The sequence below is a fragment of the Ruegeria sp. HKCCD7255 genome, from assembly GCF_013031565.1.
GTDB lineage: Bacteria > Pseudomonadota > Alphaproteobacteria > Rhodobacterales > Rhodobacteraceae > Ruegeria.
In genome coordinates this window covers 1-56,172 of record NZ_WQAG01000018.1, presented here as the reverse complement: position 1 = coordinate 56,172, position 56,172 = coordinate 1, and the positions used below count along the sequence as shown (strand labels likewise).

General features: G+C 58.8%; 57 protein-coding genes and 2 pseudogenes (1 of these 59 only partly in view). 37 read left to right on the top strand and 22 right to left on the bottom strand.

The annotated features are described in order from the left end of the window. Both GOX45_RS21195 and GOX45_RS21190 read left to right on the top strand, forming a co-directional pair. A protein-coding gene (locus GOX45_RS21195) for an IclR family transcriptional regulator (RefSeq protein ID WP_171103856.1) crosses the window boundary here: on the top strand, positions 1-500 show its 3' portion. Its footprint begins 274 nt before the window's first position; 500 of the gene's 774 nt are visible here — the last part of the coding sequence; its start codon lies beyond the left edge, outside the window; it ends in the stop codon at positions 498-500. 195 nt (positions 501-695) lie between these two features. Next, positions 696-1,475 carry an MOSC domain-containing protein gene (locus GOX45_RS21190; protein WP_171103854.1) on the top strand — a complete coding sequence of 260 codons (780 nt, stop codon included), beginning with the start codon at positions 696-698 and terminating at the stop codon, positions 1,473-1,475. Between the two features lie 88 nt (positions 1,476-1,563). On the opposite strand, the gene GOX45_RS21185 is transcribed toward GOX45_RS21190, so the two are convergent. Continuing rightward, on the bottom strand, positions 1,564-2,469 hold the full coding sequence (locus tag GOX45_RS21185; RefSeq protein WP_171103852.1) for a LysR family transcriptional regulator: 906 nt from the start codon (positions 2,467-2,469) through the stop codon (positions 1,564-1,566). Between the two features lie 138 nt (positions 2,470-2,607). On the opposite strand from GOX45_RS21185, the gene GOX45_RS21180 reads away from it, so the two are divergent. The 4 genes from GOX45_RS21180 to GOX45_RS21165 all read left to right on the top strand — a co-directional run bounded on the left by GOX45_RS21180 (position 2,608) and on the right by GOX45_RS21165 (position 6,016). Further along, entirely contained in the window at positions 2,608-3,084 is a 477-nt protein-coding gene (locus GOX45_RS21180) for a nuclear transport factor 2 family protein (protein WP_171103850.1), read from the top strand. A 37-nt stretch (positions 3,085-3,121) separates the two neighbouring features. Then, positions 3,122-3,748 carry a glutathione S-transferase family protein gene (locus GOX45_RS21175; RefSeq protein ID WP_171103848.1) on the top strand — a complete coding sequence of 209 codons (627 nt, stop codon included), beginning with the start codon at positions 3,122-3,124 and terminating at the stop codon, positions 3,746-3,748. A 67-nt stretch (positions 3,749-3,815) separates the two neighbouring features. Next, on the top strand, positions 3,816-5,450 hold the full coding sequence (locus GOX45_RS21170) for a pyridoxamine 5'-phosphate oxidase family protein (RefSeq protein WP_171103847.1): 1,635 nt from the start codon (positions 3,816-3,818) through the stop codon (positions 5,448-5,450). A gap of 11 nt (positions 5,451-5,461) precedes the next feature. Further along, a complete protein-coding gene (locus GOX45_RS21165) occupies positions 5,462-6,016 on the top strand; it encodes a hypothetical protein (RefSeq protein ID WP_171103845.1) in 555 nt (184 codons plus the stop codon). Between the two features lie 34 nt (positions 6,017-6,050). Here GOX45_RS21165 and GOX45_RS21160 read toward each other — a convergent pair whose 3' ends face one another. Further along, positions 6,051-7,457 (bottom strand): coniferyl aldehyde dehydrogenase, encoded by a 1,407-nt coding sequence (locus GOX45_RS21160; RefSeq protein WP_171103843.1) that lies wholly within the window; start codon positions 7,455-7,457, stop codon positions 6,051-6,053. A gap of 120 nt (positions 7,458-7,577) precedes the next feature. On the opposite strand from GOX45_RS21160, the gene GOX45_RS21155 reads away from it, so the two are divergent. Next, on the top strand, positions 7,578-7,898 hold the full coding sequence (locus GOX45_RS21155) for a 2Fe-2S iron-sulfur cluster-binding protein (protein ID WP_171103841.1): 321 nt from the start codon (positions 7,578-7,580) through the stop codon (positions 7,896-7,898). Positions 7,899-7,901: 3 nt separating this feature from the next. Here GOX45_RS21155 and GOX45_RS21150 read toward each other — a convergent pair whose 3' ends face one another. Then, entirely contained in the window at positions 7,902-10,640 is a 2,739-nt protein-coding gene (locus GOX45_RS21150) for a LuxR C-terminal-related transcriptional regulator (protein WP_171103840.1), read from the bottom strand. Positions 10,641-10,766: 126 nt separating this feature from the next. Here GOX45_RS21150 and GOX45_RS21145 point away from each other — a divergent pair, with 126 nt between their 5' ends. From GOX45_RS21145 to GOX45_RS22385, 4 genes and pseudogenes are all read left to right on the top strand, one after another. Further along, positions 10,767-11,252, top strand: coding sequence for a hypothetical protein (locus GOX45_RS21145; RefSeq protein WP_171103838.1), 486 nt, complete (start codon positions 10,767-10,769; stop codon positions 11,250-11,252). A gap of 20 nt (positions 11,253-11,272) precedes the next feature. Then, positions 11,273-12,172 (top strand): metal-dependent hydrolase, encoded by a 900-nt coding sequence (locus GOX45_RS21140; RefSeq protein WP_171103836.1) that lies wholly within the window; start codon positions 11,273-11,275, stop codon positions 12,170-12,172. Positions 12,173-12,215: 43 nt separating this feature from the next. Then, a pseudogene (locus GOX45_RS21135) lies at positions 12,216-13,380 on the top strand (AMP-binding protein). A gap of 189 nt (positions 13,381-13,569) precedes the next feature. Next, entirely contained in the window at positions 13,570-13,833 is a 264-nt protein-coding gene (locus GOX45_RS22385) for a hypothetical protein (RefSeq protein WP_371809005.1), read from the top strand. Positions 13,834-13,878: 45 nt separating this feature from the next. Here GOX45_RS22385 and ctlX read toward each other — a convergent pair whose 3' ends face one another. Then, positions 13,879-14,796 carry a citrulline utilization hydrolase CtlX gene (gene ctlX / locus GOX45_RS21130; RefSeq protein WP_171103834.1) on the bottom strand — a complete coding sequence of 306 codons (918 nt, stop codon included), beginning with the start codon at positions 14,794-14,796 and terminating at the stop codon, positions 13,879-13,881. Positions 14,797-14,815: 19 nt separating this feature from the next. Then, complete coding sequence (locus GOX45_RS21125; RefSeq protein ID WP_171103833.1) at positions 14,816-15,865, bottom strand: ornithine cyclodeaminase; 1,050 nt, start codon at positions 15,863-15,865, stop codon at positions 14,816-14,818. A gap of 128 nt (positions 15,866-15,993) precedes the next feature. On the opposite strand from GOX45_RS21125, the gene GOX45_RS21120 reads away from it, so the two are divergent. The 15 genes and pseudogenes from GOX45_RS21120 (at position 15,994) to GOX45_RS21045 (ending at position 30,235) form a co-directional block, all read left to right on the top strand. Next, positions 15,994-16,440, top strand: coding sequence for an Lrp/AsnC family transcriptional regulator (locus GOX45_RS21120; RefSeq protein ID WP_171103831.1), 447 nt, complete (start codon positions 15,994-15,996; stop codon positions 16,438-16,440). Between the two features lie 302 nt (positions 16,441-16,742). Further along, positions 16,743-17,513 carry a GntR family transcriptional regulator gene (locus tag GOX45_RS21115; protein ID WP_171103829.1) on the top strand — a complete coding sequence of 257 codons (771 nt, stop codon included), beginning with the start codon at positions 16,743-16,745 and terminating at the stop codon, positions 17,511-17,513. After that, positions 17,510-19,000, top strand: a pseudogene (locus tag GOX45_RS22180) (ABC transporter substrate-binding protein). The gene GOX45_RS21115 and the pseudogene GOX45_RS22180 overlap by 4 nt, the downstream one beginning before the upstream one ends. A 2-nt stretch (positions 19,001-19,002) precedes the next feature. Next, positions 19,003-19,926 (top strand): ABC transporter permease, encoded by a 924-nt coding sequence (locus tag GOX45_RS21100; protein WP_217350611.1) that lies wholly within the window; start codon positions 19,003-19,005, stop codon positions 19,924-19,926. Then, positions 19,923-20,747 carry an ABC transporter permease gene (locus GOX45_RS21095; RefSeq protein ID WP_171103824.1) on the top strand — a complete coding sequence of 275 codons (825 nt, stop codon included), beginning with the start codon at positions 19,923-19,925 and terminating at the stop codon, positions 20,745-20,747. Before GOX45_RS21100 ends, GOX45_RS21095 begins: the two co-directional genes overlap by 4 nt. Before the next feature lie 2 nt (positions 20,748-20,749). Then, positions 20,750-21,508 (top strand): SDR family NAD(P)-dependent oxidoreductase, encoded by a 759-nt coding sequence (locus tag GOX45_RS21090; protein WP_171103822.1) that lies wholly within the window; start codon positions 20,750-20,752, stop codon positions 21,506-21,508. Continuing rightward, complete coding sequence (locus tag GOX45_RS21085; RefSeq protein ID WP_171103820.1) at positions 21,505-22,371, top strand: polysaccharide deacetylase family protein; 867 nt, start codon at positions 21,505-21,507, stop codon at positions 22,369-22,371. Before GOX45_RS21090 ends, GOX45_RS21085 begins: the two co-directional genes overlap by 4 nt. After that, entirely contained in the window at positions 22,364-23,941 is a 1,578-nt protein-coding gene (locus GOX45_RS21080; RefSeq protein ID WP_171103818.1) for a gamma-glutamyltransferase, read from the top strand. Before GOX45_RS21085 ends, GOX45_RS21080 begins: the two co-directional genes overlap by 8 nt. Then, complete coding sequence (locus GOX45_RS21075) at positions 23,938-24,891, top strand: ABC transporter ATP-binding protein (protein ID WP_171103816.1); 954 nt, start codon at positions 23,938-23,940, stop codon at positions 24,889-24,891. Before GOX45_RS21080 ends, GOX45_RS21075 begins: the two co-directional genes overlap by 4 nt. Further along, positions 24,888-25,871, top strand: a complete 984-nt coding sequence (locus tag GOX45_RS21070) for an ABC transporter ATP-binding protein (RefSeq protein ID WP_171103814.1) — start codon at positions 24,888-24,890, stop codon at positions 25,869-25,871. The genes GOX45_RS21075 and GOX45_RS21070 overlap by 4 nt, the downstream gene beginning before the upstream one ends. A gap of 75 nt (positions 25,872-25,946) precedes the next feature. Beyond that, positions 25,947-26,852, top strand: a complete 906-nt coding sequence (locus GOX45_RS21065) for a LysR substrate-binding domain-containing protein (protein WP_171103807.1) — start codon at positions 25,947-25,949, stop codon at positions 26,850-26,852. 91 nt (positions 26,853-26,943) lie between these two features. Beyond that, positions 26,944-28,122, top strand: a complete 1,179-nt coding sequence (locus tag GOX45_RS21060; RefSeq protein ID WP_171103805.1) for a CaiB/BaiF CoA-transferase family protein — start codon at positions 26,944-26,946, stop codon at positions 28,120-28,122. Continuing rightward, positions 28,119-28,829, top strand: coding sequence for a glutathione S-transferase family protein (locus GOX45_RS21055; protein WP_171103804.1), 711 nt, complete (start codon positions 28,119-28,121; stop codon positions 28,827-28,829). Before GOX45_RS21060 ends, GOX45_RS21055 begins: the two co-directional genes overlap by 4 nt. A 40-nt stretch (positions 28,830-28,869) precedes the next feature. After that, positions 28,870-29,283 carry a GFA family protein gene (locus GOX45_RS21050; RefSeq protein ID WP_171103801.1) on the top strand — a complete coding sequence of 138 codons (414 nt, stop codon included), beginning with the start codon at positions 28,870-28,872 and terminating at the stop codon, positions 29,281-29,283. A gap of 43 nt (positions 29,284-29,326) precedes the next feature. Beyond that, positions 29,327-30,235: a carbon-nitrogen hydrolase family protein gene (locus GOX45_RS21045; protein ID WP_171103799.1), complete on the top strand. Its 909-nt coding sequence runs from the start codon at positions 29,327-29,329 to the stop codon at positions 30,233-30,235. Positions 30,236-30,244: 9 nt separating this feature from the next. Here GOX45_RS21045 and GOX45_RS21040 read toward each other — a convergent pair whose 3' ends face one another. The 5 genes from GOX45_RS21040 to GOX45_RS21020 form a co-directional block, all read right to left on the bottom strand. Next, a complete protein-coding gene (locus GOX45_RS21040) occupies positions 30,245-30,883 on the bottom strand; it encodes a DUF1826 domain-containing protein (RefSeq protein ID WP_171103797.1) in 639 nt (212 codons plus the stop codon). Further along, positions 30,880-32,094, bottom strand: coding sequence for a GTP-binding protein (locus tag GOX45_RS21035; protein ID WP_171103795.1), 1,215 nt, complete (start codon positions 32,092-32,094; stop codon positions 30,880-30,882). Before GOX45_RS21035 ends, GOX45_RS21040 begins: the two co-directional genes overlap by 4 nt. Positions 32,095-32,281: 187 nt before the next feature. Next, a complete protein-coding gene (locus GOX45_RS21030; protein ID WP_171103793.1) occupies positions 32,282-33,079 on the bottom strand; it encodes an iron chelate uptake ABC transporter family permease subunit in 798 nt (265 codons plus the stop codon). Next, positions 33,079-33,810 carry a metal ABC transporter ATP-binding protein gene (locus tag GOX45_RS21025; protein WP_171103791.1) on the bottom strand — a complete coding sequence of 244 codons (732 nt, stop codon included), beginning with the start codon at positions 33,808-33,810 and terminating at the stop codon, positions 33,079-33,081. The genes GOX45_RS21030 and GOX45_RS21025 overlap by 1 nt, the downstream gene beginning before the upstream one ends. Before the next feature lie 2 nt (positions 33,811-33,812). Then, complete coding sequence (locus tag GOX45_RS21020) at positions 33,813-34,325, bottom strand: transcriptional repressor (RefSeq protein ID WP_171103789.1); 513 nt, start codon at positions 34,323-34,325, stop codon at positions 33,813-33,815. Positions 34,326-34,381: 56 nt separating this feature from the next. Between GOX45_RS21020 and GOX45_RS21015 the strand changes: the two genes are divergently transcribed. Then, entirely contained in the window at positions 34,382-35,533 is a 1,152-nt protein-coding gene (locus GOX45_RS21015; RefSeq protein ID WP_171103788.1) for a zinc ABC transporter substrate-binding protein, read from the top strand. Positions 35,534-35,584: 51 nt separating this feature from the next. Here GOX45_RS21015 and GOX45_RS21010 read toward each other — a convergent pair whose 3' ends face one another. The 8 genes from GOX45_RS21010 to GOX45_RS20975 all read right to left on the bottom strand — a co-directional run bounded on the left by GOX45_RS21010 (position 35,585) and on the right by GOX45_RS20975 (position 42,293). Continuing rightward, positions 35,585-36,895: a lyase family protein gene (locus tag GOX45_RS21010; RefSeq protein ID WP_171103782.1), complete on the bottom strand. Its 1,311-nt coding sequence runs from the start codon at positions 36,893-36,895 to the stop codon at positions 35,585-35,587. Positions 36,896-36,899: 4 nt separating this feature from the next. Next, positions 36,900-37,751, bottom strand: a complete 852-nt coding sequence (locus GOX45_RS21005; protein ID WP_171103780.1) for a 3-keto-5-aminohexanoate cleavage protein — start codon at positions 37,749-37,751, stop codon at positions 36,900-36,902. Positions 37,752-37,823: 72 nt separating this feature from the next. Beyond that, a complete protein-coding gene (gene pcaG / locus GOX45_RS21000) occupies positions 37,824-38,444 on the bottom strand; it encodes a protocatechuate 3,4-dioxygenase subunit alpha (RefSeq protein ID WP_171103778.1) in 621 nt (206 codons plus the stop codon). Position 38,445: 1 nt separating this feature from the next. After that, positions 38,446-39,174: a protocatechuate 3,4-dioxygenase subunit beta gene (gene pcaH / locus GOX45_RS20995; protein ID WP_171103777.1), complete on the bottom strand. Its 729-nt coding sequence runs from the start codon at positions 39,172-39,174 to the stop codon at positions 38,446-38,448. Continuing rightward, positions 39,171-39,551, bottom strand: a complete 381-nt coding sequence (pcaC, locus tag GOX45_RS20990) for a 4-carboxymuconolactone decarboxylase (RefSeq protein WP_171103775.1) — start codon at positions 39,549-39,551, stop codon at positions 39,171-39,173. Before pcaC ends, pcaH begins: the two co-directional genes overlap by 4 nt. A gap of 165 nt (positions 39,552-39,716) precedes the next feature. Continuing rightward, complete coding sequence (locus tag GOX45_RS20985) at positions 39,717-40,706, bottom strand: Ldh family oxidoreductase (RefSeq protein WP_254446127.1); 990 nt, start codon at positions 40,704-40,706, stop codon at positions 39,717-39,719. A gap of 113 nt (positions 40,707-40,819) precedes the next feature. Then, positions 40,820-42,001, bottom strand: a complete 1,182-nt coding sequence (locus GOX45_RS20980) for a UxaA family hydrolase (protein WP_171103773.1) — start codon at positions 41,999-42,001, stop codon at positions 40,820-40,822. A gap of 4 nt (positions 42,002-42,005) precedes the next feature. Beyond that, a complete protein-coding gene (locus tag GOX45_RS20975) occupies positions 42,006-42,293 on the bottom strand; it encodes a UxaA family hydrolase (RefSeq protein WP_171103771.1) in 288 nt (95 codons plus the stop codon). 127 nt (positions 42,294-42,420) lie between these two features. On the opposite strand from GOX45_RS20975, the gene GOX45_RS20970 reads away from it, so the two are divergent. Beyond that, positions 42,421-43,128, top strand: a complete 708-nt coding sequence (locus tag GOX45_RS20970; protein WP_171103769.1) for a GntR family transcriptional regulator — start codon at positions 42,421-42,423, stop codon at positions 43,126-43,128. A gap of 101 nt (positions 43,129-43,229) precedes the next feature. Continuing rightward, the gene (locus GOX45_RS20965; RefSeq protein ID WP_171103767.1) at positions 43,230-44,135 is read left to right on the top strand and encodes an ADP-ribosylglycohydrolase family protein; all 906 of its coding nucleotides are present in this window, start codon (positions 43,230-43,232) and stop codon (positions 44,133-44,135) included. A 41-nt stretch (positions 44,136-44,176) separates the two neighbouring features. Here GOX45_RS20965 and GOX45_RS20960 read toward each other — a convergent pair whose 3' ends face one another. Genes GOX45_RS20960 through GOX45_RS20950 form a run of 3 tightly spaced genes read right to left on the bottom strand, consistent with a single transcriptional unit; the run spans position 44,177 to position 46,970 of the window. Then, a complete protein-coding gene (locus GOX45_RS20960) occupies positions 44,177-44,854 on the bottom strand; it encodes a GntR family transcriptional regulator (protein ID WP_254446126.1) in 678 nt (225 codons plus the stop codon). Then, positions 44,851-45,882, bottom strand: coding sequence for a Gfo/Idh/MocA family protein (locus tag GOX45_RS20955; protein WP_171103763.1), 1,032 nt, complete (start codon positions 45,880-45,882; stop codon positions 44,851-44,853). The genes GOX45_RS20960 and GOX45_RS20955 overlap by 4 nt, the downstream gene beginning before the upstream one ends. Continuing rightward, a complete protein-coding gene (locus GOX45_RS20950; protein WP_171103761.1) occupies positions 45,879-46,970 on the bottom strand; it encodes an isocitrate/isopropylmalate dehydrogenase family protein in 1,092 nt (363 codons plus the stop codon). The genes GOX45_RS20955 and GOX45_RS20950 overlap by 4 nt, the downstream gene beginning before the upstream one ends. A gap of 133 nt (positions 46,971-47,103) precedes the next feature. Here GOX45_RS20950 and GOX45_RS20945 point away from each other — a divergent pair, with 133 nt between their 5' ends. The 8 genes from GOX45_RS20945 to GOX45_RS20910 all read left to right on the top strand — a co-directional run bounded on the left by GOX45_RS20945 (position 47,104) and on the right by GOX45_RS20910 (position 55,243). Next, a complete protein-coding gene (locus tag GOX45_RS20945) occupies positions 47,104-48,111 on the top strand; it encodes a tripartite tricarboxylate transporter substrate binding protein (protein ID WP_171103759.1) in 1,008 nt (335 codons plus the stop codon). Then, positions 48,108-48,923, top strand: a complete 816-nt coding sequence (locus GOX45_RS20940) for a hypothetical protein (RefSeq protein WP_217350608.1) — start codon at positions 48,108-48,110, stop codon at positions 48,921-48,923. Before GOX45_RS20945 ends, GOX45_RS20940 begins: the two co-directional genes overlap by 4 nt. Before the next feature lie 2 nt (positions 48,924-48,925). Further along, the gene (locus GOX45_RS20935) at positions 48,926-50,437 is read left to right on the top strand and encodes a tripartite tricarboxylate transporter permease (RefSeq protein ID WP_171103757.1); all 1,512 of its coding nucleotides are present in this window, start codon (positions 48,926-48,928) and stop codon (positions 50,435-50,437) included. Next, a complete protein-coding gene (locus GOX45_RS20930) occupies positions 50,437-50,724 on the top strand; it encodes a putative quinol monooxygenase (RefSeq protein WP_171103755.1) in 288 nt (95 codons plus the stop codon). Before GOX45_RS20935 ends, GOX45_RS20930 begins: the two co-directional genes overlap by 1 nt. Further along, complete coding sequence (locus GOX45_RS20925) at positions 50,721-51,518, top strand: N-acyl homoserine lactonase family protein (protein ID WP_171103753.1); 798 nt, start codon at positions 50,721-50,723, stop codon at positions 51,516-51,518. The genes GOX45_RS20930 and GOX45_RS20925 overlap by 4 nt, the downstream gene beginning before the upstream one ends. Further along, complete coding sequence (otnK, locus tag GOX45_RS20920; RefSeq protein ID WP_171103750.1) at positions 51,515-52,744, top strand: 3-oxo-tetronate kinase; 1,230 nt, start codon at positions 51,515-51,517, stop codon at positions 52,742-52,744. The genes GOX45_RS20925 and otnK overlap by 4 nt, the downstream gene beginning before the upstream one ends. Beyond that, complete coding sequence (gene otnC, locus GOX45_RS20915) at positions 52,741-53,385, top strand: 3-oxo-tetronate 4-phosphate decarboxylase (RefSeq protein ID WP_171103749.1); 645 nt, start codon at positions 52,741-52,743, stop codon at positions 53,383-53,385. The genes otnK and otnC overlap by 4 nt, the downstream gene beginning before the upstream one ends. Positions 53,386-53,488: 103 nt before the next feature. After that, positions 53,489-55,243, top strand: coding sequence for a phospholipase D-like domain-containing protein (locus GOX45_RS20910; protein WP_171103747.1), 1,755 nt, complete (start codon positions 53,489-53,491; stop codon positions 55,241-55,243). 12 nt (positions 55,244-55,255) lie between these two features. On the opposite strand, the gene GOX45_RS20905 is transcribed toward GOX45_RS20910, so the two are convergent. Further along, positions 55,256-56,172 (bottom strand): helix-turn-helix domain-containing protein (locus tag GOX45_RS20905; RefSeq protein ID WP_171103744.1); only part of this gene is annotated, 917 nt, incomplete at its 5' end.

The window sequence follows — 56,172 nt, the reverse complement described above, 5'->3', positions numbered from 1 at the left end:
GTGTCGCTGTGCTGACCATGTTGGCCGAAGAAATTGGCGAGACCTGCAACATCGCCATCCCTGACCGGGACGAGATGATCTATCTTGATCGGATCGAAACCAAATGGCCGTTGCGCATTCAGCTGCCGGTCGGAACACGCGTGCCCTTTTATTGTACCGCATCAGGCAAGATGTATCTCAGCACGCTCGATCAGCGCCATCTGCGCAGCTATGTCGCCACCACGCCACTTGAACCGCGCACGCAGGCCACGTTTTCGGATTCACAAGCGTTGCTGGAAGATATCGAACGTATCCGGAAAAACGGTTACGCAACCGACAACGGTGAGTTCATGGAAGACATGATCGCGGTTGCTGTGCCCATCTTGGATCACCATGGGCGCTTGGTTTCCACACTTTCCTTTCATGCCCCCGAACAAAGATTGTCGATGAAAGAAGCTGTCACGCATGTCGAAAAACTCATGTCTGCTGCCAAACAGCTTTCTGCTCTGCTGACGGTTTGAAGGCACAGATTGCGATCCGAAAACGTTTTTTTCCAAAACAAAGCAGCACAGACCAGGTAACCAAGCCGTTACAATCGCCAAGTATTCGTTTCAATTGCAACGAAATGAGTGTACGAAGCCCTCATTCAAATCCACAAGATTGCGCAGGCCTCAGCGTCTGCCGGTTCCCGAACCGTACGCAAGGCAGGACAACAGATGACCGATATCACCATCACACGCATTAACCGCTTCCCGATCAAAGGTCTCAGCGCAGAACGGCTTGAGTCTGTTCAACTTACCGCAGGAGACGGCATTCCCGGTGACCGTCTGTATGGGTTTGCACGCCATAACTCGGGTTTTGACCCACAAAACCCCAAGCCGTTGCCAAAAGATCGTTTCGTTGTCCTGCTGAAGGAAGCCGCATTGGCCGGTCTTGATACGCAGTTCAACTCGAACACTCAGCAGTTGGAAATCAATTCTGGTCAGAAAATTTCGTCTTTCGATATCCAGACTCAGGACGGTCGCATCGCGGCAGCGACGTTTCTTTTTGACGAACTGCAACTCAGCGACCCCGAGCCGCCTGTTTTCGTGTCCTCTGCACCTCATCGCTTTACGGACGTTTCGGTTGTATCGCCTGTGATGATGAACGCAATTTCAGTCGTTAACATCGCATCGGTCAAAGAACTGGGCAAACGCCTGGGAACAGAGCTGAACCCAGCCCGTTTTCGCGCGAATATCGAAATCGACGGCCTGGACCCGTTTGAAGAACTAGAAGCAGTCGGTGCGTCCTTCAAATTCGGCGACGTGACCTTGCGACTGATTTCGCGCACAAAACGATGCGCTGCAACCGAAGTGAACCCCGAAACCGCAGAGCGTGATCTTAAACTTCCATATCTTTTGCGCAAAGAACTTGGGCATATGGACATGGGTGTTTACGTCGAAGTGGTTTCAGGCGGAACCATCCATCAGGGTGACACGGGCCAGTTGGTGCTCTGAAAGCGCGACTACATCAGTGTTCCGCTTGATCGTCGCATTCAACTGCCCACAAAGCAGCGAACGGCCGATATGTTTCGATGATGACGCTCTATAGGTTACGGTTCAGGGCAGCCTCGGACCTGAGCCGTTCTTTTGCAAAATCAATAAAGGTTCGGACTTTCGCAGCAGCGCGGCGTCCTTCGATATGAACAAGATGTATCGGAAGAGGATCGGGCTCGAAATCTTCGAGCACCGTCTTTAGCTGCCCGCACTCAAGTTCGGGACCGACTTGGTAGGACAAAAGGCGGCTGAGCCCCCAACCGCGCTTAATGACCGAGATACTGCCAGCGACACTGCTGACGACCAGTCTTGGATGCAAGCGCACGGAGTGCTGCATTTCTGTCCCAAAGCGCCAATCAGTCACTGGGCTCACCGGAGATGCCGACACAACCTGATGCTCACGTAGATCTTCGGGCGTTTGCGGCACGCCACATCTGTCGAAATACGACGGAGCACCGCAGACAACGCGCCTGACATGCCCGACACGAACAGCCGACAAACCAGACGATGGCAATTGCCCAAGCCGAACAGCGATGTCGAACCCTTCTTCGACCATGTTGACGATGCGATCTACCATCAGAACTTCGACCGAAACATCAGGGTAAGTATCTAGAAAATCGGTCAGAATAGGTGTGACATAGATCCGTCCAAACTCGTTTGAACAAGTAATGCGCAAAAGGCCCAAAGGATTTGAGGCCGCACCCGACGCCGCATCATCCGCTGCTTGCAACTGCGCCAAAACATGTCGAGCGTCTTCCAGGTAGGCCTTGCCAATATCCGTCAATCGCACCCGACGTGTCGTGCGCGTGAACAGGCGCACACCCAAACGTTCTTCCAAAGCGTTTACGCCACGGGTCGTCGATGGTGCGCTAAGGCCTACGACACGCGCACCACCCGCAAAGCTTTCTGCTTCGGCAACAGCTACAAAAACCTCAAGAGACCGTATTCGATCCATAGTCCACTAAACCCTCTTATTATTATCGTTTTACAAAATAATATATTTCCTTGGAAGGCTATTACTTCGTTTCATAGTTTTAGCTATTTCTCTGGGCAGATGATGAAAGCCGAAACAGCACTTTTCGAAGGACTTGAAATGACCAGTGAACCCCCTCGTCACCCATTACCTCCTTTCACCGCCGAAACCGCGCGCGAGAAAGTAAGACTGGCTGAAGACGGCTGGAACGGCCGCGATCCCGCAAAGGTCGCGCTCGCCTATACGCCGGATACCAAATGGCGCAACCGAGCGGAGTTTCCTCAGGGCCGCGAAGAGGTCGAGGCCTTCCTGACACGAAAGTGGAACAAGGAACTGGACTATCGCCTGATCAAAGAGCTTTGGGCGTATTCCGACAACCGGATCGCTGTCAGATATGCCTACGAATACCACGACGACAGCGGCAACTGGTTCCGTGCCTACGGTAATGAAAACTGGGAGTTCGACAAAGACGGATATATGGCCCACCGCCACGCTTCCATCAACGAACTGCCGATCAAAGAGCAAGAGAGAAAGTTCTTTTGGCCGCTGGGCCGCCGCCCTGACGACCACCCGGGCCTGAGCGATCTCGGACTTTAGTCGCCGGCAAACGGCAATAAACTGAAAAGGAAGTGAAATGACTTCTCCCATCAAACTTTACCGCAACCCAAAATCTGGCCACTGCCACCGTGTGGAACTTATGCTGGCCCTGCTGGGGCTTTCCTATGAGACAATCGATCTCGACATGGCCAACGGAGCCCACAAAGCACCGGACTATCTGAAAATCAGCCCGTTTGGATTGGTGCCCGCGATTGATGACAACGGCCACACCATGGCCGATAGCAACGCGATCCTTGTCTACCTGGTGCAAACCTATGCCGCTGGATCTGACTGGATGCCCACAGACGCAAAAGAAGCAGCCGAGGTTCAACGCTGGCTGACCATCGCGGCGGACAACATCTATTCAGGCCCTTGCGCTGCCCGACTGGTCAAGGTCTTTGGCGTACCGCTTGATCATGATGCCTCGGTCGCCAAATCGCACGACCTGTTCAAGATCATGGACGCGCATCTGGACGGCCGCGACTGGTTGGCAACTGACACAATCACAATCGCGGATGTGGCAGCCTATAGCTATATCGCCCATGCACCAGAGGGCGGTGTCGATTTGGCTCCCTACCCAAATATTCGCGCCTGGCTGAACCGGGTGGAAAGCCAAGACAATTTTGTCCCGATGGCTGCGTCACCGATCCCGGAACTGGCCTAAGCACGATGGGCGTCGGCCAATCTCTCCACCCGATGCCCAACGCCCTCTTAACCCTGAAAGGTCCGTCATGTTGAAATCCACCGACACCAACCCCTTTCATACCGGCGAATTAAAGGCCCAAAAGCGGGCCGGTGTCGGTGATGTTGCCAAATGGGCCGCCGGTTTCATTCGGGACTATATGCCTCAACAACATCGGGATTTCTTTGAGCAACTGCCCTTTTTCGTCATCGCTGGTGGCGACCAAAACGGGCGGACATGGGTCACCCTGATCGACGGACCCGAAAACTTCATCCGATCCCCTGATCCGCGCCGAATTACCCTTGCAACCGAGTTGGACGAAACAGACCCCCTCGCATCCAGCTTTGCGCAAGGAGCAAATATCGGCGTGGTCGGGATCGAGCTTGCGACCCGCCGCCGCAACCGGTTCAGCGGATATGTTCAGCGGTCTAAGGTGGGCTATACGATCGACATCCATCAGTCGTTCGGCAATTGCCCGCAATACATTCACGAACGTGTTTGGGAACGTGTCGAGAAAACCGCCGCGCCCGTTGCAAAGCAGTCAACCGAACTGAACGTTGAACAGATCGCACTAATCGGTCGGTCGGATACGATGTTCATCGGGTCAGGCTATATGGCGGGCGAGGATGCGCCTTCGCGGGGCTATGACGCCTCGCATCGCGGTGGTATCCCCGGTTTTGTGCATGTGATCGACGGCGCGCATCTGCAGATCCCCGACTATCCGGGCAACAACTTTTTCAACACCATCGGCAATCTGACAAATGACCCGCATATCGGATTGGTCTTTGTCGATTTCGATACCGGCGGCCTGCTGCATATATCTGGCCGCGCGACGATTGGTTGGGACGGGCGCAACGCACATGACCCGGATGCGCTCCGGACCATTGATGTTGAAATCGACGCTGTGCTCGGCCGCCCTGCGGCATTGTCCCTGCGGTGGGGCAAGCAAGACCATCTGTCGCGGCGGTTGAAACTGGTCAAGCGGGTGAAGGAAACAGATCAGATTACATCATTCTATCTGGCTCCGGTTGATGGCCGCCCCCTGGACAGCTTCGAGGCGGGCCAGAATCTGCCCATCGAAGTGCAGATTCCCGGCCAAAAAGGCACGTCAACGCGAAACTACTCACTGTCCGGCCCGTCGACCGTGCGCGATTTCTATCGGCTGAGCATCAAGCGAGAAGAGCTGGGGCTGGTGTCACGCTTTCTGCATGACGCCACCGCCGAGGGCGCCTATCTTGAGGCGCATAAACCCTCCGGCGACTTTGTTATCCCTTGCAGCAATTGCCCGCTGGTCTTGGTCAGCGCCGGGGTCGGCCTGACACCGATGCTGTCCATGCTCTATGCGTCCGCAGGCGATACGCGCCCGGTCTGGTATGTCCACGGCACCCGCAACAAACAAAGCCATGCGCTGCGCGATGAGGTGGACGCGCTTGAAGCCCAACATGACAATGTGCTGCGCCAGGTTCATTATAGCCGCCCGGGCCCGGATGATGTTCTGGGCTCTGACTACGATGTCGAGGGGCGGGTTACAGCCGAAGGCTTGATCGGTTTGAACGCGGGGCCTGATGCCCACTACATGCTCTGCGGTCCTGCGGCGTTTCTGGCGGATATCCGCAACGGGCTTGAAGCGTTGGGGGTCGCGCCCGAGCATATTCATTTCGAAACATTTGGCCCCGGCAGTTGATGATCTCTGTCATGCGAACCCTGTTGTTGTTCCTGACACTTCTGGCCGCTCCTGCCTCGGCGCAGGATTTGCAAGGAAATGATACCGCCAGCAATTGGGTGAACACCCATTACAGCGCGTTTGGTATCTGGAAGTCGATCTGTGACGAAAGGCCCGAAGACGGCCAATTAAATCAGCGCTGCTATATCCGTTGGGTCGACGTTTTTTCAGGGCGTCCGCATTTTGGCGGTCAATTTATCTTTATCACGCCGCAGGAACAGGGTTACGAGGTCGAATTCGGGATCGAACCCGGCACGCTCTTTGCCCCCAACGGGTTCAGGATCGAACGAGACGAAACGGTCGTTTGGCGCACCCGCTGGCCGGGTTGTTTGACAGGTCTGGGATGCCGGTTCGATGGGCGCAGAGCGGATACGATCATCGTCCAGATGCAAAAGGGCGGTGCGTTCCTGTTTGACTTTCGCGATGGGCGGGGCGTGTCACGGTCTTTGAACTGGCCGCTTCAGGGGTTCCCAGACGCCTGGGCCGATTTCCAAACCCAGGCGCGCGCTCGTGGATTGATCGACTGAATACCCCAAACGCAGGAAATTTGGGCTCGAAAAATCAGGCCCCCATCACCCGCAGCACCAGTTTGGCAACCGGACCATATGGCGGATAAAGCAGCTTGGTGCCGGTCAGATGCCCGATCCCCCTTTGCTCAAACACCGATTTCGAATGGCTGAACGTGTCAAACCCTTCCTTGCCGTGATACGCTCCCATCCCACTGGCCCCGACCCCGCCAAAAGCCAGATCCTCCTGGATGTATTGCAACAACGCCTCGTTTACGCCCAGCGAACCTGAATGGGTTTCACGCATGACGCGCCGCCGGGTCAGCTCATCCCCACTGAAGCAATACAAAGACAGCGGACGATCCTGCCCATTGATCACCTCCAGCGCATCGTCCAGCTTGTCGTAGCCGACCACTGGCAGGATCGGGCCAAAGATCTCTTCCTGCATCAAAGCGCAATCTGGTGGCGCATTCAGAACCACGGTCAGTGGGAACTTATAGGTTCCATCCACCACACTTTCTGTGATCCCGTTGGGTTGCAGAATGGTCGCACCCTTTTCTTCAGCCTCTTGCAGCAGCTCACGTATCCGCCGAAAGAACCGTTCCGAAATGATGGCGGTATAGTCGTAATCGAGGATCGAATTGTAGAACGACTTGAAATTGCGCAACACTTCGCGGGCAAACACTTCTTCCTGGCCGCGCGGGACCAGCGCATAATCCGGTGCGATACAGGTCTGCCCGGCGTTGAAGGATTTGCCCCACGTGATCCGCTTGGCAGCCTCATGAACCGAATAGTCCGGCGCGACGATGGCGGGGCTTTTCCCGCCCAGCTCAAGCGTGACAGGGGTCAGGTTCGGGGCCGCCGCCGCAGCAATCAGCCGGCCCACGCGCGTTGACCCGGTAAATAGCAGATGATCGAAAGGCAGCGCTGCAAATTCAGGCGCGCCCGACCTGTCGCCCAATACCACCTTGACCACGTCAGGCTCAAAGGTTTCGCTGAGTATATTCGACAGATACTGCGCCAGGTTCGGGGTTTCCTCGGACGGCCAGATCATCGCCCTGTTGCCAGCCGCCAGCGCAGCCACCAAAGGGGCAATCGCAAGGTGCAGCGGGTAATTCCACGGTGACATTATCCCCACCACGCCTTTGGGCTGCGGCAGAGCATAGCATTTGGCCGGAAGCGACCAGAACGAGGTGTGACGCTTTTGTTTACGCATCCACCTGCGCAGGTTCTTCTCTGCATAGTGAATGGCACCGTGGCACCCCAAGATCTCGGCAATCAGGGTTTCTGACCGCGCGCGACAGCCAAAATCCTTTTCAATCGCCGAGATCAAACCCTCTTTGTGCTGACCCAGTACTTGCGCCAACAGGTGCAGGCGCTGCAACCGCGTGGCAAGGCTGGGATAAGGCTCGGCCGCATAGGCTGCTTTCTGAGCATCAAAGATCGCGCGAATATCTGTCATTGGTGTTCTCCCTTGCCAAATCGGATATCGCAGCACGCCGACGCTTGGCCCAAACTTAAGTTTGGGTATCTTGCCACCGGGGGCGCTTAGGGTGACCACAAGTGAAACCGGGAGGACCTGATGATCAAGATCACGCTTGTGGATGCCGACAAAGCCACACATGAACTGGAAGTGGCAGCGGGCAGCACTTTGATGGAAGCCGCACGCAACAACATGATCCGCGGGATTGACGCCGATTGCGGTGGGGCTGCGGCCTGCGGAACCTGCGCGATGTCCTTTTCGTCAGACTGGCAGCACATATTGCAAGGCCGCTCGGAAGAAGAAGACGATATGCTGGAATTCTCGGTCGCCGAACCGGAAAAATGCCGCCTGACCTGTCAGATTGTTCTGACCGAAGAGATGAACGGCCTTCACGCAACGGTCGAGACCGAACAGGGCTGAGCGCTAGATCAGCCCGTGTTTGCGGGCTTTGGCCAATGCTCCCATCCGGTTTTTTACACCCAGCTTCTGAAAGACGTTGTGCAGATGCCATTTCACAGTGGCCACCGACAGAACCAGATGCGCGGCCAGTTGCGCATTAGTCATGCCGCTTTCGATCAGCTGAAGCAGTTCAATCTCCCGATTGGTGAGCTCTTCTGCGACCCACAGATCGTCGTCTTTTTCTGAGGGATCGGCTTCGGCGCGTGTTTCGGGATCCATGCGCTGAAGGAGTTTGAACGGCCCCGACTGAGCGATCAGTTCACTGTCAGTACCGGCAGCCCGTCTAAGCTCGACAATTTTTTGCAGGACAGGGCGCGCAAAATCGGCAAATTCCAGAAACGGCGCGACAAGACCCAAACGATGTGCCTGATCTGCTGCACGGGACAATTCGCGCGCGGCTTCGGTGTACCGGTCAGATTGCGACAGCCCATGGGATTTCAGGATCGCAAAGCACAGCAATTCGTCTTGAGGCCATTTGAATTTCAGTCGCCGCTCCAGATCTTCGAGGATTTGCACCGCGTCGGCAAAACGCCCCTCGGCCAGAGCCAGCTCGGCCCGTATCCGCTTTTGCCAAACCGCAATCACATCATGTGACCCCTTGAACCGTGTCTGCCAACTACCGTCGAAAACACCCCATTGTGTGGCCAAACGATGCGCTTCGGCCGCGTTTCCACGCCGCGCCAGAAAAGAGATCTGCATACCCAAAGTGACAAAGGCCAGCCCCGGCAACCCGTTGCGCAAGCCCAGAGACTGCCCGCGCTCTAGCACTTCCATCACACGAGCGTCCTGACCTTCCAGCGCTGCCAGACCCGCGCGCACCTTATGTGAAATCAATAGCGGTTCCAGCGGGCCATAAGTGGCACTAAACCCGGTCCCCAGCGCAAGTTCGTCTTTGGCAGTCGACAGGTCACCCTGCAAATAGGCCAGATTTGCAGACAGCATATGCACCATCAGCCCAAGCAAGGTGTTTTCGCCTTCCTGAACCGCATCCGAAAGCGCGCGCCGCAAAGCCTCATGCGCGGCAGTCAGATTGCCGGTCCGGCAGTGCACCATAACCTCGATACAATCGGCCCAAAGCCAGACATAGCGAAGCCCGGCCCGCATCCCCAGAACGCGTCCATCCATCGCTTCTCGTAGGGCGATATCGGGGTTCTGCGCTGCCATTTGGCAATAGGCAGCGATGTTGCACAAGATCCCAAGCACCCCGGCCTCGCATCCGGGCCAGCGTTTGCGCGTGTCCTTGATCTTGGCCAGCGCCGCATCCCGGTCATCCTGCGCCGCCAAGGCCAGCGCTTCAACCGTCTCGGCATAGGCGAGAATGTCCTGAAACTCTGCCTCTGACGAAATGCGATCCTTGACCTGCCGCACGATTGTCAGCGCCTGAGGGGTTGAATGGGTGAACGCCAAAGAGAAAGCGTAATCCAGCATCATCGCGGGGTAGGCGTTGTGATAGGATGCTGGCAATGCCTCGATCCACCGGATCAGCATCGTGTTATCCCCCTGCTGACGCGCGATCCGCGGCGCGCTCTCGCTGATCAACCGTGCGGCCTCGTCGAAATCGCGAATGTCGAGCAGGTAATGGATCGCCTCGTCCAGATAGCCAAATTCCAGACACCATTCGCTGGCACGGCGATAGATATCAGCTTTCTGAAACGCCGGATCCTGCTGCGCTGTTTCGGTGAGGAATTCAGCAAACAGATGATGATAGCGAAACCAAGTGGCGTCTTCGTCCAGCGCAATGATGAAAAGACCGGTGTCGATCAACCATTGAACAATCTTTCGGTTGCCCTGCTGACCGCGCACATATTCGCACATCGGAACACTGAAACGGCGCAGCGGCGCAGTGCTGAGCAGAAAGTCCCGTACGTCATCGGGCAGGTTCTCCATGACGTTGTCATAAAGATACCGAGCGACCCGTTCCTTCGACCCCCGGAACCTGGCCGGGATCTGCCCGATCCTCTTTCGGGACGCCACGATCGACGCCGTGGCGATTTGCAGACCCGCCGCCCAGCCCTCAGTCGATTTCATGATGTTCGACACATCCGACGGCAGCAAAGACTGATCCAGAGACTTTTCGAAAAACCGTTCCGCCTCGATCTGCGAAAACTTCATCTGCGCAGCGTCGATCACCACCAAACGGCCTTCCATTTCCCGGCGCTGAATCTCAAGCCTCGGGGTCGCGCGGGCCGCGACATATGCCCGCAGATCGGTCGATGCCGAATCCAGGAACCGACCACAACCACGTAGCAACACCGGCGAGTCGATACAGTGGAAATCGTCGAAAAACAGCGCAGTGGGAACGTTGACACGGGCGGCGGCCCGGCTGAGAAGTTCGAACGCGCGATCCAGATCTTCCGGATCGGTCATGCTGGTCTGCTGAAACAGCTCTGCCGCATCGATGACACCGGCCTCGGTCAGCAAGCGAACGAAATAGGCCAGGAACACGGTGGGCCGGTTGTCCAAGCCATCTAAACCCAACCATCCGACCCGCTGACCTTGCGCGGCGGTTTCGTCGAAAAGCTGACGCATCAAAGTGGACTTGCCATAGCCGGTCGCAGCCACAAACAACGCCGATTCCGATTGCTCGGCCGCAAATCGCGCGACAAACCTCTCGCGTGAGATGTTCGATTTGGTCAGTTTCGGCGACTGCAGCTTCGTCTCGATCAGGATGGTCACATCCTGATGGTCTGGCGTGTCATCCATATCTCTCTCCCTGCGCGCACAATAGAGCCAAGGCGCAAGGCGCGGCAATCACCTAACCGAAAGTTTGGGGTCAAGGTTGGCTTTGGCACCTAACCTTCGACAACTGACAAGAACGGGGAGGATTACATGTCAGATCAATTGCACGCCAACCGGCTGATCAAACACGGAATTTTAGTGATGATCATCGGGCTTATCTGCGGATTCGGCCTGACGTTTTCGATTCTGGGCCAAATCAGCCTGTCACCAATCCCTCTTGTCATCGACTATCAGATGCCCGGCACCACAGCCGCGTGGGCGCGCATGCATACGGGCTGTTTGATGAACGGGATCATGCTGCTGGCCGTGGCCGCTCTGTATCCGCGCTTTGTCCTGACCACACGACAAGAGGCCGGAATTTCCAAAGGTCTGGTCTTTGTGGCCTGGGCAAATGTGCTGTTCTACATCTTTGGCGCCTTCTCGCCCAATCGCGGTCTGGCGCTGTCCGAAACCCCGGCAGGGGGTGCGAACTGGGCGTCGTTCATCGCCTATATCCCGGCCGTGATCGCGGCGGTCTTGCTGCAGATCATCCTGGCCCGCCTGCTCATGGCCCTGCCCAGTAAACGCGACCTGTAACCAATCGAATGGAGGAGACGATGAAGATCACCGACGAACATCCGATGGACAATATCAAGGTCCGCACATTGAAGTTCGACACCACCGAAATGGACTCGCCCGTTTGGAGCAAATCCTGCCCTGAATTTGCAATTTTCATCAATGCGCTTGGTGTCCACGTGCCCTATTTCGAGCGCTACCTGATCGCGGCGTTGGGTAAGGCAAAGCCCAAGATCACCGATGACAAGCTGCGCAGCGATGTGTCGGACATCATTGGCCAAGAGGCGCACCACGCCAAGAACTTTATCGCGTTCAACAAGTATCTTTCGGAATGCTACCCCAAGGTGGATGCGCTGGACAAACATGCCAAACAGGACTTCGCCAACATGGCGCGCAAGGACGACTTGCGCCGTCTGGTCGGTTTTACAGCAGGGTATGAGACATTCACTTTTCTGGCCGGCATGATCATCCTGGACAATTACGAAAAGTGGATGCACGACGCCAATCCGGTGGTGCGCGCCCTTTGGGTCTGGCACCAGGTCGAAGAGGTCGAGCACGGCGCCGTGGCCTTTGAAGCCTATCAGCATCTTTATGGGGAAGACGAATGGTACCGCCGTCGCATGGTGGCCGAGGCGCTGTGGCATATCGTCAAGGAAACCTGCAAGGCCTATTTCCACATGTGCAAGGTCGAGGGGTATTTCAAATCCATCCGCGGCACCTGGAAAAGCGTCAGTTTCCTGACCAAGACCATGGCGGAAATGGCCTGGATGGCGCTGCCAGTGCTGAACCGCAAATACACACCGCGCAACCACCCACTTGTAAACCAGCGCAAAAACCCCGTGGGGTTTGCCTGGCGCAACTGGGAAAACGACGGCGGAGAGGTCCTGTCGATTGATCACCGCCAGATGGCACAAATTCTTATGTATGAGATGCCCGACTGAACCTGTTTGCAAAGAACAGGACTGACTGGACAAAGGAACGAAAATGTTTGGAAAAATGATGATGCAGCAGCTGACCATCGGCGCTGCAATTGAGCACGCGGAACGCTATCACGCCGCCACCGAAGTGGTCGGGGTCGAGACCGACGGCTCGAAAACCAAAAGCAACTGGGGCACCGTGGCACGCCGCGCCCGTCAGTTGGGCAGCGCTTTGACCAAGGCCGGACTGGCCCAAGGGGACAGGATAGCAACCATCGCCTGGAACAATCTGCGCCATCTCGAGATCTACTTTGGCAGTTCTGGTGCAGGGTTCGTCTGCCACACGATCAACCCGCGTCTGTTCCCCGATCAGTTGGAATACATCGTCGCCCACGCGCAGGATCGCATCCTGTTCATCGACGAAACCTTTGTTCCCATCGTCGCTGGCATGGGCGAACGGTTGAGCGTCGTGGAACGCGTCATCATCCTGGCCCCCAAAACCGACGCTTTGGCCGCACAATTGCCCAATGCCGAGTTCTTTGACGACTTCCTGACCACTGGTGACGCCGATTTTGACTGGCCCGAAATCGATGAGACCAGCACCTCGAGCCTGTGTTACACCTCGGGCACCACTGGCAACCCCAAAGGCGTCGCCTATACCCATCGCAGCACCATGCTGCATTCGATGGCTCTGATGGCCGCTGATGGCATGGGGCTGGGCGCGTCCGAGGCGGTTCTGACCGTGGTTCCCATGTTTCATGTCAACGCCTGGGGCATCCCCTATGCGGCGGCGATGGCGGGCTGCAAACTGATCTTGCCCGGGCCAAAACTGGACGGGTCCAGCCTGTTGTCATTGATCCTGGAAGAACGCTACCTTTGCCGCTGGCGTGCCGACCATTTGGGCCGGGTTGTTGCAGGCCCTGGCCGAAAACACGCCCGATGACCTGCCGTTGAAACGCACCGTCGTCGGCGGCTCGGCCTGCCCGCCGTCGATGATGGATGCATTCCGGGACGTATTCGGGGTCGAGGTGATCCATGCCTGGGGAATGACCGAAACCAGCCCGCTTGGGGTGATCAATCATCTGACAAATGCGCAGCTTGCGTTGACGAGCCGACAGCAGAACAAGATCCGCGTTTCACAGGGACGCCCTCCGTTTGGTGTTCAGCTCAGAGTGTTGAACGAGGATGGCAGCGAAGCCAGCACGGGCGACGGCGCTACCGGCATCTTGTAGATCAAAGGTCACTGGATCGTCGAGCAGTATTTTGCAACCGATACCCCGGCCACGCAGGACGGATGGTTCGATACCGGAGATATCGCAAGTATCGACGCGGATGGGTTTGTCACCATTCTGGATAGGTCCAAGGACCTGATCAAATCGGGTGGCGAATGGATCTCATCGGTCGAATTGGAAAACATCGCAATGGCGCATCCGAAAATCGCCGATGCCGCTGCAATCGCGGTGCCACACCCCAAATGGGATGAACGACCGGTCATTCTGGTCAAACTGGTGGATCGGGCCGAGCTCAGCGAGGCTGCGGTTCTGGAAATGTATGGGCACAAGATCGCGAAATGGCAGATCCCGGATCGCGCAATCTTTGTCGACGAAATCCCGCGCAACGCAACCGGCAAGATCGTCAAGACCAAGCTGCGCGAGACTTACGCAAAAGAGGTCACACTGGCCTAATGCAAATTGGCAAAGGGAGGGTAAGAACCCGCCCTTTCGCGTTCTCTAGCGGCGCGCCAGATGGACCCCCGCAATCGTACAGCGGACCGAGCCGCCCGCCATTTCAATGGTCGGGATCGGCAGCGGGACAAGCGCAGCGCTTTTTTCAATGATTGCCTTTTGGCTGTCGGTCAGCGCATCAAAGGCCGTTTGCGACAGGGCCAGAATGCGCCCGTTTTTCCCCTGAAGTTCAATCGCGTTGCCGGCAAAGGCCTCGATCTGATCATGGCTCAGATCAATCACCTCGCGACCGGGCTGGGCAAGACGATCAACAACTTCCTGGCGGCGCTTTTCATCAGTGATCATCTCGGCCCCGATCAAGGCATAGTCGGTTCCGATGCACATCAGCACATTGGTATGGTACACCGGCACGCCCCGCCGGTCGGTCGCGGCAAAGGCCATGGGTTCATAGTTGAAATGGGTGCAAAACCGTTCCAGCAAGATCGGGCTGGTCCGATCGGATTCAACCGCATAGGCCACGCGATCTGCGTGGTCGATCACCATCGCGCCAGTGCCTTCGAGGAACAGGTTGTCCTGCTCCAGCCCTGAATAGTCGATGATGTCCTGAACACGGTATTCCTGTTTGAGCAACTCGATCACATCCGTGCGCCGTTCCAACCGCCGGTTTGGCGCTTTCATCGGATAAACAGCCACGTGACCACCCGCATGGGTCGAAAACCAATTGTTCGGGAACACGCAATCCGGCGTGCGAGGGTCTTCGCCTTCGAACACATGCACGAGCACACCATGCTGACGCAAGATTTCGGCCGAGCGCGTCGCCTCATCATAGGCTTGCTGCGCGATATCCCCATCGGCTGGCGGGTTGGCCTGAAACACGTTATCACCCGTCTGCGTATTTACCGAGAAATGGTGCGGACGGATCATGATCGCCGAAGACGGTGCCTGAATGCTGGGTTTTTCCATTGAATAGCCTCTCGCCTGATCACGCCGAACGCAACAGCATACCGAACAGATCGCGAGGATCGTCGGGGTCGGCCAGCATATCCAGATCCTGAAAGTAATCCGTGCCTTTGATGCGATCACGAATGAAGCGCAGGGCCGAGAAGTCTTCAATCGCAAAGCCCACGCCATCAAACAGGGTGATCTGACGATCACCGGTCCTGCCGGGCTTGGCGCCGGTGATAACTTCCCACATTTCGGTCACTGCAAAACTTTCGGGCATCTGCTGAATCTCGCCCTCAACCCGTGTCTGCGGCGGGTATTCGACAAAGACGTCCGAGCGTTCAAGGATGTCCTTGTGCAACTCGGTCTTGCCCGGGCAGTCGCCTCCGATTGCATTGATATGCACACCAGCGCCAACCATGTTATCCGTCAGGATGGTCGCATTCTGCTTATCAGCGGTGCAGGTCGTGATGAACTGAGCACCCTCAATGGCCTCTTCGGGCGTGTTGCACGCGATGATGTTGAACCCGCGCCCGGTCAGATTGCGCACCAGTTTTTCTGTGGCTTTTGGATCCACATCATAAAGGCGCAAGGTGTCGATACCGCAAAGCACTTTCATCGCCGTGGCCTGAAACTCGGACTGGGCCCCATTGCCGATCATTGCCATGCAAGTCGCACCTTTGGGTGCCAAATGCTTGGCCACCATCGCCGAGGTCGCGGCAGTGCGCAGCGCGGTCAGGATGGTCATCTCGGTCAGCAGGACCGGGTAGCCAGTATAGACATCCGCCAACAGGCCAAACGCCGTGACCGTTTGCAGCCCTTCCTTGGTGTTCTTGGGATGCCCGTTGACATATTTGAACCCATAGGCCTCACCATCCGAGGTCGGCATCAGCTCGATCACGCCGACATCCGAATGGCTGGCGACGCGGGGGGTCTTGTCGAACTTTTCCCACCGGCGGAAATCGTCTTCGATATAGGCGGCAAGCCCTTCCAGCATCGCCTCGATGCCGACGCTATGCACAAGCCGCATCATGTTTTCGACGCTGACAAAGGGAACAAATGCAAGTTCAGAGGGGGACGGCTTTGTCATGAGGCACCTTCGATTCTTCGTTTTTGACAGTATCGCCTGTTAGAATTTCAGGATAAATGAGCTAATTGTTAGATGACGGGATCACGCGATATACATAATGCGCACCCCAATTTGACAGAAAGCCAAGAATGACACGACCTGGTCAAAGCAAACATATCTATGACGATCTTGACCGACAGCTGATTGCGTTGCTGCGGCGCGATGGCCGCGCGCCAGTGTCAAAACTGGCTGATCTGCTTGGCGTGACCCGCGCCACGGTGCAAAGCCGGATGGACAAGCTGTTGGACACCGGTGCGCTGCTGGGCTTTACCGCGCGCGTGCGCGAGGACTACGAAGAGGACTATATTCGTGCGATCATGATGATCGAGGTTGTCGGGAAATCCACCAGCCAGGTCATTCGCGCGTTGCGCGGGATGCCGGAGCTATTTGCACTGCATACGACAAATGGTAACTGGGATCTTGTGGCCGAGGTGCGCGTGGCCAAGCTGCACGATTTCGACCGCGTGCTGCGCGAGGTCAGGATGATCGACGGCGTTTCAAACAGCGAAACAAGCCTGCTTCTGTCCAGCGTGTGACGCAGCTGGCTATTGCTGCTGTTTTTCCCGAATCCGAATCGCTTTTGCAGCCGCATGGTGCTGTTGACCTGCGCCCGACCGGTTGAGTTGCTTATTCTTTACGCACAAGCCGCGCTGGCTCTGGGGCGGCGGTCCGGCTGAAACACGACCACTAAGCATCATTAAATCAAAGACTTAATGCCGAACCGTGGTGAAAGACCCGGAAGTTTGGCGCTAGTTTCTGTAGTGTCGGCCCGTGTATTTTTTCTTGAAATGTCAATTAGGTCTTTTCAACATGTCAGAACGAAAAGGATGAAATTTTCATGTATGATCCCAGCTCACCTCTTTTGCGTTCCGGCTCCGAAGACGGGGCGCCCCCGGCACCCGAGGCCAAGGCGCGGTTCGCTGAAGACCGGCTTTTGGATGCGGTGATCTGGTGTGAAATCCGGCCAGGCGAAATTCTGACCGAAGCGGATGCGATGGAGCGGTTCGGGCTGACCCGAGCGGCGGCACGGGCCGGGCTGACGCGTCTGGGATATGACAATTGGGCTTTGCCACAACCCCGCACCGGCTGGCTGATCCTGCCGGTCACCGGCGCGCTGATCGGTCAGGTTCTTGAAGCGCGCCGGATCGCTGAACCTATGCTCTCGACCGCGCGTCTGGATGTGCAGGCGCGGGCCGAGTTAAAGAATATCGCCGATGTGATCGAAGCGCTTCACCCTCGGGATGAAGCCGCTGCCATCGCTTCGTTCCGGCACTATGTCGACCGGATCGACGGTTTGTTGCTGGGCGCTATCAACCCCTTTACCGCCCGGCATCTTCGAAAGCTCTGGCATCATACCGCACGCATCACCCGGTTTCTCGAAGATGAATCCGACAGCACCATATTTCGCCGCGATGACATCAATGCCTTGGTCAAAGCGGTCCTTTCCGAAGACGCCGAAGCCGTGGCTGCGGCCCGGCTTTCCCTCATTGACGCGCAAGAGGCCTTCTTCCTTCGCCAACTCCTGAAAAGCGAGGCTCCTCTCACCCCCGGCAGCGGGGTCATTGCGCGCAGCAAACAAACAGCTGCCCCCAACAGGAGAACCTCATGACTTCAACCTTCAAAGGACTAATGACTGGTGTGGCACTGGCTGTTTTTGCCCTGCCAGCCTTTGCGCGTGACATTACAATCGATCTGGCGGGCGAGCCGTCGTCGCTGGATCCCCATCTGCAGTGGAACCCCGACAGCTATTACGTCTATCGCAATGTGTTCGACAATGTGGTCACCCGCAACAACGCAGGTGAAATTGTCCCCCAACTCGCCACCGAATGGGAACAGGTCAGCGATACCGAGCTGGTTTTGACCATTCGAGACGATGTCACCTTTCACGATGGTGAGCCGTTGGAGCCGTCCGACGTGGTCTATTCGGTTCTTCGGATCACCAACCCCGATTTCGCCTCGCCACAGCTGGGGCAATTCAACCAGATCATCGGGGCCGAAGTCGTTGATGGCAACAAGGTCAAGCTGACCACCGATGGCCCCTACCCGGCCCTGATGGCGCAGCTTGTCAAACTGTCGGTTGTGCCCGAGCATGTTGTCGAAGCGGTGGGCAATGAGGCGTTCAACGCCTCCCCGCTGGGCTCGGGCCCTTACACGTTCGAAGAGTGGGATCGCGGCGTGTCGGTCACACTAGCGCGTAATGATGCCTATTGGGGCGAGGCCGGACCCTTTGACAAGGCCATCTTCCGCGCGGTTCCCGATGCAGCCACACGGGTGGCTGACCTTTAGGCCGGTACCGCTGATCTTGTTGTCAGTATCGATGCCGATGCAGGCGCGCAGCTGGCCTCGAACCCCGATGTCAAGGTTCTGTCTGCCCCGACCGAGCGTGTGGGCTATGTCGGTCTGAACCTCGACAAACCGCCGTTCAACAATCTTGAGATGCGCAAAGCGGCCAGCCTTGCGATTGACCGTCTGGGCATCACCGAAGGATTGCTACAAGCCGGTGAGGTGCCGATGGCGCAAATGGCAAGCCCGGCGCATTTCGGCTATAACCCTGATCTGCCACTGTTCGAATACGATCCGGACATGGCGCGCGAGATCGTTGCGGCCAATGCCGATCTGGCCCAGACACCTGCCACGCTTGCAACAGCGCCTGTCTTTGATCAGCGCATCGTGCAGGCGGTTCAGCAGATGTTGAACGATGTGGGGTTCAATGTGTCGATCTCGATGACCGATATGCCGACCTATCTGGGCATCGTGCGCTCCGAGCCGGCAGAGAACAGCGAACTTAGCTTTGGGCGTTGGTCCTGTGCGTGTCAGGACGCGGATGGCATCGCCTATCCGACCCTGCATTCCGACAGCGCCTGGAGCCGGGTAAACGAGCCCGAACTGGATGCATTGCTGGAAAAGGCCCGCGTATCGTTGGACCCGGCCGTGCGTCAGGATGCCTATAACAAAGTGTCCCAGATAGTGCGCGACAACTATTACCTGCTGCCAATGTATCAGGCTGCCGTGCTTTACGGTGCAACCGCCGATCTGGAATTCGAGCCGACGGCCAACGAAAGCATGTTCCTCAACCGCATGAGCATCGCTGAATAATGATGCGCTTTGCTTTGCATCGCAGCGGGCAGGCTTTGATCGCGGCCTTTGGTGTGGTGACGCTGGTGTTCTTTATCCAGCGTCTCACCGGAGACCCCGTGACCTTGCTGCTGCCCGAAACCGCGACGCAGGCAGATATCGAGGCCATGCGCAGCGCGCTTGGCCTCGACCGCCCGATCTGGGTTCAGTACTTCACCTTTCTGGGTGACATGGTGCGGCTGGATCTGGGCCGCTCGTTCGTTCAGAACGCGCCGGTCTGGGACATTCTCGCCAGCCGCATTCCGCAGACGCTGCAACTGGCCAGAGGGGCTTTGTTCGTTGCTCTGGTCATCGGCTTGCCGCTGGGGCTGCTGATGGCGCTGAAGCGGGGCAGCCGCGTGTCGCGTTACAGCATGGGGCTGGTTCTGGCCTGCCAATCGCTGCCGACATTCTGGTCTGGCATCATGCTAATCCTGGTGTTCGGCGTGCAGTTGCGTTGGCTGCCGTCCTCGGGCACCGGCACATTGGCGCATCTGATCATGCCGTCAATTGCCCTGGGCCTGCTGTCGCTGGCGACCTTTGCCCGGATTGCCCGCGCCTCGGTCGTTGATGAATTGGGCAAGGACTATGTGCGCTCGGCCCGCGCGCGCGGTGTTGGCACCGGACGGTTGGTCCGGCGACACCTGCTGCGCAATGCGCTGATCCCGGTCATCTCGATCACCGCGCTGGAAGTGTCACAGCTGCTGGCGGGTGCAGTCATCGTGGAAACGGTCTTTGCCTGGCCCGGGCTTGGGCAGTTGACCGTCCAATCCATCGCCGCCCGCGATTTCGTTGTCGTGCAAGCGGTTGTTCTGTTGGGCGCCTTTGTCACCATCGGGGCCAATCTTGCGGCAGACATACTCTATTCCGTGGTTGATCCCCGGGTAAAACTGAGCGGCACCACATGAACGCACGACCCTATCTGACTTGGTGGCCTGCCTGGCTTTTGGCTGCGCTTGTGCTGTGCGCCTTGTTTGCGCCCGCGCTCGCACCACTTGACCCGGACCGGCAGGATCTGCTGGGGCGGCTGAAACCTCCCGGACACGAAGGCCGTAATGCCGCAACCTTCTGGCTGGGCACGGATGAGCTTGGCCGCGACATCCTGAGCCGTGTCATCCATGGCGCGCGGGTTTCCATCGCGGTGGCGGTGCTGTCAGTGCTGCTGTCGGGCGTTGTCGGTGTGGCTGTAGGTATGACCGCAGGCTATCTGCGCGGCTGGGTCGAAGCGGTGCTGATGCGCCTCGTCGACATCTTCCTGTCGATCCCGGCCATCTTGCTTGCCATCATCATGGTCGCGGTTCTGGGTCCGGGATTTTTCAACGTGATCCTGGTGCTCGCCCTCACCCGCTGGCCGCGTTATGCGCGGGTGGCCTATGGTCAGACCCTGGCCATTGCCGAACGCCCCTATGTTCGTTTGGCCCGCGCGATGGGCGCCACAACGCCGCGCGTTCTGGCGCTGCACATCCTGCCCAACATCATCGGCCCGCTTCTGGTGGTCGCGACGCTTGAATTTGGCCTGATGGTCCTGTTCGAGGCCGGACTGTCCTTTCTGGGCTTGGGTGTACAACCGCCCACCGCAAGCTGGGGCGCGATGCTGTCGACCGGGCGCAACTATGTGGCAACCGCCTGGTGGATCGCAACCTTCCCCGGGCTGGCCCTGTTTTTGCTGGTGCTCAGCGCCAATCTGATCGGCGACCGGGTCAGCGACCAAATTGGAAAAGGACGTTAGAAATGAATTTCGGAGCCGAGTTTCACGGCCAAAAAGTAGTGGTCACCGGGGCCGCAGGGATCATGGGCCGTGCTTTGGCGCAAAGCTTTGCCGATGCCGGGGCCGAGGTCTGTTCGGCTGACCTAAGCACCGAAGGTTTGAGCGGTTTTGCCGTCGCCGCTGACCTGACCACCGATGCTGGCACCGAAACGCTGTTGGACGCGGTGGCCGCGCGCTGGGGGGCGCCGGATGTGGTGATCAACAATGCCGCCATCTATCCCTCGTCCTTCCTGCTGGACATGCAGGTTTCCGACTGGGATCAAATCATGGCGTTGAACCTGCGCGCGCCTTTTGTGTTGATGCGCGGCTTTGCGCTGCAAATGATCCAGCAGGGCAAAGGCGGTGCTTTCATCAATATCTCATCTGGTGCGGCGCGCAAAATGCGGCGCACGGCGGTGACCTATTGTATGTCGAAAACCGCGCTGGACCGGATGACCAAGGGCTTTGCGCTTGAGCTGGCCGAATACGGGATCCGCGTGAACTGTCTGGAACCGGGCTTTGCCGCGGGCTCGGCAGTGTCCGAGCTGAGCCAGGAACATATCGACCGCGTCATGGCCGCGATCCCGCTGGGGGCAGAGACGCGAAGCGAAGATATCGGGCAGGCTGCGCTCTACCTGGCCTCATCGGCGGCCAAGAATATCACCGGCACCTCACTGGCCGTTGATGGCGGCAATTCCGCCGGAACCATGGATGTTTACCAAGCCAAAAAGAGCGCGCTGTGAACTGGAACCCAACCCCATATCCCTGGCCCGATGGCTATCGCGCCGCCGCATGTTTTACGGTGGATGTCGACGCCACCGCACCCTGGCTGTGGCAGCATCGCGATAAGATCCCAAGCGGCATCGCGGCGCTTGAGCACCGGCAATACGGCATGCGGCAGGGGCTGGCGCGCATGGTCGCCATGCTGGACCGTCTGAACATCCCCGGCAGCTTTTTCGTGCCCGGCATCGTCGCCAAGGACAACCCCGACCTGCTGCCCGGCCTGATTGAGCGCGGTCATGAAATCGGGCTGCACGGGTTTTACCACGAGATCGTCTCCGAGACCTCGGATGCGCAGTTCACCGACGCGCTTGAAACCTCGATCGAACTGTTTGTCGCACAGACCGGCGCGCGCCCTGCCGGGTTCCGCTCACCTGCCTGGGAAATGACGCCCCATATGCTGTCGGAATTGCGGCGGCACGGGTTGTGGGATTCCAGCCTGATGGGTCACGATCTGCCCTACCAGATTGACGGGGTCACCGAATTGCCGGTGCGCTGGGACAATGATGATGCGATCTTTTTCAAGTTTCTGGGCGCAGGTGACCGCCCGCCACGCTCGGAAGCCGAGATCTGTGCCCGCTGGACCCATGAGGCCCGGGCCCAGATCCGCGACGGCGGGCTGTTCATGCTAACCGTTCATGACTGGATCTCGGGCCGCGCGGCGCGGGTCGAGTTGCTGTCGGATCTGTTCGAGCCTTTGTGTGCGGATGAAACCGTTTGGGTCACCACCTGTGGCGAGATTGCCCGACATCACCTATCGGTGGGCGGGCTGGAGGTCACTTCGCAAACGGTGACACCGATCAATGAAAGGACAGGCCATGAGTGACGCCCGGACCCAAGCGGCAGGTCACGAAACAGGCCCGCTCTGGGATGTCAGCAAACCGGCTGTGCAAAGCGCGGGCGGCATCGTGGCCGCGCAGCATTTCGAGGCCGCGCAGGCCGGGGCCGATGTACTGGCTGCCGGAGGCAACGCGATGGATGCTGCCGTGGTCGCGGCCTGCGTATTGTCGGTGGTCGAACCCTGGCTTTCCGGGCTGGGTGGTGGCGGGTTCCTGCTGCACGCCAGCGCCGCGGGTCACATCGAAGCGCTGGATTTCAACCTGCGCGCGCCGCGTGGCATTTCTCTGTCCGACTATCCGCTGACCGGCGGCGAAGGGGGCGACTGGTTCAACTGGCCCTCGGTCGAAGGTGATCGCAATCTGATCGGGCCCCATTCCATCTGCGTGCCCGGCGCGGTTGCCGGGCTGGCCGAAGCTTTGTCTCGCCATGGCAGCCTAAGCTGGGCCGAGGCGCTGGCCCCGGCAATTGCCGTCGCCGAACGTGGAATGCGGGTGGACTGGTTTGCAAAGCTGGCCTTTGCCATCGACACACCCGGCCTGTCCAGCAACGCGGCGGCGGCTGCGGTTTTTCTGGATCCTGCCCGACTGAAACATGATGCAGAGGATCCCACCGTGCAAGTGCTGCCCCTGCCCAAGAAGGCCGCGATGCTGCGCGCTTTGGCCAAACACGGTGCGCGGGATTTCTATGAAGGCGCGGTGGCAGCCCAGCTGCTGGCGGACCTTTCCGACATAGGCGCTAAACTTACGGCAGAGGATCTGAGCAGTTATGCGCCGCAATGGTCTGCGCCCGCAACGCTGGCCTATCGTGACCGGGTGGTGCACACGATGCCGGGCCTGTCCGGTGGGGCCTCACTTCTGTCGGCGCTTTCCAAACTTGAACCACAGCCCCTGTCCACGTTCGGCGATGTTGATCTGGCGGTGGCCTATGCTGATGCGATCCGATCTGCCTATGAAGACCGATTGACAAAGATGGGTCACGCGGCGGCGGGTGGGGATTGTACCAGCCATGTCTCAGTAGTGGATGCGGCCGGCAATATGGTGTCGCTGACCAACACGCTGCTGTCGCGGTTCGGGTCCAAAGTCGTGGCCCCTAGGCTGGAATTGCTGATGAATAACGGCATGATGTGGTTTGATCCACGCCCCGGTCAGCCCAACTCTATCGCGCCGGGGGCACGGCCCTTGGCCAATATGACACCGGTGATCACCACCCGCGACGGTGTCCCCGACATCGCCATCGGGGCTGCCGGAGGGCGGCAGATCTTCCCCGCAGTGCTCCAGATCCTGTCGCAGATGATTGACCGCGGGCTAACGGCCCAAGCCGCGCTGCATCATCCCCGGATTGATGCCAGCACGCCCACCATTCTGGTCAATCGTCGCGCCGCGGCCGATACCGCCACGGCCATTTCGGCGCGGCACCCGGTGCAGATCACCGAAGACTCGCTCTATCCCGTGCAATTCGCCATCCCCTCGCTGGTGCAGCGAGGCGCGGGCGGTGCGACCAATGCGGGCGCAGTTCATCCGACCTCTCCCTGGACCGCAGCGGTGGCCGCGTCATGAGCTTGCTGCGCATTCAGGATCTGGCCATCACTGCGGGCGATCTTTCACTGGTTGATGGTGTCACGCTGGACGTCAATCCAGGTGAGGTTGTGGCGCTGGTTGGCGAAAGCGGATCTGGCAAATCCCTGACCGCGCTGTCTATCATGGGGCTGCTGACCGAGGGGTTAGAACGCCAAGAGGGCCAGATTGTTTTTGACGGCAAAGACCTTGCGGCGATGCCCGACGCTCAGTTGCAAGACCTGCGTGGCGCCGATCTGGCGATGATCTTTCAGGAACCTGTCTCATCGCTCAACCCGTTGCTGAGTGTTGGCGAACAGGTCGCCGAAAGCCTGATCGTGCATGGCCGGGCCAACCCCGACACCGCGCGACAAAGCGCCATCGACATGCTGGCGCGGGTCGGCATCCCGGATCCCACCCGCCGCGCACAGCAATTGCCGACCGAATTGTCCGGCGGCATGTGCCAGCGTGTCATGATCGCCGCCGCTCTGATCTCGCAGCCGCGCCTGCTGATCGCGGATGAGCCGACAACGGCTCTGGACGTCACCATTCAGGCTCAGATTCTTGCACTTATGGGGAAGCTGGCCGCCGAGGCCGGAACCGCCATCCTTCTGATCACCCATGATATGGGGGTGGTGGCCGAACTGGCGGATCGCGTCTGCGTCATGTATGGTGGACGGGTTGTCGAACAGGGCCCGGTCACGCAATTGTTTGCAACCCCGCTACACCCCTATACACGTATGCTGTTGCAGACGATCCCGCGTCTGGATGATCCACCCAAACGCGAGCTCTTTGCCATTCGCGGCAATGTGCCCAGCCCGCGCGACTGGCCCGAAGGCTGCCGTTTTCGCAACCGGTGTGATCGCGCGTCCGATGCCTGCCGCACACGTCCCGAACTTGACGGCACCACCCGCCGCGTCGCCTGTTTCCACCCGGCTGAGGTTCCCGCATGAGCCTGTTGCAGATCGAAGATCTTCGGGTCCATTTCCCTGTCCGCACCGGTCGGTTCGGTGGCGGTCGCGGTACAGTTCGCGCGGTCGACGGGGTCTCACTGACCATCGAAGCCAATGAAACACTGGCTGTTGTGGGCGAGTCGGGATGCGGCAAATCCACCACCGGCAACGCGGTTCTGGGGCTCGCCCCGGTGACCGAGGGGCGCATCCTATTCGAAGGACAGGATCTTGCCAGTCTGGATGCCGCCGCGCGCCAGAATGTCTGGCGTGAGATGCAGGTGGTTTTTCAGGACCCGGTCAGCGCCCTGAATCCGCGACGCACGATTGGACAGTCCATTGCCGAACCTCTGGTCATCCATGGCTGGGCCAAGCCCGACATCTCGGCGCGGGTTGACGAACTTATGGCGCTGGTCGGTCTGAACCCGGATCAACGCGAACGGCGTCCGGGCGCTTTGTCGGGCGGGCAGCGGCAACGCGTCGTAATCGCACGGGCACTGGCGCTGAATCCCAAGCTGGTCATCTGCGACGAGCCGGTCAGCGCGCTGGACGTCTCAATCCAGAGCCAGATCCTGAACCTGTTGATGCGATTGCAGCGGGAATTGGGACTTAGCTATCTGTTTATCGCCCATGACCTGAGCGTGGTGCGCCACATCGCCGATCGGGTGGCCGTGATGTATCTGGGTGTGGTGGTCGAGGAAGGCCCCGCCAGCGCGGTTTTTGCAAACCCGGTCCACCCCTATACCCAAGCCCTTTTGTCCGCCATCCCGCTGCCGGATCCCACGTTGCGTGACCGCAAAAAGCGCATCGTTCTGGAAGGCGATCTCCCCTCGCCTCTGGATCCGCCAGCGGGATGCCCGTTCGTGACGCGTTGCCCGCTGGCCGAAGCGGCCTGTTCTGCGGCGCGTCCGGGGCTGGACCTGGCGGCGCCCGGCCACAAGGTCCGATGCCCTGTTCGGCTGCGCGCCGCGGACCAGCCCTGATCAGGCGGGCTGGTTTGGGCACAAATGTCACCCTTGGTGATGCCAATCGCAGTGATCCTGCGCTAAGCTGACACAATGCCCAATGCCAAACCGCCACATCCGCAAGACTATTTCCCGCCCTTCGGGGGCCTGAAATCTTTCTACGAGGTTGCCCTGACTGGCAGCGCGGTGGCCGCTGCTGCGCGGCTGAACGTGTCGCCTTCGTCCATCAGCCATCAACTCAAATCGCTTGAGGCCGAGCTTGGTGTGCGTCTGATCGAAAACCGGCGCGGGCGGCTGTTTCTGACACCGGATGGCAGCCAGTTCTTTGACCGGATCAAAGGCCCGATGTCCGAGATCCTGCGCGCGACCGAGGCAATCCGGTCGATGCCCGGACGCAAACGCATCTCGTTGACACTGACACCGTCATTTGCGGCCGGATGGTTGCTGCCACGCTTGGCCGATCTGGAACGCAAACACCCCGATCTTGAGGTCAATCTGGTCACCACGACCCGTGTGGTCGATCTGGAGCGCGAGAATGTCGATCTGGCCATTCGCCGGGGCACCGGGGACTGGCCCGACACCATCGCGCAGCCTTTGTTGGGCGAGACGATCATACCCGTCATGTCCCGCGCACTTGCAAACCAGCTGAACGGCGCGCCCTTGCACGAAGTGCTGAAAACGCAGCGCATTCTGGTCAACACAACCGTCGATGGTGAGTGGGACCGGTGGTGCGCCGCCCGTGGGCTGGATCTGCCCACCGCCAATCAACGCTATGGGCTTGAGACATACGAGCTGACAATCCAAGGTGCGCAAGATGGGCTGGGGATCGCGCTGGGGCGACGCCCTTTGGTGGATCCGCTGCTGGATATGGGTGGTCTGGTTGCCCCGTTCGATGTCGCTGACGCCGACAATATGGCCTATTTCATTGTGCGTCCCAACACGCCGATGCGATCTGATCTAAAACGGTTTCACGACTGGTTGATGAAACAGAGCAGTTGAATTTTTTTCAACTCCTGCTGAGATTTTTGCACTTCGATTTGGTGGCCCGACACGGTTACGTTCTGGGTAAGGATCACAGGAGCAAGTGACAATGCAAAGCGACGATCTTCCAAGACATGGCCCGCTGACGGGTGTTCGGGTTGTGGATCTGACAGCCGTGGTTTCGGGTCCGATGTGCACCATGATCCTGGCCGACCAGGGCGCTGATGTGATCAAGATCGAGCGCGCCGATGGTGATTTCACCCGCCATGTCGCCACCCGGCGCGGCGGGCATTCGGCCTCATACCTCAACAACAACCGCAACAAACGCTCGGTCGTTGCGGATCTGAAGAGCCCCGACGATATCGCGATGATCAAGCAGCTGGTCAAGGATGCGGATGTGTTCATCCAGAACTTCCGCCCCGGTGTGATGGACCGGCTGGGCCTGAGCTATGAGGTGCTGAGCGCGATCAACCCGCGCCTGGTCTATATGTCGATTTCGGGCTTTGGCTTTGATGGGCCGCTGTCGGGCAAACCTGTTTATGACCCACTGATCCAGGCGCTTTCGGCGCTGACCACCGTGCAGGCGGGCAGCGATGAAGAACGCCCACGCCTGGTGCGCACCATTCTGCCCGACAAGCTGACCGCCGTGCAGGCCAGCCAGGCCGTCACCGCCGCCCTGTTCGCGCGCGAACGCACTGGCAAGGGCCAAAAGGTCACCTTGTCGATGCTGGACACGGTTGCGGCCTTCCTCTGGGCCTCGGATATGAACGGGCATACTTTTGTTGGTGACGAGATGGAGAAAGAGGAAAGCCAGTCTTTCCACGATCTGATCTATGAGGTGAAAGGCGGCTATCTCAGCATCTCGATCATGCAGAACAAGCATTGGGAGGCTCTGGCCCATGCGACCGGTCGGCCCGATATCCTTGAGGATGAGCGGTTCAAGACCACCGAGCTGCGCGACATCAACCGCGATGCGCGTTTGGATCTGACCCAAACCATCGTGCGCGAGGTGGATCGTGACACGCTGCTGGCTGCGCTGGAACAGGCGGGCGTGCCCTGTGCCCCGGTTTTGACCCGCCGCGAGATGCGACAGCACCCGCAACTGCAGGCCAATGGCACCATCGTCGAATATGACCACCCCTCAGCGGGCCGCCTGCGCCAGACCCGCCCGGCGGCTATGTTCCACGGCACACCCGCAACCGATCTGCGCCCTGCGCCGGAACTGGGTGAACATTCCGACGAAATCCGCGCCTTGGCTGGCCGCTCTGATCTGGCGGATGCTTCATGATCGATTTCTACTATTCCCCCACCCCCAACGGCTGGAAGGTTGCGATCATGCTGGCCGAAACGGGGCTGGAGCATCGGACCGTTCTGATGAACCTGCGCGCAGGCGACCAGCTGACCCCCGCCTTCCGCGCCATCAGCCCCAACGCCAAGATGCCCGCCATCGTGGATCATGACACCCCGGATGGCCCGCAAACCGTGTTCGAAAGCGGCGCAATCCTGCTGTATCTGGCCGAGCGCACCGGCCAATTCGGCCCCCAGACCCCGACCGAGCGTATCGCGTTCAACGAATGGCTGTTCTGGCAGGCCGCCAATCAGGGCCCGATGGGCGGGCAGCTCAGCCATTTTGTCAATTACAGCCCGAAGGGCGAAACCTATTCCCACAATCGGTACAAGGGCGAGTTTGAGCGCGCGCTAGCTGTGATGGAAACCTGGCTGGACGGGCAAGACTATATGCTGGGGCGCTATTCGATTGTCGACATGATGTGTTTTCCCTGGGCGTTTATCGCCAAGCCCTTGGGCGTGTCGCTGGACAATTTCCCGAATGTCGCCGCCTGGCGCCAGCGGATCAAGACGCGCCCGGCGGTGATCGACGCCATCAACCTGCACAAAGACGCCCAGTTTTCCGGCAAAGCCACTGCCGAACAGAACGCCACCCTGTTCAACCAATCCGCCGCGCATCTGATGCAAGGCCAAGAAAAGACCAACTAAAAGAAGAAAAACCAACACCACCACCAACACGGAGAGAACAATGCCCAAGATCGAAGGAAGCTGCCTGTGCGGCCAGGTCACCTATAGCTCAAGCGCCGAAGAACCGGCGATGATGGTCGTCTGCCACTGCCCGGATTGCCAAAAGCAAAGCGGATGTGGCTATTCCACCAATGTGCTGGTTCCCACCGCCTCAATCTCATTCTCGGGTGATAGCCGCAGACAATATGTGGTGAATGGCGCATCGGGCCTGCCTGTGACACGGAACTTCTGCAGCAATTGCGGCTCGCCCCTGACCACGGAGATGCCAGCCTTTGATCATCTGGCCGCCGTCAAAGCTGGGACGTTGACGGACAGCAGCTGGGTGAAACCAACCACCGAAATCTGGTGCGATTCATCGCAACCCTGGAGTAAGCTGACAGACGACATGGCAAAGGCGCCCGCAAACCCGGGCTGAGTCTTGCCTGACCAAGCGGCCCCTGTGCCAAGGAGCAAGCGCAATGAAAATAGCCGCGGTACAGGCCGCCCCGGTTTTCCTTGATCCGCAAGCCAGCACCGACAAGCTGATCAGCTTGTTGCGTGCGGCTGGGGCGCAGGGGGCCGAACTGGTAGTGTTTCCCGAAGTATTCCTGTCGGGCTACCCCGTCTGGCTGCGCGCGCCCGAAGTGGCCCACAATGATGAGCTGTTGCGGATCGGCCATCTGGCCTATCTTAAATCGGCAATCACCACCGACGGGCCCGAAATTGCAGCCATTTGCGCCGAGGCAACGGCCTTGGGCGTAGCTGTTATGACCGGGATTGTCGAACGCGCGGGCTCGGGTGGGTCGGTCTATGCCACGCTGGTCACCATTCTGCCCGACAAGGGTGTGGTGAACGCCCATCGCAAGCTGAAACCTACCTTCCATGAGCGGCTGCTCTGGGCCGATGGCGATGGCCACGGGCTGGCGGTGCAGGAATGGAAAGGCGTCAGGATCGGCGGTCTGAACTGTTATGAGAACTGGCAGCCCCTGGCCCGTCAGGCGCTTTATCAGCAGGGCGAACAGCTGCACATCGCCACCTGGCCCGGTGATCTGGACGTCACCGATCACATCACCCAGTTCATCGCGATGGAGGGGCGGGTCTATGTCGTCTCGGTCTCGGGCTTGCTGCGCAGCGCGGATATCCCCGAAAGCTTCCCGTTGCGGAAATATGTTACCGAAGGGCGCCACCTGATCAACGATGGCGGCAGTATGATCGCCGCTCCGGGCGGGTCGCTGCTGGCCGGGCCAGCGGTCGGAGAAGAGGTCACCCTGTTTGCCGAGATCGATCTGGATGCGGTGACATCGGCCCGGCTCAAGCTAGACCCGGCAGGCCATTACAGCCGTCGGGATATTCTGAGCCTGTCGCATAACCGCCAGAGGCTGGACTAGAGCCAGGCCCTAGCCGTGGTCTTCGTCCAGATCAAAGATCGGATCCAGTACCAGAACAAGTCGGGTTTCGCCGGTTCCAGCGATGGGCGGTGATCGATGCCGCAGCCCCGAGGCCGGGTTTTCGGGCCAAAGCGTGCCGCGCATGACCATCGGAGATCCGGTGGCCACGGTGGCGATATCGCGCGGTTCAGCCCCCCCTTGCGCAAACCCGTATTGCGTTCCGGTGCCGCGATAGGTGCAAATCAGCCGCGCCTTGATCGCATCAATATGAAACTTGCGACACGCGTTGGTGGTGATCACCCCCAGGCGCAGCCGCAGATAAGACGCCCGCATTATGGCGGCGAAGCGTTGCGACAGATCAGCAATGTCGCCGATCAGCCAATCGCGCTCGACACAGGGCGCCATCGTGGAACCGTCGCAAAGATTCGACACCGCCTGCGGGATCGCGTCGGGGCGGAGCACGGAGCGGGTCGCGGGCATTTGGCACGGGTCCAGCCCGTCGATCCAGGCCTGAAAACCTTTTGGCAACGGGCGATCCCAGATCGCCGCTGCGCACTGCGGCTCTTGGATAGCGGCCAAGCCGTCAGCCGTCTTTGCAAAATGCACTACTTCTGAATGATCCTTGATCTCGGCGTATGCGCCAGTCATGCCGCTTCCCCTTCACGGCGCCAGCCCGGGAACGGATCGGGCAGATCCAGGGGCAGCGCGTCGGGATTGGCTGCCACCTCGGCAGGCACCAGACAGCCATCCAGCCGCGCTTTCAGCGCGGGCCAGTCGACACCTGATCCGATGAAGACCAATTCTTGCCGCCGATCCCCCCAAGGCTCGGCCCAATGCGCCTGTATGTAGGCCCGCGCACTGTCATGGTCGGGCCAGCGCTCTTTCGGGGCCGACGCCCACCAGGTGCCCAGGGGTTTGACCGAGGACAGCGCCCCGGCCATCGAAAACTCAGCCACCCAATTGGGGCGCGTTGCCAACCAGAAATGCCCCTTGGCCCGGATCACACCCGGCAGGTCTCCATTCAGCACATCAAGGATCTTTTCCGGCTCAAAGGGCTGCCGCGCGCGGTAGACAAAGCTTGTCACACCGTATTCTTCTGTTTCGGGCACGTGATCGGCAAACCCATAAAGCTCTTTCGCCCACATCGGGTGCTCATGCGCCTTTTCAAAGTCGAACATGCCTGTGTCCAGGATCGCCCCGGCAGCCACATCCGAATGGTTGGTCTCGATGATCCGGGCATCCGCGTTCAGGCTGCGGATGATCTTGCGCGCTGCATCGGTGCGCTCGGGCCCGGCATCCGCAACCTTGTTCAGGATCACCACATCGGCAAATTCGATTTGTTCCACCAACAGATCGACCAGAGTGCGATTGTCCTCGTCGCTCATCGTCTCGCCGCGATCCTTCAGGAAATCGTGGCTGGAATAGTCCTGCAAAAGGTTCACCGCATCAACCACCGTCACCATCGTATCCAGCCGCGACACATCCGAGAGGCTTTCGCCAAGCTCATCTCGAAAATCAAAGGTTGCGGCCACGGGCAAGGGTTCCGATATCCCGGTGGATTCGATCAGCAGGTAGTCAAACCGCCCCTCGTCGGCCAGCCGCCGCACCTCTTGCAGCAGATCGTCGCGCAGGGTGCAGCAGATACAGCCATTCGACATCTCGACCAGCGTCTCATCGGTGCGGCTCAGCTCGGTATCCGCGCGCACCAGATCGGCATCGATGTTGACCTCGGACATATCGTTGACGATCACCGCCACCCGACGTCCTTCACGGTTGTTGAGAACGCGGTTCAGCAATGTGGTCTTCCCCACACCAAGGAAACCGGACAGGACGGTGACGGGCAGTCTGGTATCAGTCATCGAAAGGGAACTCCGTTAGAATTTGAGTGAGGGACGATGGGGCCAGCGCGGACAGAGGCAGGATCAAAGAATTGGCCGGGATGCGTGGAATGTATGGCTCTGCATTTTATGTGATAACATAACATTTCTAGAACGGCGAAGTGAAACTGTCCAGTCCCTCAGCGCTCTAATCCAATGGTGCCGCCTGTTAAGCCCCGCGCCGCAGGTTCAGACCCAGCAGGCTGAAACAGGCGAAGATCACCGCTGCAACGCACACGATCGAGGGCCCCGCTGGCGTGTCGAACACATAAGCGGCCCGCAGGCCCGCAACCGCAGAGAACGCCCCGATGGCCGCGGCAATCAGAGCCATCGATTCCGGTGAACGCGCCAGGCTGCGCGCGGCAGCGGCGGGGATGATCAGCAGAGCTGCGATCAGCAACACGCCCACGACCTTGATCGCCACAGCAACCGTTACGGCCAGAGACAGGGTCAGGATCAATTGCTCTCGCTTGGGGTTAAAACCACTGGCATAGGCCAGTTCCTCGTTCAGGGTGGCCGTCAACAGGTGCGACCACCGCCAGGCCAGCAGCGCCATGACAAGCGCGGCCCCGCCCCAGATCACCACAAGATCAGACCGCGAAACCGCAAGGATATCGCCAAAAAGATAGGCCATCAGATCAATGCGTACGCCCGACAGGAACGACACCGCAACCAACCCAAAGGCAAGTGCGGAATGCGCGAGAACCCCCAGCAAGGTATCCATCGCATAGCCCCGCCCCGACAACAGCGTCACCGTCAAAGCCATGATCAGCGCAACCGCCAAAGCGCCTGCAAAGATCGACATTTGAAAGGTCAGAGACAGCGCCACGCCCAGAATGGCTGCATGCGCCGTGGCGTCTCCGAAATAGGCCATGCGGCGCCACACGACGAAACAGCCCAGCGGAGCTGCGGCGAACGCAACGCCAACCCCTGCAAGGGTGGCCCGTGTCATGAAATCATCAAGCATCATTCAGCCGCTTCATGGTGGTGGTCGTGATCATGGTCATGGTCGTGCCGATAGAGCGCCAGCGCGCCACCCGTACCTGTTCCGAACAGCGCGCGGTATTCCGGTGCCGAGGCCACCACGGCGGGCGAGCCCTGACAGCAGACATGGCCATTGAGGCAGATCACGCGATCTGACGCGCTCATGACCACGTGCAATTCGTGGCTGATCATCAGGATGGCACAACCTGTTTCGCGGCGCACCTCTTCGATCTGGCGATAAAACGCGGCAGATCCGGGTTGATCCAGTCCTTGCGTGGCCTCGTCCAACAACAAAACCTCGGGCTGGTTGATCAGCGCCCGGGCCAACATCACGCGCTGGAACTGCCCGCCCGACAATTGTGACATCTGCCGCTGCAGCAAGTCAGGCACGCCAGCGGCCTCAAGCGCCGCAGCACAGTCTTTCCGCGACACCCGGTCGGTCAGACGCATGAACCGCTCGACCGAGATGGGCAGCGTGGGATCAATATGCAGCTTCTGCGGCACATAACCGATCTTCAATCCAGGCTTCAGCGCCACCTGCCCCGCAGAAGGTTTGGTCGCCCCGATTATCGCACGCAACAAGCTTGTCTTGCCCGACCCGTTCGGGCCTACGATCGTGACGATCTCACCCGGTTCGATGGTCATCTCGACATGACTCAGGACCGTATTGGCGCCATATCGGACGCTGAGGTTTTCGACCTTGATCAGGCTCATTCTTAAGCCTTTTCAGTGCAGTCGGGGCACAGGCCTTCGGCTTCGACAACCGTGCGTTCGATCTCGAACCCGGCGGCGCGCGCGGCGGCACCCAATGCGCCTTTGGCCGGGGCTGACTGTGCCTCGGCCACCGCATCGCATTTTCGACAAATCATGAACGCAGGCGAATGCGTGGCCCCGGGATGGGAACAGGCCACAAAGGCATTCAGACGTTCGATCTTGTGGACAAACCCGTTCTGCACCAGAAAGTCGAGCGCGCGATAGGCCACCGGCGGTTGCGAGCCGAAGCCTTCTTCGCGCAGCCGGTCAAGAATCGCATAGGCCCCAAGGGCGCGATGCTCTTGCAGCAACATCTCAAGCACCTTGCGCCGCACATCGGTCAGGCGCAGCCCATCTTGCTTGCATCGTGCTTCTGCCGACGCCAGCGCGGTCGCGACACAGGCCTTATGATCATGCGCCTGAAAACCCACCGGCGCGGTGTCTTCGGCTGGAACAGGGGGGGAGTCACTTGTCATGTTATTTCATATCATGTATGTCGCTCATAATGTTATAAAATCACACAGAGGGTCCGATGTCCAGAAAGCTTCTTCCACTATCGATTACCGCAGCACTCATGGGTGGAACGGCCCTAGCCGAGGTCCCGAACGTTGCGGTCGACATCGCCCCTGCGCATTCGCTGGTGGCGCGTGTCATGGATGGAGTCGGCACCCCGGATCTGGTCATCCCCCCCGGGGCATCGCCGCATGAATACAACCTGCGCCCGTCCGAGGCGGCAGCTCTGCAACAGGCCGACCTGGTCTTCTGGATGGGTGACGATCTGACACCTTGGCTTGAGGATGCAATCGAAACGCTCGCAGAGGGTGCCAGCGTGACAAGCCTTCTCGATGCGGATGGTACGGTTTTGCTGGAGTTCCGCGAAAATGCTCTGTTCGAGGCCCATGACCACGGAGACCATGAGGATCACGACGATCATGGTCATGACGACCACGAAGAGCACGAAGAGCACGGTGATGAGCACGCGCATGATGAAGATCAGGGACATGACGATCACGATCACGAAGAGCACGCAGAAGACAAAGACCATGACCACCATGATCATGAAGATGAAGCGGCGCATGGCGACGAGCATCACGACCATGATCATGAGGAACACGCTGAGCATGACGATCACGACGATCATGCTGAACATGATCATCACGACCACGGCGAACATGATCCACATGCCTGGCTGTCTCCGGCAAATGCCGAAACATGGCTGAACGTGATCGCGGCACAGCTATCGGCGGCCGATCCGGATAACGCCGGTACCTATTTTGCCAATGCGGCTGCGGCGCGCGAAGAAATGGCTGCGCTGTCTGCCGAGGTCGCGCAGACATTGGACCCGGTACGCGGTGGTAGCTTTATCGTGTTCCACGACGCCTATCAGTATTTTGAGGACGCGTTCGATTTTCCCGCCGCTGGTGCCATTTCGATCGGCGATGCCTCTGACCCCAGCCCTGCCCGCATTGCCGAGATTCAGGCGCGCATCCGGGATGAAGGTGTGGATTGCGTATTGGCTGAACCCCAATTCAACACCGGTATCGTAGTAACGGTCCTCGACGGAACCGAAGCTCGCACAAGTGTAATCGACCCGCAGGGCGCAGCTCTTACACCGGGACCAGACCTTTACCCGCAGCTGATCAGGGCCATGGCCGTGTCGCTTTCAGAGTGTCTGCCACAATAATGCGTCGGGTGAGACAGCAAAACCGGATGTCTCACCCACACCCTCTACAAGTCAGCGCAATTCTCGGCCGAGTACTTGTCGCTTGGCAAATATCTCATCCGCAACTTTTGACGCGGCGGTGATATAGGGGGCATCCGACAAAACACTGTCCCAGTCGACCGCGCCGTGAACAGCAAGGGCTTGTCGCAAGGGTTGGCCGGACGCCAAGGCGTCTTTGACAATGCGCGTCGCCTTCCCCCGGCCCATCGTTTCCGCCAATGCAAATACAGCGGCCTCGGCATGAACAGCAGGCTCAGAACCCACCCTGTCACGCATCGACGTCGCGTCGACCTCAAGCCCCTGCAGCAGCGCGATGCCATGGTCCAGCGCTGCTCCGGCGGTTTCAAACAAAAGTGGCATGAGCAACCATTCGACGGGCCAATTCGCACCATCGCGCTCTTCCAAATGAACGGCGCTGGCAGCCAAACCGGCCTGATATCCCGTTGCAACCGGCACAAGTGATTGAAGCATCTCAGCAAGCACCGGATTGGACTTGTGCGGCATGGTCGAAGACGCCCCCCCTTGCGCAAGCCGCAACTCGGCAATCTCACCACGCGTGGCAATGCTGACATCGCGCCCGATCTTTCCAATGGCGCTCACAACCTGCATCAACCAGGCCGACAGTTTCTGAACACCGCTTCGATCGGTGTGCCATGGCGGACCATCACTCAAGTTCAATTGTGCGGCCATCGCACGGGCCACATCGTCGCCTGAACCGCCAAACGCTGATCGACTGCCAGAAGCGCAGCCAAGCTGTATGCGCAGCGCCCCGGCTCTGAGCTCGCTCAGATCCGACTCGGCGCTGACCAAAGGCTGCGCCCATTGCGCGGCGCGTAGGCCGAAGGTGATCGGCGTCGCCAGTTGCCCGCGTGTCCGCGCCAACATCAGGGTCTTGTCGTGAGTCTGAGAGAGATCGTGCAACAAGTCGACCAAATCGGTCAGCAAATCGGCCAGATCATCCAACGCTGCCTGCGCACAAAGACAGAAAGCGGTATCAACAATATCCTGACTTGTGGCCCCAAAGTGAAAAAAATCGCCCGTCTCGTCAGAAAGCTGGTTGCGCAACGCAGACAGAAGTGCCGGAACCGGAACCCCTGCTTGTGCGACCCCAATCGTCAGATCCTCGACCACGGAACCCGGCAGTTTCAACGCAGATATTTCGGCAGCTGCAGCGTTCGGAACAAACCCAAGCGAGGCCTGTGCCTGTGCCAAAGCCACCTCGACTCGCAGCATCGCTTCAGCAATGGCACCATCGCCGAAATGCGCACGTGTCGGCCCATGCCCAAAAATCGGGGCAGTCAAAGCATTCAGAGCACCTGTCATCGGATCAGGCCGCTACGGGCCGAAGGCCCAGAATGTCTCGGGCCTGGCGCCAAGTTGCCACAGGACGCGCGTGTTTCTCGCAAATCTCGACCGTGCGCTCTACCAAAGCGGCATTTGACGGAGCCAATGTCTCCCGATCAAGCCGAACGTTGTCCTCCAGCCCGGTCCTCGCATGCCCCCCTGCCGAGATTGCCCATTCGTTCAGCGTGATTTGATGACGCCCGATTCCTGCTGCACACCACGGAGCGTCCGAGCCGAACAATCGGTGCACTGTTTGCACATAGAAATCAAAGACAAGGCGATCGACCGGCATTGCGTTCTTTACCCCCATAACAAATTGTACATACGGGGTGCCAAGCAGCTCTTGGGCGTCAGCCATTTCCTTGGCTCTGAAGATATGGCTCAGGTCAAAGGCTTCAATCTCGGGCTTGACCTCATAGGTCCGCATCTCTGAGGCGAGCCATGCAACCAGATCAGGCGGGTTCTCGTAAACGCGGGTCGGAAAGTTGTTCGACCCAACCGTGAGCGATGCCATGTCTGGCCGTAATTGCAACATCCCACCACGTGCCTGTCCAGCACCGGACCTGCCACCCGTCGACATTTGAACGATCATGCCGGGGCAATGTTTCTTAAGACCATCTTGTAACGCTGCAAACTTGTCCGGGTCTGATGTGGGGGTCTCATCGTCATTGCGAACATGGAGATGTGCGATCGAGGCCCCCGCTTCAAACGCCTCCTGAGTACTTTCGATCTGCTCCGAGACCGAAATGGGAACAGCGGGGTTGTCGGACTTGCGCGGCACCGAACCGGTGATGGCAACACAAATGATACAAGGTTTTGGCTGGCTTGCGGTCATCATGTCGTTTCCTGTTTGTGCCGAACCGTATCGCATCGGGTTCGAACGGAAACCAAACGTAGCCGGTTTTTTCTAAACATCAAAAAAGACCGTCTCAATGCCGCCCTGAAGTCGAATATCGAAACGATAGGTTGGCAAATCCCCAAGTACATCCCGATCAGCGATAAGAGTGGCGCGGCGGCTCTCCCACTCAATCAGATTGAGCACGGGGTCGATGGTATTTGCTTCGGCCTCGTCAGCAAAATACATCCTTGTGTTCAGGCCGACATTGATACCCCGCGCGACAATCCAAAGGTTGAGATGGGGCGCCTGCGGAGCGCCAGCGCTGCCAGCGGTCTTGCCTGGCTTTACGGTCTCGAAGGTCCATTCACCGGTTTCGAAATCGGTAATGACGCGACCCCAGCCGCGAAACCCATCCTCAACCGGTCCACCACCACCGGGATGCGCATAGACCCCGTCGGCATTGGCCTGCCAGACCTCAAGCATCGCATCCTTGATGGCGGCCCCCGTCCCGTCGATGATAACGCCGGTGACCCGAATACGCTCGCCTTTGGCATTCGGTCCACAGATGTCATGACCCAGTTCTTGCCGGTAAATATCAAACCCCGCCGCGCCGGGCGAAAGGCCGATATGGACATAGGGACCCGCCGTCTGCGATGCGGTTTCGCTGAGATACTTAAGCGCCTGAACCATGTCAGTTACCCTCTGGACGGTTTTCGAACAAGGTCGAGCGGCGACCGCGCAGAATAATGTCGAACTTATAGGCAACGCTATCCAGCGGAATTGTGGCGTTCAGGTCCAGCCTGGCCACAAGCTGCTCAATCGCGTTTTGATCCGGGATCGTCTGCACGATGGGGCAGAGCGGTATCAAAGGATCGCCTTCGAAATAGCATTGCGTAATCAGCCGCTGTGCAAAACCCGATCCAAAGATCGAGACATGTATATGCGCGGGCCGCCAGTTGTTTGCATGATTGCGCCACGGATAAGCACCCGGCTTTACAGTGCGGAAAAAGAAATACCCGTTTTCATCGGTCAATGTCCGTCCACAACCGCCGAAGTTGGGGTCAATGGGCGCAAGGTACGTGTCTTTCTTGTGCCTATAGCGCCCGCCCGCATTTGCTTGCCAAATCTCGACCAGCGTGTTCGGAACAGGCCGCGCGTTTTCGTCCAATACGTGACCGTGAAGAATAATACGTTCACCAATAGGGCTTTGGCCCGGCGCGGCATAGTTGGTCAGAAGATCGTTATCGCCAGCGTCAATATCATCGGCGCCAAATACCGGCCCGGTCTGTTCTGATATCGTGCTCTGCAGAGACACCAGTGCCAAACGCGGGCTGCGCGTCACCGAAGACTTGTATCCGGGTGACAGCGACACAGGATGAATATCTCGGTTTCGCGGATAGAACTCGCCTGGCTTCGTCATGATGGCTCCTCCATCTCGGCATAGGTTTGTTTGGCGATTTTGATGGCATGATTGGCTTTGGGTACGCCCGCATAGATCGCGACATGCAAGAAAGCCTGCATAACGTCGTCTTTGGACGCCCCGGTGTTGGCAGTGGCGCGGATATGCATGGGAATTTCCTCGAAATTCCCCATCGCTGCCAACAGGGCGAGTGTCAGCATCGAGCGGTCGCGTTGGCTGATCGTGGTATCAGACCAGACGGTCCCCCAAGCACCTTCGGTGATCAAGCTCTGGAACGGCGCGTCGAATTCGGTTTTCTCCATTTCGGCACGCTCAACATGTGCTTTGCCCAAAACAGATCTTCGCGTTCGCATTCCTAGCTGGTAACGATCTGCCATTGATGTGCTCCTTTTATGAGCCCTGCCTCAAGACAGCAGAGGTGTCAGGTGTCTGGCCACTCACACAAAAACAGTTTTCCAACGCGCTTAAAAGACAGAATATCGGGCCACACCAGCTTGTTCGACCACCGCTGCCCATTTTCAGAGATCACGGCAGAAAGGATTTCAGCTGTCTGTTTGGCTTAACTCACCCCAAAGGTGGTCAGGCACCACAACCCCCCGATCACGAGCCTCGCGACGTGCCTGCAAGCGGCGTGTGCCCGGCAGTCTTGCACCGTCCTGTGCTTCGATCTGACCGGCCAGAGCCGCAAGCTGTGCTGCGAAAGGCGCGCCGCTGACGCACCCTGGGTCAATCGCGATGATGAACTGACCCACGCCCGGAGGCGCGCCGTCAGCCTCGAAAAACGAACTGGCCTGCGCGCTGGTATTCGCTCCTGTCAGGGTCGCGGCGAGTATTTCGACGATCAGCGCCAGGGCCGATCCCTTTGCATCACCCATGGGCAGCATCATGCCCGAAAGTGCGGCGTCCGGGTCGGTTGTCGGGTTGCCGTCAGCATCCAGCGCCCAGCCTTCGGGGATCGGCTCGCCCTTTTTCTTGGCCGCCATCACCTTGCCGCGCGCGATCTTTGACAGTGACAGATCAATGACCAGTGGCGCGCCCTCAGCTTGCGGGGCGGCAAAGGCTATGGGATTTGTTCCAAACAAGGCCGCGTTGCCACCCCAGGGCGCCATGGCCTTGGGCGTATTCGCCACCATCAGCGCAACCAGCCCGTTATCAGCGAGCCGTTCCACATGCGCGCCCAATTGGCCGCAATGATGCGAACGGCTAATCGCCGCAGCCGCAATGCCGGTGGTCTTGCTTAGCTTGGTCAACTCGTTGACGGCCAGATCGATGGCGGGATAGGCAAAGCCAAACCCGGCGTCCACCCGCAAGACAGCAGGGCCCGCGGCCGAAACCGTTGGACAGGCCGCACCTGCAACCTTGCCCGACCTCGCCTGTGCTGCATAGGAGGCAACGCGCGAGAATCCGTGCCCGGCCTGGCCGTCCACCTCTGCTGCGACCAGTGCTTTGGCGACCGAGCGCGCGTTTCGCTCGGACACGAAATTGGCGACCAGCGCCTTGGTTACCAGATCCTCGGCCTCTTCGATCTTCAATCTGTGTTCCAGAACAAATCTCCTGTCCTTGCGCGCTTGCCCCGTCCCAAACGTGAAAAATCCCAGCCCGATTGTCCACCGGGCTGGGCCTGTCCTGTGCGGTGCAACCGATCCTATGCCGAGCGATAGAGTTTGGTCATGGAAAACTCGCGATGCCCCAACGCTTCGGCAGCGGTGTGGCGGCCATTGGCGGTGCGGCGGATCATCTCAATCAGCGCGTCGCCGGCCTCTTCAATGGTCATTTCACGGGTCAGAATACCGGTCACATCCAGATCGATATGTTCGCCCATGGTGCGCAGGGTACGCGGGTTGCCCGAGATCTTGATCACCGGAACGATTGGGTTGCCGACAACATTGCCCTGCCCCGTCGGGAAGGTGTGGATCACCGCACCGCCAGCAGCCATCAGAGTCACACATTCTGCCGCTGCTGATGAACTGTCCATGAAGTACAGACCCGGCCCTTTTTCAGGTGCTTCTGCGGGACCAATAGCGTCGATATAGGTCGAAGTCCGCCCGATCTTTTCCAAATTGCCCAGGGCTTTTTCTTCGATGGTCGTCAGCCCGCCCAAAATGTTGCCTTTGGTGGGCTGGCTGTCTGACAGATCGTCAGTTTGGTGCGCAAAAATGACGTCGTCAGTATAGGCCTGCCAGATCTGCTTGAACTTGGCTGCCGCTTCGGGAGTGGCGGCGCGTTTCTCGCAGATATGCTCGGCCCCGGTGATCTCGGATGTTTCACCAAAGAACCCGGTCAGGCCATGGGGCAGCAGCTTGTCATACATGTTGCCCACAGTCGGGCAGGATGACAGGCCGGTCGTTGTGTCGCTTTCACCGCATTTGGTTGAAACCCACAGCTCGTTGATCGGGCAGGGTTCTTTTTGCAGCTCGGTTGCCCAATGGACGTATTCCTTGGCCTTCCAGCTGGCCTGGCGAATGGTCTCAAAGTCGCCCTTTTGCTCGATCGAGAAACCTTCGACCGGTTTGCCGGTCTTGGCGATGCCGTCGACGATCACCTTGGTCCATTCCGGCTCGATCCCGATGACCACCACGGCAGCCACATTGGGGTTGGCCCCGGTGCCGATGATCGTACGGAAATGCAGGTCTAGGTCTTCGCCAAATTGCAAACGGCCATAGGCATGCGGGATCGCCAATGTGCCCTTGACGTTATTGGCCACCGCTTCGCAAGCCGCGTTGGAAATATCGTCAACCGGCAGGATCAGCACATGGTTGCGAACACCAACACGCCCGTTTTCGCGGCGCCATGCGTTCACTGTTACGTTCGAGAAATCCAAAGCCATAATCTTACCACCGTTTCGTTTTGCAATTGTGGGTGTGTACATGATCGCCCACACCAGCAGATCCGACCATACGCCCGATATCTTCACCGTATTTGATCACGGTATCGCCTTCGCTCAGCGGCTTCAGCGCAACCTTGTGGCCGATGGGGATGTCGCTGTTGGCGGTCAGTTTGAAATCGGAATTGTCATGCGTCACCACGCAGAGCATTTCCGTTCCGGCGGTCAAGCCTTCCACCACAACCACGCCGACATTGTCCTCGTGATCATGGACCAGCAATTGCGGTATCGCCATGTCCTTTTTTCCTTTTGCAAAATTCCAAATCCGGTCTTACTTATATGTTTACTCTTATATAAGAGTCAATATAGATCATTGAACATACGCACGCATATCTGATAGCAAGGCAGACCGAGGAAACCCGATGACGACACCGCTCTATCAGTCTGTTTACAATGAGATAATCGCGCGGGTCGCTGATGGCCGGTACCCGCCGGGCACGATGCTGCCAAGCGAGTTTGATATCGCGGCCGAGCTGGGAGTCAGCCAGGGCACCGCAAGAAAAGCGCTGAGCGAGCTGGAAGCAAAAGGAATCGTCAAGCGCCGTCAGGGGCGTGGCACGTTCGTGGCGTTGCGCACGCCTGAAAACTCGCTGTTTCACTTTTTTCGCATGCGTGATGCTGCAGGCAATCAGGTCGCTCCGACGCTGGGGTCTGAAACTGTATCGCGCCGCGCCGCCACCCCGGCCGAGCGCCACAGCCTGTTTGGCGCCCCGCAAGAGGTGTTTCAGATCGACCGGGTGCGGAATTTCAACGACAAGCCGCTGTGTCTGGAAACCTGTGTCGTATCCACCGATCTTTTCCCGGGACTTTTGGAACGCGCGCCCCTGCCCAACACGCTCTATGTGCTGTTTCAACAGGCCTATTCCTGCATTGTCATCTCGGCCAAAGACGATCTGAGCGCAGGCCTTGCAGACAAGGCAACCGCCAAAGCTTTGGGTCTGCGCACCGGCACCCCAGTTCTGATCGGCAAGCGCGAAGGCAAGGATTTGCTGGGCCGTGTTGTCGAATTGCGCACCAGTCGGTTTGTCACCGACGACGTGACTTATTCCGTCAGCCTGGATTCCCTTTGAGCCCAACGGCGGACACAAATGGTGGCTTTACTTGCCGTCTCGCGTGACGGCACACTGGCAGCATAGGGGTGTCACCGGGTGCAAGGACAAAGGCGAGGGTCATGAACACAAAACGCGATCTTGTTGTCGGAGCGCTGGTCGCCGACGCGGCCTCATTGGGGTTGCATTGGCTTTACGATCAGCCACGGATCGCGCAATTGGCGCTGGGTGAACCCGAATTCCGTGCGACCAATGCAAAGGACTTCGAAGGAGTCCCGTCGTATTTCGCCCATCCGCTGAAACAGCCGGGCGACCTGACGCAATATGGGGAACAAACGATGGTCCTGTTGCGCGCTTTGGCGGCTTCGGGCGGCCGCTATGACCAGGCGGCGTATAATGCCGAGTTTCGGGCCCATTTCGGCTATGGCGGAACCTATAGCGGCTATATCGACCACGCAACGCGCGAAACCCTGAACGCCCTTGCCGCCGGTGAGGCTGATACGCCCAAAGGGGCCGAGGATGTGCAAATGCCGGCCATCGCCAAACTGCCAGCTCTGGTGGCGGCTGGGTTAGAAGATCACGCGCGTCAGGCCATCCGCACCACCAACCGCTCTGATCTTGCGGAGGCGTATGGCGCGGTTGCCACGGCAATGCTGGTCTCGGCGCGTGAGGGGCATTCCATCAACGAGGTGGTAGCCGCAGGCCTTTCCGCTGCCGACCCGGCGATCCTGCCGCGACTGGAACTGGCCTGCGCGGCCACAGATCGTAGCACGCAGGATGTGACGGCAGAATTCGGCATGGCCTGTGATCTGGAAAACGGGTTGCCGAGTATCTTGCATAACCTGTCGACAACAAACTCTTACCAGGACGACATCCGTGCCAACATTCTGGCCGGAGGCGATAGCTGTGGCCGCGCCATGCTGCTTGGGGCCGTGGCGGGTGCCGTCTATGGCGTGCCACAGGATTGGGAGGCGCGGTTGAACAGTTTGTCAGACGTGACGGATCTGATGGACCAGCTGGCGCTTTGAGGCGCGGAACACAAAAAACCCGACAGCGCCGGTTGGTAGGGTCAAAGACCCGAAAGCTTGTGCTTTTCCAGCAAGCCCACAAGGATATCGCGCGCTTGCTGGCGGTGTTTGTGGTGGCGCTGCCGCGCCAGATCGGCATCTCCGTCGCGAATGGCCTGAAACACTGCCCGGTGATCCTCGTTCGATTTCGTCGGCAGAGGCCGGATGAACAAGGTGGTGGTTCTGGCCCGGCGCACCTGATCGCTCATCATCGCGACAATGGCTTTGACCCGGCTGTTGCCCCCCAGCCGCACCAGCTCACGGTGAAACCGTTCATCTGCAGCGGCCCAGGCTTCAAGGTCTTGTTTGGCGATGGCCTTGTCCATATCGACGATGGCCTGACCCAGATCGCGCAGGTCTTTCTGACCATATCCCATCTGCGCCGCGCGTTCGGCCGCCAGGCTTTCAAGCTCGGTCAGAACATCGTAAATCTCGCGCATGTCGTCGGCCGAGACGGGCAGAATGCGCACGCCCTTGCGCGGTCGCAATTCCAACAGGCCTTGACTTTCCAACGTCAATGCCGCTTCGCGTATCGGAGTGCGCGACATGCCCAACCGTTCCGCCAATTCGCTTTCCAGATGATCCGACCCTGCCGAAAGCTCGCCTGAAAAGATCATGTTTCGCAAAGCATGCACGGCGCGCTGCGCATTGGACGGGGAAGAATTCTGAGTGGCCTTCAAGGTGTCTCCACTTTGCATTTTCGACCAGTTGCCGCCGACGTGTAAATCGCCTGTTCAATCGCGATCACGGTCAAATAATCCAGCGCTTGGTTTTCAATTGGTGTCTGGTGCAATAGTCCAGAAACAACGTGGTTTTGCAAGGCATGGACACAATCCCCGCCAAATCCCTCCCAGGTATTTGATCCCAGAATTTCCACGGCATCCAAAGATCCAAACGCACGCAGCCAGACCGACCCGTCACCGCGCAGCGAAATCGACCCTTCGGTGCCTTCGAACAGGGCCTCGCCCATTGTGCGCCGTAGGTTGTCCGAGGCGTGGTCGAGATGACGGTTACCGTCAAACAGCGCGCGCACCTGCCGGGGATGATCGAACAGAATCACGGCTGCGTCTTCACCTGCGATCACCGGGTTCAGGCGCTGCAGGTCGGCATAAACCGCAGTCGGGTCGCCCATCAGAAAACGGAAGGTGTCGACCCAATGCACAGCGGTTTCATGCACCAGAAACCGCTCCATCTGCTGGAAATAGGGCTGACGGTCCAGATAGGCATTGGGCCCCTGCCCGTCGCCTGGACGCATCCGAAACGTAGCCTGTTGCAACGTGCCGACCCGCCCGGCATCCAGCGCCGCCTTGATCGCACGATACCAGGGTTGGAAGCGAAAGTTTTCATGGATGACCAGAGTCGCCCCGGCCTCGGCGGCGTCCTGCGCCATCGCGCGGGCCTCATCCAGATCAACGCCAAAGGGCTTTTGGCAGATGATTGCGCGCACCCCGGCCTCAAGAGCCTGAGCCAGCGCCACGCGATGACCTTCGGGCGGCAAAATGATGTCCAGCAGATCGGGCTGCACGGTGGCCAGCATGTCGGGCAATCTGTCAAACGCGGGCACGCCCCATGCCTGCGCCTTGCTCAGATCCTGGTCGCAGCAGGCCACAAGCTCGACCTCGGGAATGCGGCGCCAGCTGCCATAGTGGAACTGACTGAAATAGCCCGCCCCCACACCGGCCACGCGCAGCCGAGCGCTCGGGCTCATGTGACAAAGAGCGCGTCGAGCACCGCAGCAGCAGCCTGACCCGTGCCGGCCTCACCGCCAAGATCCGCTGTCAGGGTTTCGCCACGCGCCACTACATCCTCAACCGCATCGCGCAGCCGGGTGCCATCTTTTACCATTGCGCTGTTGTCGTGTTTATGTCCCAGCCACTCCAGCATCATGGCCGCAGACAGGATCATCGCAAACGGGTTTGCAACGCCCTGTCCTGCGATATCAGGGGCCGATCCATGGCAGGGTTGAAACACCGCGTGTTCCAGCCCGATATCCGCCGAAGGGGCCAGACCAAGCCCCCCCATCAGGCCCGCACCCAGATCCGACAGGATGTCACCAAACATGTTTTCAGTGACCATCACATCAAAGCTCCACGGCTTTTGCACCATCCAGAGTGCGGTCGCGTCCACATAGGCGTGATCGGCGATCAGGTCGGGGTGATTTTTCGCCTCGGCGTCAAAGAGTTCACGAAAGAACGCAAAAGCACGGAATACGTTGGCCTTGTCAACGCAGGTCACACGACCCGGACCCCGGCCTGCGGCTTTGCGGGTCTTGGCCAGATCAAAGGCAAAGCGGAACAGGTTCTCGGACACTTCACGTGTGATGCGCAGGGTTTCGCGGGCCTCGTCCTGACTGACCTCTCCCGAACCCTGAGTAAAGAACAGCCCCTCGGTGCTTTCGCGGATCAGGACAAAATCAATCTCGGTTCCGGCAGGCAGGTTCAAAGGCGTTTTCTGTCCTGCTTTCACCGTGACCGGGCGCACGCCCGCAAACAGGTTCAAGGCTTTGCGCAGGTCGATTTGGGGCGAAATTTCGGTCCCGTCCGGATAGCGAACGTCCGGCAATCCCATCGCCGACAGCAAAATCGCATCTGCCCGGCGCGCGGTTGCCATGGATGACTCGGGAAAGGATTCGCCGGTCTTGGCATAATGCGCGGCCCCTGCGGCGGCCTCGGTGAAGCTTAACTCATAGTCGGGCGATGCGTCGGCCATACGCCGAAGGATATCGACGCAGGGCTCTGTAATTTCAGGGCCAATCCCGTCTCCTTCAAAAACCGCGATCTCGAATGTCTGAATCATTTCCGCCTGCCTTTTCTGTGTCAGCTCCGCTTATACCCTCGGAAGTTTTAATCCGAAAGTTGACAACGCATCTTTTAATGCATACGCAAATAAATGCAATAACGAGAGCACATCAGCTGGGAGGAACAGCAAAATGAAAACGAGACTTGGTAAACTGGCGGTCGCTGCCGCTCTGGCCGTGGGGGTTGGCACGGCTGTTTCGGCACAGGACTATCCGTACCGCGATATCACAACCGCCGTTGTCTGGGGTGCCGGGGGTGGTACCGACACGATTAACCGCATGATCATGGCCGAGATGGAGAAACACCTGCCCGTGTCGATCAACGTGATCAACCAGACAGGCGGCGTCGCCGGATCCAACGGCATGGTCTATGTGCAGAACCAGCCCGATGACGGCTACACGCTGGTGGGCTTGTCCGAATCGAACGTAACCGCTGCTGTGCAAGGCGGCTGGGATCAGAAGTTCGATTTCTGGTATCCGTTCATCGTTGGCGGCTCGCCTGACTTGATCTCGGTCCCGGCCAACAGCCCCTATAACTCGCTGCAAGAATTAGTCGAAGCGGCCAAGGCTGACCCAGGCAGCATACCCGCAGCCGCATCCGGGGCCGGGTCGATCCACCATCTGAACCTGCTGGCGATCCAGAACGGATCGGGGGCCGAGTTCAAGTTCATTCCCTACAAAGGATCCGCCCCCGGACAGGAAGCCGCAATAGCAGGAGAAGTTGCCCTGGTCGTGACCTCGCTGGCAGAACAGGCGCCCCTGATCGAAGGTGGTCAATTGAAGCCGCTGGCGATGCTGACACCGGAAAGCGTGGACTTCGCGGGTCAGACCATCCCGTCGGCCTTTGACATGTATGACGGGCTCGACAAATACCTGCCGCTGAAACAGGCGATTGGCTTTGCGGTTCATAGCTCTGCCGATGACAGCGTAAAAGCTGCCCTTGGTTCTGCGTTCGAGCAGGCCATTGCTTCGGACACAGTTGCAGAATGGGCGGCAGCCAACAACTACGATGTGGGCGGGCAATATGGCCCCGAGGCACAAGAGCTGTTTTCCAAGCTGGAAAGCACCTTTGCCTACACATTGCAGGATCTGGGTGCAGCCACTGTTGATCCGGCCTCGTTGGGCATCAACAAACCGTGACGCGTTCTGTTGAACCGAAGGATCAGAGGGGGCGTGCAAGCGCCCCTTCTGACCATGCCGAGGTCATGGCCGCCGAAGACACTCTGATCCTGCGCGCGCGGGATTTCTGGACCGCACTCGTGCTGATTGCGGTTTCGCTGTTCTTCCTGTGGAAAACCTCTGACATCCCTTTGTTCGGATCGAACCGCGCAGGGGTCAGCGGGGCGGATTGGTATAATTCAGCGGCCATCGTACCGCTGGGCATTTTCAGCGGACTTTTGGTGCTGTCTTTTGTTTTGCTTGCCATCTCGATCCGCAGCGGCGGCGCAGCACATGCGCTGACGCGGGCCGGGATTGGCTGGAACCCGTCCGAGGCCCTACGCTTTGGCACAATCGCCCTCATGCTGCTGGCCTATATCGCAGGGCTGGTGCCGCGCGTGGATTTCATCCTGTGTTCGGGTCTTTTGATTACGGCGCTGATCTTTGGCTATCAGGGCGGGCATCCGCAACGCATGATCCTGTCGACCGTTTTCGTGACCGCAGCAGGCGCGTTCGCGCTTTTGGCTTATGGCCCGCAAGCCGAATGGAACAGCCATGTCGATGATTGGGTCACGCTGGCGCTTTGGACCCTGCTGACACTGATCGTTCTGTCGCAAGCCAAGCAAACACCTGTGTTACGCGTCGTGCCAGCGATCGCTGTTCTTGCCCCCTTCATCCTTGTCTGTGCTATGGCCTTTGGCTTTCGTCAGAACGTGCCCGCGCGCGGCGGGCTGATCTTCAAACAGATCGAATACCATTACTACGTGACGCTCCGTCCGATTTGGAGAACTTAACTATGGAGTTCGTCCTGAACCAACTTTCGGGCTTTGGCGGCGCTTTTGTTGCGCTTGTCGTCGACCCGTTGACCTATGCCTATCTGATTACATCGGTGTTTCTTGGCATTGCCTTTGGCGCCCTGCCCGGTCTGACAGCCACTTTGGCCGTGACCATCCTGACGGGCTTTTTCGGCAACAAGATCCCGCTGGACTATTCCCTGATCGCCCTTTTGGGCGCTTATGTCGGGGCGATTTATGGGGGCTCTTACCCCTCAATCCTTCTCAATATTCCCGGCACTGCGGCCAGCGCGGCCACCGCGATGGATGGCTATCCGCTGGCCAAGGCCGGGCGCGGGGGTGAGGCGCTTGGCCTGACCACAACCGCTAGCTTCATTGGCACGGTTATCGGCACGCTTGCCCTGCTTATCTTCGTGTGGGTGCTGCTGCTGATCTCGAAAAACATTGCCTCGCCTGAAAAGGCCCTGCTGGCGCTGTTCGGCATCCTTCTGTCCGGCACATTGATGAGCGAGGATCTGGTGATCAAAGGCTGGATCGCCGGTCTGATCGGATTGGCCATGGCCATGGTCGGGCTTGATCCGATCCTGTCCGAGCCGCGCTATACCTTCGGGTGGTCCTATATGCTGAGCGGATTTCAAGTGGTGCCGGTGCTGATGGGTGCCTTTGCGGTGCCGCAAATCATCGAGGGCCTGCGCCACACCGCCACCGGCACCATGGTCGCGCTCAAGGGGCGGGTCGTGCCGAAACTGGGCGTGGTACGGAAATACCTGCCGACCATTGGCCGCTCGGGCGTGATCGGAACCGGCGTCGGCGCCCTTCCCGGCGTGGGTGAGGACGTGGCGGGTTGGGTCTCTTATGGCGTCGGCAAGACCGTCTCGAAAGAAGGCGACACATTCGGCAAGGGCAGCATGGAGGGGTTGCTGTCATCTGAGACTGCCAACAATGCCTGCATCGGTGGCGCGCTGATCCCGCTGTTGGTGCTTGGCATCCCCGGATCACCCCCTGCGGCGGCCTTAATGGGCGCGTTCAAGATCAACAACGTGATCCCCGGCCCCACCATCGACCCTGAAATCATCCTGCGGGTAGTCGCCATCATGGTTCTGGCCAGTTTTACCATGTTCATCATGGGGCTCTTTACCGCCAAGATCTTCATCCGCATTCTACGCATCCCGCAAACCGTGTTCCTACCCGTTGTGATGGTGCTGACCACCATCGGATCCTTCTCGGTCGGCGGTGGGATCAACGACCTTTACCTGATGCTGGCGGTTGGATTTGTGGCCTATTTCATGAACCTGATGAAATATCCCATCGCACCGCTGGTCATTGGCGTTATCCTGGGTGGGCTTTTTGATGAAACCCTGCGCCGGTCGCTGTTGCTGTCGGACGGAGATCTGGTGGTCTTTGTCTCGCGCCCCGGCGCCGCCATTTTGCTGATGCTGAACTTAGCGCTGGTGCTCAGCCAGTTGCCGCTTGGAAAACGCCTTTTGGCCCGTATGAAAAGGACCCCCGCCTGATGTATGCCGTCACCGTCACATTCCGCGTGGCCCCAGATCACCTTGAGGCGTTTTTGCCCTTGATGGTCGAAAACGCCCAAACTTCGCTACAGCAGGAACCGGGATGCCACCAGTTTGACATCTGTCGCGGCGACGATCCAAATCAGGTGTTTCTGTATGAAATCTACGAAGACCGGGCGGCCTTTGATGCCCATCTTGCATCGGCGCATTTCAAAAGTTTCGACAGCAAGGTCGCCGATATGATTGAAGAGAAGACAGTGGCCCTGTTTGATGAGGTGATCCGGTGAGGAACTGGCAGATACATGCGGTGAAATATGCCGACCGCAACGCGCGCGTGCGCGGCGACAGTTTTATCTTTGATGACAACCACGACGCCCCTCATGCGATGGATTACTTCATGTGGGTTATTCAAAATGGCGATCAGGTCATTCTGGTCGACACCGGCTATGATTCAAACGAGGCCTCGGCCCGCGCGCGCCCTATCGCGATGGATCCGAGGGCCGCTCTGGCCCCACTTGGCATTCAGGCCGAGGCGGTGGATCAGGTCATTGTCACCCATCTGCATTACGACCACGCGGGCGGGCTGCACCTTTTTCCCGATGCCAAGCTGCACCTGCAAACGGCCGAGATGGCCTTCGCAACTGGCCCCTGCATGTGTCACGAGGCGCTGCGTCACCCGTTTTCGGCCCATCATGTTTGTGAAGTGATCCAAAGGCTTTATTCCGGGCAAGTCATCTTTCACGATGGCGACGCCGAAGTGGCGGATGGCGTGACCCTGCACAAGATCGGAGGGCACAGTCGCGGCCTGCAATGTGTGCGGGTACGCACGCAGTCGGGGTGGATGGTGCTGGCCTCAGACGCGGCGCATTTCTATGAAAACGCCTGGCGCAAGCAGCCCTTTCCCATCGTTGTCGATCTGCAAGACATGCTGGACGGGTTTGACACGCTTGAACGCCTCGCCTCACGCCGCGAATTGATCATCCCCGGGCATGACCCCCTTGTCCGCCAATTCTTTGCGCAGGATATCGCACCCCATATCTACCGGTTGGATGTCGGCCCGCAGAAAGAGATCATTCTATGAAAATCGGGGTCATCGCCGACGACTTTACCGGCGCGTCCGACATCGCCCTGACGCTATCCGAGGCCGGGATGCGCGTGGCGCAATTTATCGACACCCCCCGCGACCCGGCTGATCCTGCGCTTGAGGCGGGGGTGATCTCTTTGAAATCCCGCACCGCACCGGTGGACGAGGCCGTGCGCGCCTCGCTTGCGGCCTGCGACTGGTTGCTGCAACAGGGGGCCCGGCAGATTGTCTTCAAGGTTTGCTCGACTTTCGACAGCACGCCAAAGGGCAATATCGGCCCGGTTCTGGATGCCTTGGCCGACAGGCTCGGGGCCAAAGCCACCATCGTTTGCCCGGCCTTCCCGGAAAATGGCCGCTCGGTCTATCAGGGGCATCTGTTTGTGCAGGATGTGCTGCTGAACGAATGCGGGATGGAGGATCATCCTCTGACCCCGATGACCGACCCCGACCTGCGTCGGGTTTTGGCGGCTCAATCCACGCGCCCCATCGGACATGTGCCCGAAGTCACCGTCATGGCAGGCGCCGATGCGATCCGCGCCGCCCTGCCCGGCAACGGACACGTGATCGTCGACGCCATCCGCGATGCGGACCTTGTGCAGATCGGAGCCGCAGCCAAAGGCGCGCCGTTGGTTTGCGGTGGGTCGGGCATCGCGCTTGGTTTGCCCGCCAATTTCGGCGCGCAGCCGAAAACGGCAGAATGGGCGCCGATCACCGGCCCCGGTGTTGTTCTGTCCGGCTCATGCAGCCGGGCCACTCGGGAACAGGTGAAGCTTTATCAGGCGCACGCCGAAGCGATGGAAATCTCTGCCGAAGACGCAATTTCCGGCACGGCCAACGTCCATGCCATTGCCGATTGGGTCTGCGCCCAAACGACCCCGCCCTTGGTCTATTCCTCAGCCGACCCGCAGATTGTTAGGGAAGCCCAAGCACGGTTTGGTCAGGACCGAGCGGCCCATGCGCTGGAAACGCTCTTTGCCGAACTGGCAGCCGAACTGGCCCGTCGCGGCGTCAGGCGTTTCTTGGTCGCTGGCGGAGAAACCTCGGGCGCGGTGGTTCAGGGGCTGGGCGTTTCCGCCTTTACCATCGGGCCTCGTCTTGCAGCGGGCGTCCCGGCCTTGCGTGTCGAAGGGTCAGATCCCATCGCTTTGGCACTGAAATCCGGCAATTTCGGCGGGCCCACGTTTTTCAAAGACGCTCTGGACATTCTAGAAGGCCAGATATGAGCGAGATCGCCAAGCTGAGGGAAGAGATCTGCGTGATCTCGAAATCGCTCTATGATCGCGGGCTGACCGGGGGGTCATCCGGTAATATCTCGGCCCGCGCCTCGGACGGGACGATAGTGATGACGCCCACGGGCAGCTCTCTGGGTTTTCTTGACCCCGCCCGGATCAGCCATCTGAGCCAGGATCTGAAGCTGATCTCGGGCGACGCGCCCACCAAGGAAATCCCCCTGCACACGGCCTTTTACGACACGCGGGCGGGCACCGGGGCCGTGGTGCATCTGCACTCCACCTATTCGGTGGCGCTGTCTATGCTGCCTCAGGTCGATCCCGATGATGCGCTGCCGCCGCTCACCCCTTATGCGATCATGCGGTTGGGCAAGGTAAAGCTCTTACCCTTCTTCCTGCCTGGTGATCCCGAAATGGGTGAAGCCGTGCGCGCGCTAAAGGGCAAATATACCGCTGTCCTGCTGGCCAATCACGGCCCGGTTGTCGCAGGCCCCGACCTCTGGGCCGCCACCAACGCGATGGAAGAGCTGGAAGAGACCGCGAAATTGGCAGTTCTGACACAGGCGATGTCGCCCAAACACCTGACCAAGGCGCAAATTTCAGCGCTAATTACCCGGTTTGGCGCACCCAAGTGATCGTGCTAGGCTGCGCGTCAGAAAATGTTCAAAGACCTTTACTATTCTCAAGCTGGTCGCAGCTGCGGCCCATTTTGATAACCAAATTCTGTTGGAGGGCATTATGCGCGTTTCCACAAAGGCTGACGGCTTTTCAGTTCATGCGATCAGCGGCACACGGGTTGTGATGCTGCATATGAACGCAAAGGAAGACGTGTTGGACGGCTTTTTGGGATTTGGCGTGGGCCTGCGCACCGAAACCGGCGGGATCCGCTGGTTGAAAGGGTTCAAATGTTTCGAATCCGTTGTGCCCGACCCAGCCCGTGCACAACGGTTTGACACGGCTGATCACCCGGTTCAGGATTTTCGCTGGGGCCACTATTGGGCCGAACCCGACCGCGCCTACTCTTACGTGATCCGGCCCCTGTACCGTCCTGTAAACGGTGATCTGTCAACGCTGCGACCCGGAACCGATCTTGAAATCACCGTGCGCACCGAGTCGGAGGAAATCGGTCAACATTCGATCTTTTTCAATCGCGGCGCAATTGTCAGCCAGGCCTATGCCGAAAGATTTGCCAATGACGAAACGCTGGACCAAGACGCGCTGAAGGCCGAACTGGACGATCCGCACTCCGAGCGCACCCAATGGCTGTCGCGCGGGCTACTGGAAGGGGCGCTGAATTTCATCGCTCAGGCCCGAGACAGCCGGTTCAGCCTGCATTGCGGGTTTTATGAACTGACCTATCCGCCGATCCTGCAAGCGCTTGCCGACGCCGCCGCAAGGGGAGCACGGGTCGAGGTAACTTTCGAGGCCGATTTCTTCAAACGCAGTGAGAACCGGCGGACCGAAACCAAATACGGCGTCATCAACCGGGCAGCGATTGCACCTTTTGCCGGGCAGGCGAACCTGCATTTCAAGGAACGCATCCACTTTGTTGCGATCACCCATAACAAATTCATGGTGTTGAAAGAAAACGGCCACCCGGTGCAGGTCTGGACCGGCTCGACCAATATCACAGCATCCGGCTTTTGCGGGCAAAGCAACACCGGCCATGTCGTGCGCGATGAAGGCGTGGCCCAAGCCTATTCGGACTATTTTGACCTGCTCGCGCGTGATGCACAGCGCGAAGAAATGCGTGCCTTCACCGAGGCCCGCACACCGCCGCCGCAAGAAGAGCTGCCAGAGAACTCGATCACCCCGCTTTTTTCGCCGCGCAAAGGCTCAAGCGAGCTGGATTGGTATGGCCGCAAGATCGAACAGGCCCGCCAGACCGTCATTCTGACGTCGGCCTTTGGCGTCACCACGCGGCTGGCGAAATATTTCGACAATGACCGCGACTATCTGCGGTATATCCTGATGGAACAGCGCAGCCGGGGTGCGGGCGCGCAAGAGATGATCGAACGCGACCGCGACACGCGCATCGTCTTTGGCCAGGGGCTTGGGTTTACCGGCAGTCTTGGGCACTGGCGCAAGGTTCCAGGTTTCAAACTGGAACAATGGATGTGGCGCGAGCATCATTTCCGCAGCTCGGGCCATGTGTTCTTTGTGCATACCAAATACATGGGTATCGACGTTCTGACCGATGAACCCATGGTCTTTACCGGATCGGCCAATTTCTCACCCGGATCCTTGTCGTCGAATGATGAGAACATGCTTTTGATACGGGGCAATACCCGTGTCTCAGACGTGTATCTGACCGAATTCTTCCGGCTGCTGAACCATTTCTATTTCCGGCAGGTTGCCAACCGCAAAGCGCGAGATGGCCATAGTGATCCCAGGATCCGGTTTCTGGACGAAACAGGTGATTGGGTGCGCGGTCATTTCCAGTCAGATTTCTATCGCTCGAAACGGCGCGAACTTTTTGGGGTTGCGCCTTAGGTCAGCAACTTTTCAAGTCGTGGGCTGGCTCGACATTTTCCGATAGTCTCGGGGGCTCGCGCCGAAATGAGTGCGGAACGTTGTCGAAAAGTTCTGCATGTTCGAAAAGCCCTGGCGGAAAGCGATCTCACTGATCGATTGCTGCGCAAATCGCGGGTCTTTGAAATCGGCAGCCACGGCCTCAAGACGCATCCGACGGATGAAAGCGCTGATCGATTCATCATGTTTCGAGAAGATCTCGTTCAGGCGCCGCACCGACATACCGATCTCGGCCGCAACGCGGTGGCGGTCAAGCTTGGGGTCATGCAGATTTGCGCGCACAAAGGATTTGGCGCGCAACAGTACATGCTGTTCGGGCGAGGACAGTTCCAACCGATCTGCGCCCTCAGCCGCCAGACCCGTCGCGATCAGATCAATCAGAGTGTCTTGTAACAGCGCCTGCACGGTCGGGTTGGGCGTATTCACATGTTCAGAAAAAGCCAGAATATTCTCACGCACCAGCTTGCCAATACCGCTTTGCCCGTCGATCCGGCGCGCGGTCAGCAGTTCGGCATTGGGCAAGCGCTCGATCAGTTTCGCGCTGGGAAGCTGGACAACCGTCTGACTGAAATCGTCAGTCAAGCGCAGCGAATATGGATCGGTACTGCTGTAGAGCGCCATATCACCGGTGCGCAAAAGTGCGGTTTTTCCAAATTGCGTCACGGTCGACGATTCGGCTGTTTGCAGGCTCAAAAGAAAATAGGCATCCGTCGCAGACCGGATATCACGTTTGCGGCGTTCGACCCGATGCGCCAACCCCGTCACACGTGAAATCGACAGAACCGAGTGCCGCGCAACTTCGATCAAGCCTCGGAAGTTGTGACGATTTTCGATCTCACACCCGAGCTGCACATAGCTGTTGCAAACGGAGTCTTGCCAGTACGCGAGGC

Coding starts and splice junctions, on each gene's coding strand:
- GOX45_RS21095 (WP_171103824.1), top strand. CDS start 19,923: ATGAACGCACGACCCTATCTGACTTGGTGGCCTGCCTGGCTTTTGGCT.
- GOX45_RS20980 (WP_171103773.1), bottom strand. CDS start 42,001: ATGGCTTTGGATTTCTCGAACGTAACAGTGAACGCATGGCGCCGCGAA.
- pcaH (WP_171103777.1), bottom strand. CDS start 39,174: ATGACGAAGCCAGGCGAGTTCTATCCGCGAAACCGAGATATTCATCCT.
- GOX45_RS21125 (WP_171103833.1), bottom strand. CDS start 15,865: ATGACAAAGCCGTCCCCCTCTGAACTTGCATTTGTTCCCTTTGTCAGC.
- GOX45_RS21120 (WP_171103831.1), top strand. CDS start 15,994: ATGACACGACCTGGTCAAAGCAAACATATCTATGACGATCTTGACCGA.
- GOX45_RS20970 (WP_171103769.1), top strand. CDS start 42,421: ATGACGACACCGCTCTATCAGTCTGTTTACAATGAGATAATCGCGCGG.
- GOX45_RS21170 (WP_171103847.1), top strand. CDS start 3,816: ATGTTGAAATCCACCGACACCAACCCCTTTCATACCGGCGAATTAAAG.
- GOX45_RS21030 (WP_171103793.1), bottom strand. CDS start 33,079: ATGCTTGATGATTTCATGACACGGGCCACCCTTGCAGGGGTTGGCGTT.
- GOX45_RS21160 (WP_171103843.1), bottom strand. CDS start 7,457: ATGACAGATATTCGCGCGATCTTTGATGCTCAGAAAGCAGCCTATGCG.
- GOX45_RS20910 (WP_171103747.1), top strand. CDS start 53,489: ATGCGCGTTTCCACAAAGGCTGACGGCTTTTCAGTTCATGCGATCAGC.
- GOX45_RS21065 (WP_171103807.1), top strand. CDS start 25,947: ATGCCCAATGCCAAACCGCCACATCCGCAAGACTATTTCCCGCCCTTC.
- pcaG (WP_171103778.1), bottom strand. CDS start 38,444: ATGGTTCAGGCGCTTAAGTATCTCAGCGAAACCGCATCGCAGACGGCG.
- GOX45_RS21150 (WP_171103840.1), bottom strand. CDS start 10,640: ATGGATGACACGCCAGACCATCAGGATGTGACCATCCTGATCGAGACG.
- GOX45_RS20930 (WP_171103755.1), top strand. CDS start 50,437: ATGTATGCCGTCACCGTCACATTCCGCGTGGCCCCAGATCACCTTGAG.
- GOX45_RS21055 (WP_171103804.1), top strand. CDS start 28,119: ATGATCGATTTCTACTATTCCCCCACCCCCAACGGCTGGAAGGTTGCG.
- GOX45_RS20950 (WP_171103761.1), bottom strand. CDS start 46,970: ATGATTCAGACATTCGAGATCGCGGTTTTTGAAGGAGACGGGATTGGC.
- GOX45_RS20965 (WP_171103767.1), top strand. CDS start 43,230: ATGAACACAAAACGCGATCTTGTTGTCGGAGCGCTGGTCGCCGACGCG.
- GOX45_RS21060 (WP_171103805.1), top strand. CDS start 26,944: ATGCAAAGCGACGATCTTCCAAGACATGGCCCGCTGACGGGTGTTCGG.
- GOX45_RS21080 (WP_171103818.1), top strand. CDS start 22,364: ATGAGTGACGCCCGGACCCAAGCGGCAGGTCACGAAACAGGCCCGCTC.
- GOX45_RS21140 (WP_171103836.1), top strand. CDS start 11,273: ATGAAGATCACCGACGAACATCCGATGGACAATATCAAGGTCCGCACA.
- GOX45_RS21090 (WP_171103822.1), top strand. CDS start 20,750: ATGAATTTCGGAGCCGAGTTTCACGGCCAAAAAGTAGTGGTCACCGGG.
- GOX45_RS20975 (WP_171103771.1), bottom strand. CDS start 42,293: ATGGCGATACCGCAATTGCTGGTCCATGATCACGAGGACAATGTCGGC.
- GOX45_RS21010 (WP_171103782.1), bottom strand. CDS start 36,895: ATGACAGGTGCTCTGAATGCTTTGACTGCCCCGATTTTTGGGCATGGG.
- GOX45_RS22385 (WP_371809005.1), top strand. CDS start 13,570: ATGGCGCATCCGAAAATCGCCGATGCCGCTGCAATCGCGGTGCCACAC.
- GOX45_RS21180 (WP_171103850.1), top strand. CDS start 2,608: ATGACCAGTGAACCCCCTCGTCACCCATTACCTCCTTTCACCGCCGAA.
- GOX45_RS20935 (WP_171103757.1), top strand. CDS start 48,926: ATGGAGTTCGTCCTGAACCAACTTTCGGGCTTTGGCGGCGCTTTTGTT.
- GOX45_RS21050 (WP_171103801.1), top strand. CDS start 28,870: ATGCCCAAGATCGAAGGAAGCTGCCTGTGCGGCCAGGTCACCTATAGC.
- GOX45_RS21175 (WP_171103848.1), top strand. CDS start 3,122: ATGACTTCTCCCATCAAACTTTACCGCAACCCAAAATCTGGCCACTGC.
- GOX45_RS21035 (WP_171103795.1), bottom strand. CDS start 32,094: ATGACTGATACCAGACTGCCCGTCACCGTCCTGTCCGGTTTCCTTGGT.
- GOX45_RS20955 (WP_171103763.1), bottom strand. CDS start 45,882: ATGAGCCCGAGCGCTCGGCTGCGCGTGGCCGGTGTGGGGGCGGGCTAT.
- GOX45_RS21020 (WP_171103789.1), bottom strand. CDS start 34,325: ATGACAAGTGACTCCCCCCCTGTTCCAGCCGAAGACACCGCGCCGGTG.
- GOX45_RS21115 (WP_171103829.1), top strand. CDS start 16,743: ATGTATGATCCCAGCTCACCTCTTTTGCGTTCCGGCTCCGAAGACGGG.
- GOX45_RS21165 (WP_171103845.1), top strand. CDS start 5,462: ATGCGAACCCTGTTGTTGTTCCTGACACTTCTGGCCGCTCCTGCCTCG.
- GOX45_RS21040 (WP_171103797.1), bottom strand. CDS start 30,883: ATGACTGGCGCATACGCCGAGATCAAGGATCATTCAGAAGTAGTGCAT.
- pcaC (WP_171103775.1), bottom strand. CDS start 39,551: ATGGCAGATCGTTACCAGCTAGGAATGCGAACGCGAAGATCTGTTTTG.
- GOX45_RS21075 (WP_171103816.1), top strand. CDS start 23,938: ATGAGCTTGCTGCGCATTCAGGATCTGGCCATCACTGCGGGCGATCTT.
- otnC (WP_171103749.1), top strand. CDS start 52,741: ATGAGCGAGATCGCCAAGCTGAGGGAAGAGATCTGCGTGATCTCGAAA.
- GOX45_RS21190 (WP_171103854.1), top strand. CDS start 696: ATGACCGATATCACCATCACACGCATTAACCGCTTCCCGATCAAAGGT.
- GOX45_RS21005 (WP_171103780.1), bottom strand. CDS start 37,751: ATGACCGCAAGCCAGCCAAAACCTTGTATCATTTGTGTTGCCATCACC.
- GOX45_RS21185 (WP_171103852.1), bottom strand. CDS start 2,469: ATGGATCGAATACGGTCTCTTGAGGTTTTTGTAGCTGTTGCCGAAGCA.
- otnK (WP_171103750.1), top strand. CDS start 51,515: ATGAAAATCGGGGTCATCGCCGACGACTTTACCGGCGCGTCCGACATC.
- GOX45_RS21015 (WP_171103788.1), top strand. CDS start 34,382: ATGTCCAGAAAGCTTCTTCCACTATCGATTACCGCAGCACTCATGGGT.
- GOX45_RS20945 (WP_171103759.1), top strand. CDS start 47,104: ATGAAAACGAGACTTGGTAAACTGGCGGTCGCTGCCGCTCTGGCCGTG.
- GOX45_RS21100 (WP_217350611.1), top strand. CDS start 19,003: ATGCGCTTTGCTTTGCATCGCAGCGGGCAGGCTTTGATCGCGGCCTTT.
- GOX45_RS21045 (WP_171103799.1), top strand. CDS start 29,327: ATGAAAATAGCCGCGGTACAGGCCGCCCCGGTTTTCCTTGATCCGCAA.
- GOX45_RS21025 (WP_171103791.1), bottom strand. CDS start 33,810: ATGAGCCTGATCAAGGTCGAAAACCTCAGCGTCCGATATGGCGCCAAT.
- GOX45_RS21070 (WP_171103814.1), top strand. CDS start 24,888: ATGAGCCTGTTGCAGATCGAAGATCTTCGGGTCCATTTCCCTGTCCGC.
- GOX45_RS21155 (WP_171103841.1), top strand. CDS start 7,578: ATGATCAAGATCACGCTTGTGGATGCCGACAAAGCCACACATGAACTG.
- GOX45_RS21145 (WP_171103838.1), top strand. CDS start 10,767: ATGTCAGATCAATTGCACGCCAACCGGCTGATCAAACACGGAATTTTA.
- ctlX (WP_171103834.1), bottom strand. CDS start 14,796: ATGGAAAAACCCAGCATTCAGGCACCGTCTTCGGCGATCATGATCCGT.